Source organism: Planctomycetia bacterium, assembly GCA_021413845.1.
Lineage (GTDB): Bacteria > Planctomycetota > Planctomycetia > Pirellulales > PNKZ01 > PNKZ01.
Genome location: JAIOPP010000034.1, coordinates 1 through 57671 on the forward strand (window position 1 = coordinate 1; position 57671 = coordinate 57671).

34 protein-coding genes and 1 rRNA gene (1 of these 35 running past the window's edge) are annotated in these 57671 nt (G+C 61.7%); 26 read left to right on the top strand and 9 right to left on the bottom strand.

All coding sequences use genetic code 11. From position 1 onward, the window contains the following. Together K8U03_07175 and K8U03_07180 are read left to right on the top strand one after the other, a co-directional pair. Positions 1 to 243, top strand: a 16S ribosomal RNA gene (locus tag K8U03_07175); the annotation flags it as partial. A 393-nt stretch (positions 244 to 636) separates the two neighbouring features. Next, on the top strand, positions 637 to 1149 hold the full coding sequence (locus tag K8U03_07180) for a PH domain-containing protein (GenBank protein MCE9604671.1): 513 nt from the start codon (positions 637 to 639) through the stop codon (positions 1147 to 1149). 39 nt (positions 1150 to 1188) lie between these two features. Here the strand turns inward: K8U03_07180 and K8U03_07185 are convergent, their stop codons facing one another. Further along, positions 1189 to 1821, bottom strand: coding sequence for a hypothetical protein (locus tag K8U03_07185; GenBank protein MCE9604672.1), 633 nt, complete (start codon positions 1819 to 1821; stop codon positions 1189 to 1191). Between the two features lie 524 nt (positions 1822 to 2345). On the opposite strand from K8U03_07185, the gene K8U03_07190 reads away from it, so the two are divergent. Next, the gene (locus K8U03_07190) at positions 2346 to 5093 is read left to right on the top strand and encodes a DUF1549 domain-containing protein (protein ID MCE9604673.1); all 2748 of its coding nucleotides are present in this window, start codon (positions 2346 to 2348) and stop codon (positions 5091 to 5093) included. A 3-nt stretch (positions 5094 to 5096) separates the two neighbouring features. Next, positions 5097 to 6557, top strand: coding sequence for a DUF1501 domain-containing protein (locus K8U03_07195; protein ID MCE9604674.1), 1461 nt, complete (start codon positions 5097 to 5099; stop codon positions 6555 to 6557). A gap of 131 nt (positions 6558 to 6688) precedes the next feature. Here the strand turns inward: K8U03_07195 and K8U03_07200 are convergent, their stop codons facing one another. Further along, a complete protein-coding gene (locus tag K8U03_07200; protein ID MCE9604675.1) occupies positions 6689 to 7660 on the bottom strand; it encodes an aldo/keto reductase in 972 nt (323 codons plus the stop codon). 243 nt (positions 7661 to 7903) lie between these two features. On the opposite strand from K8U03_07200, the gene K8U03_07205 reads away from it, so the two are divergent. After that, complete coding sequence (locus K8U03_07205) at positions 7904 to 10600, top strand: glucosidase (GenBank protein MCE9604676.1); 2697 nt, start codon at positions 7904 to 7906, stop codon at positions 10598 to 10600. 82 nt (positions 10601 to 10682) lie between these two features. Continuing rightward, complete coding sequence (locus K8U03_07210; protein ID MCE9604677.1) at positions 10683 to 11393, top strand: methyltransferase domain-containing protein; 711 nt, start codon at positions 10683 to 10685, stop codon at positions 11391 to 11393. Positions 11394 to 11501: 108 nt separating this feature from the next. Here K8U03_07210 and K8U03_07215 read toward each other — a convergent pair whose 3' ends face one another. Then, a complete protein-coding gene (locus K8U03_07215) occupies positions 11502 to 11738 on the bottom strand; it encodes a hypothetical protein (protein ID MCE9604678.1) in 237 nt (78 codons plus the stop codon). Between the two features lie 211 nt (positions 11739 to 11949). Here K8U03_07215 and K8U03_07220 point away from each other — a divergent pair, with 211 nt between their 5' ends. From K8U03_07220 to K8U03_07250, 7 genes are all read left to right on the top strand, one after another. Further along, a complete protein-coding gene (locus tag K8U03_07220; protein ID MCE9604679.1) occupies positions 11950 to 13320 on the top strand; it encodes a DUF1501 domain-containing protein in 1371 nt (456 codons plus the stop codon). Positions 13321 to 13501: 181 nt separating this feature from the next. Further along, the gene (locus K8U03_07225; protein ID MCE9604680.1) at positions 13502 to 14335 is read left to right on the top strand and encodes a deoxyribonuclease IV; all 834 of its coding nucleotides are present in this window, start codon (positions 13502 to 13504) and stop codon (positions 14333 to 14335) included. A gap of 351 nt (positions 14336 to 14686) precedes the next feature. Next, a complete protein-coding gene (locus K8U03_07230; protein ID MCE9604681.1) occupies positions 14687 to 15286 on the top strand; it encodes a GNAT family N-acetyltransferase in 600 nt (199 codons plus the stop codon). 102 nt (positions 15287 to 15388) lie between these two features. Next, entirely contained in the window at positions 15389 to 15739 is a 351-nt protein-coding gene (locus K8U03_07235; protein ID MCE9604682.1) for an STAS domain-containing protein, read from the top strand. 142 nt (positions 15740 to 15881) lie between these two features. Beyond that, positions 15882 to 16913 carry a metallophosphoesterase gene (locus K8U03_07240; GenBank protein ID MCE9604683.1) on the top strand — a complete coding sequence of 344 codons (1032 nt, stop codon included), beginning with the start codon at positions 15882 to 15884 and terminating at the stop codon, positions 16911 to 16913. A 119-nt stretch (positions 16914 to 17032) separates the two neighbouring features. Then, on the top strand, positions 17033 to 18307 hold the full coding sequence (locus K8U03_07245) for an insulinase family protein (protein ID MCE9604684.1): 1275 nt from the start codon (positions 17033 to 17035) through the stop codon (positions 18305 to 18307). Between the two features lie 43 nt (positions 18308 to 18350). Continuing rightward, complete coding sequence (locus K8U03_07250) at positions 18351 to 19577, top strand: insulinase family protein (GenBank protein ID MCE9604685.1); 1227 nt, start codon at positions 18351 to 18353, stop codon at positions 19575 to 19577. Between the two features lie 63 nt (positions 19578 to 19640). On the opposite strand, the gene K8U03_07255 is transcribed toward K8U03_07250, so the two are convergent. Together K8U03_07255 and K8U03_07260 are read right to left on the bottom strand one after the other, a co-directional pair. Further along, positions 19641 to 20426, bottom strand: coding sequence for a type II secretion system GspH family protein (locus K8U03_07255; protein MCE9604686.1), 786 nt, complete (start codon positions 20424 to 20426; stop codon positions 19641 to 19643). A gap of 255 nt (positions 20427 to 20681) precedes the next feature. Continuing rightward, positions 20682 to 21167, bottom strand: a complete 486-nt coding sequence (locus K8U03_07260) for a hypothetical protein (protein ID MCE9604687.1) — start codon at positions 21165 to 21167, stop codon at positions 20682 to 20684. Between the two features lie 199 nt (positions 21168 to 21366). On the opposite strand from K8U03_07260, the gene K8U03_07265 reads away from it, so the two are divergent. The 5 genes from K8U03_07265 (at position 21367) to K8U03_07285 (ending at position 29312) form a co-directional block, all read left to right on the top strand. Then, on the top strand, positions 21367 to 22293 hold the full coding sequence (locus K8U03_07265) for a glucosamine-6-phosphate isomerase (protein ID MCE9604688.1): 927 nt from the start codon (positions 21367 to 21369) through the stop codon (positions 22291 to 22293). 147 nt (positions 22294 to 22440) lie between these two features. Next, the gene (locus tag K8U03_07270; protein MCE9604689.1) at positions 22441 to 23211 is read left to right on the top strand and encodes a PIG-L family deacetylase; all 771 of its coding nucleotides are present in this window, start codon (positions 22441 to 22443) and stop codon (positions 23209 to 23211) included. Between the two features lie 256 nt (positions 23212 to 23467). Further along, on the top strand, positions 23468 to 24904 hold the full coding sequence (gene lpdA, locus K8U03_07275; GenBank protein ID MCE9604690.1) for a dihydrolipoyl dehydrogenase: 1437 nt from the start codon (positions 23468 to 23470) through the stop codon (positions 24902 to 24904). A gap of 252 nt (positions 24905 to 25156) precedes the next feature. Further along, entirely contained in the window at positions 25157 to 27844 is a 2688-nt protein-coding gene (aceE, locus tag K8U03_07280) for a pyruvate dehydrogenase (acetyl-transferring), homodimeric type (GenBank protein MCE9604691.1), read from the top strand. A 121-nt stretch (positions 27845 to 27965) separates the two neighbouring features. Beyond that, positions 27966 to 29312: a 2-oxo acid dehydrogenase subunit E2 gene (locus K8U03_07285; GenBank protein ID MCE9604692.1), complete on the top strand. Its 1347-nt coding sequence runs from the start codon at positions 27966 to 27968 to the stop codon at positions 29310 to 29312. A gap of 97 nt (positions 29313 to 29409) precedes the next feature. Here the strand turns inward: K8U03_07285 and K8U03_07290 are convergent, their stop codons facing one another. The 4 genes from K8U03_07290 to K8U03_07305 all read right to left on the bottom strand — a co-directional run bounded on the left by K8U03_07290 (position 29410) and on the right by K8U03_07305 (position 34018). After that, complete coding sequence (locus K8U03_07290) at positions 29410 to 30669, bottom strand: DUF1207 domain-containing protein (GenBank protein ID MCE9604693.1); 1260 nt, start codon at positions 30667 to 30669, stop codon at positions 29410 to 29412. Positions 30670 to 30943: 274 nt separating this feature from the next. Continuing rightward, complete coding sequence (gene aroH, locus K8U03_07295) at positions 30944 to 31384, bottom strand: chorismate mutase (protein MCE9604694.1); 441 nt, start codon at positions 31382 to 31384, stop codon at positions 30944 to 30946. Positions 31385 to 31448: 64 nt separating this feature from the next. Next, a complete protein-coding gene (locus K8U03_07300; GenBank protein ID MCE9604695.1) occupies positions 31449 to 32711 on the bottom strand; it encodes a VCBS repeat-containing protein in 1263 nt (420 codons plus the stop codon). 8 nt (positions 32712 to 32719) lie between these two features. Then, complete coding sequence (locus K8U03_07305; protein ID MCE9604696.1) at positions 32720 to 34018, bottom strand: PQQ-binding-like beta-propeller repeat protein; 1299 nt, start codon at positions 34016 to 34018, stop codon at positions 32720 to 32722. A 640-nt stretch (positions 34019 to 34658) separates the two neighbouring features. On the opposite strand from K8U03_07305, the gene mch reads away from it, so the two are divergent. The 8 genes from mch to K8U03_07345 form a co-directional block, all read left to right on the top strand. Further along, positions 34659 to 49955: a methenyltetrahydromethanopterin cyclohydrolase gene (mch, locus tag K8U03_07310; protein MCE9604697.1), complete on the top strand. Its 15297-nt coding sequence runs from the start codon at positions 34659 to 34661 to the stop codon at positions 49953 to 49955. Between the two features lie 54 nt (positions 49956 to 50009). Further along, positions 50010 to 50924, top strand: coding sequence for a RimK family alpha-L-glutamate ligase (locus K8U03_07315; GenBank protein ID MCE9604698.1), 915 nt, complete (start codon positions 50010 to 50012; stop codon positions 50922 to 50924). Further along, positions 50921 to 52624, top strand: a complete 1704-nt coding sequence (locus tag K8U03_07320) for an AMP-binding protein (GenBank protein MCE9604699.1) — start codon at positions 50921 to 50923, stop codon at positions 52622 to 52624. Before K8U03_07315 ends, K8U03_07320 begins: the two co-directional genes overlap by 4 nt. After that, entirely contained in the window at positions 52621 to 53613 is a 993-nt protein-coding gene (locus tag K8U03_07325) for an NAD-dependent epimerase/dehydratase family protein (protein ID MCE9604700.1), read from the top strand. The genes K8U03_07320 and K8U03_07325 overlap by 4 nt, the downstream gene beginning before the upstream one ends. Positions 53614 to 53714: 101 nt before the next feature. Further along, entirely contained in the window at positions 53715 to 54959 is a 1245-nt protein-coding gene (locus K8U03_07330) for a beta-ketoacyl-[acyl-carrier-protein] synthase family protein (protein MCE9604701.1), read from the top strand. A 131-nt stretch (positions 54960 to 55090) separates the two neighbouring features. Further along, the gene (locus K8U03_07335) at positions 55091 to 55351 is read left to right on the top strand and encodes an acyl carrier protein (GenBank protein ID MCE9604702.1); all 261 of its coding nucleotides are present in this window, start codon (positions 55091 to 55093) and stop codon (positions 55349 to 55351) included. A 28-nt stretch (positions 55352 to 55379) separates the two neighbouring features. Further along, positions 55380 to 56765: an NAD(P)/FAD-dependent oxidoreductase gene (locus K8U03_07340; GenBank protein MCE9604703.1), complete on the top strand. Its 1386-nt coding sequence runs from the start codon at positions 55380 to 55382 to the stop codon at positions 56763 to 56765. A gap of 120 nt (positions 56766 to 56885) precedes the next feature. Next, positions 56886 to 57671, top strand: the 5' portion of a protein-coding gene (locus tag K8U03_07345) for an FAD-dependent oxidoreductase (GenBank protein MCE9604704.1). The gene runs 660 nt beyond the window's last position; only the first 786 of its 1446 coding nucleotides appear in the window; its start codon is at positions 56886 to 56888; the stop codon falls past the right edge of the window.

Here is a 57671-nt window from a genome sequence, read left to right on the forward strand (position 1 = left end):
GTTCGGATTGCAGGCTGCAACTCGCCTGCATGAAGCCGGAATCGCTAGTAATCGCGGGTCAGCATACCGCGGTGAATGTGTTCCTGAGCCTTGTACACACCGCCCGTCAAGCCACGAAAGTGGGGGGCATCCGAAATCGCCGTGCCAACCGTAAGGGGGTAAGCGCCTAAGATGAACTCCGTGATTGGGACTAAGTCGTAACAAGGTAGCCGTAGGGGAACCTGCGGCTGGATCACCTCCTTTCTAAGGATTTTTTTCCTATAGTCCTGATTGAACCAGCAATGGTTCGGATAATCAGCGACTGGAAACAAAACTGTGGAGCGTTCCGTACCGGATACTTGAAATCAGCCGAAGTCGTAAGACTCCGACATCTACCATATTGCATTGACGAAACCCACCAGGGCTGAGCCGCCCTGGTGGGTTTTTTTATGCGCATCTCTCAACTCGCTTTTGCTCTGAGAGAGTCCCGACCACCGTAGACTCGTCGCTGAGTTCGAGAGCATCGCGAGCTTTCAACCGCTGCGTCGTGCTGCGAATCGCGAGCGACTCGTCGGAGCGCCACTTCCGCGCTCCGCACTCCTTTGTTAAAGTGTTCAAATTCACCAGCGAACTTCGCTTCCAGCACTCGGAAACCCGATGAAACAAGCCATTTCCGGCGTCAGTCCTGTGGGAGGCGCCGAGTCGACCATCATGACCGTGTGGCCCTCGATGGGACGCACTCCTTTCGGTCAACTCCTAGGGCGACTCTACGGCATTAAAGCCGGCATCGGCAACGTCCTCACCGTCGGCAACCTGATCGCGCTGGCGAGCATCCCGCAGGCCTTGCTCCTGTTTTTCCTGGCCCTCACTCCTTGGGCCTGTCTTCGCTACCGATTGACGAATCGCCGGATCGTCGTCGAGCGAGGCTTCATTGCGCGTGTCGAGAAGGAAGTTTCGCTCGACAACTTCGACACGATCGAGGTCGTCGTCGCGCCGGGCCAAGAGTGGTATCCCTGCGGCAACCTCGTCTTCTACAAAGGCAAGGTCGAAACGTTCCGTATCGACGGCATCCCGCACCTCGAAGGCTTTCGGCATACCTGCCTGAACGCGCAACGAGGATTCGCGGGCGTGAAGAGCGCCGGCGCGAAGAAAAAAGTCGCTGCGAAGTAGAAGTAAGCGTTCGCCTACCGCATGTTCGCGGCGGCTCGTTTAAAGCCCCGTCTTGGGATATTCGAGCGGGATCGGCGGCTGCGGCAGATTCAGCGGCGTTGCCTTCTGTGGTGCCGTCTTCAGCGGCATGGCCTTCTGTGGCACTGCCTCTCGGCTCGGCTCCTCGCGCTCCACAGGCGGTAGCGGCACGATCTTCGCCTGCCCTTCGACAACCGCAGGTTTCTTAGGTGCCGACTCAAGAGCCGTTTTCGTTTCGCTCGTTTCACCCTCGGCGATCTTCTTCGCGACCGATCCTAATTCCAGCGGCGTTGCCACCGCCGGAGTCGGCTTCGCCTCAGCTTGAGCGCTCGCCATCTTCTTTTCGACCACAACGGGCTTTTCGAGCGCAGCGGGAACGGCCTTCAGCGGCTTTTCTTTCGTCCCATTTTCTAGGCCAGGCAGATTCACCGGCACCAACCGGCCGGCGTCGAGAATTTTCAGCACTTTCGTCGTGCCCGAATCGGTCGGCGTGAGGTCGATCGTCGTGGCGGGCAGCACATGCGGCGCGTAAGGAATGTTCGCGACCGTCGTCGGCGAAAAGAGTTGTCCCTGCTGCGAGAGGACCGAAGCATACGGCACGATCGGCGTCGGCACGATCTCGATCGCTCGCGTCGTCGAACCGATCGGGGTCATCCCTGCGCTGGATGAAACGCTGGGTGATGCGAAAGGGACCGCGGCACCGCTGGAATAATTTCGGCCGCTCGAAGAGATTCCAGTCGGCGCAAAGCTCGGCGGTTCCGTTCCCTTGCAGAACGAGCACGTGCCGATCAGTAGTGCGGCAGCGCCCCATGCGCCGCCATGCGCCCATCGATGCATCAGATCCTCACTCGGCACCGAGGTTATGCTGAGAGCCAACCGACGAAACCCGAGAGAAGCCTTGAGGCCGCGAGCAGGCCCAGGCCGAGTCGACTTTAAGGTTTTGTCTGGGCACTCCGAGTGCCGCGAAAGGATAGCTCACGATTTCGCGTCGTCAAACCGCCTCGCGGAATTTGCCGATTAAACAGCGTATTCCCGTCCTGTGTTGCTATCTTTCCCGTCCATTGCGATATTAGAAGGGCTTGCGACCCCTCCTTAGCAAGCTCCTCGCCGAACCCCGCCTAGTCCGTTCTTGCCTCTTCCGTTGCCCCCTGCCTTTTTGGGTCGGAGTTTTTTTGCCGATGTTTCGCGCAAGGAAAACATTTCGCGCAGCCCAAGCCGCGGCAATCGCGATTTTTTTCTCGGCCGCGATTTCGGTCGTTGTGCTTTGCGCCGAAGTCTCCTTCGTCTCGGCCGCTGCGCCGGCGGAAAAACTAGTCGCCGCAACTTCTGCGAAGCAGTCGGGAGTGGCCGGCGAATTGTTTTTTGAGACGTCCGTTCGGCCGATCTTCAAAGCCCATTGCTTTCAATGTCATGGCGAAGAAGACGACGTTCAAGGTGGGCTCGACATCCGCCTAGTGCGCCTGCTGAAAAAAGGAGGCGAGTCGGGCATCGCTCTGATCGCCGGTGATCACAAAAAAAGTCTGCTCTACGAACGACTCGCCGCCGGCGAAATGCCTCCCGGCGAAAAGAAACTTTCCGCACAGGAACTCGCAACCGTCGCCCGCTGGATCGACGCCGGTGCCCGAACCGCCAAACCGGAGCCGCAGCAAGTCTCCGAGATCACGGATGAAGATCGCAACTTCTGGTCCTTCCGTCCGATTCACCGTCCCGCCGTGCCTGCGATCGCATCTACCGCAAAATCAAAAGTCCGTACTCCGATCGATGCGTTTCTGCTGACCGAACTGGCGCGCAACGGCCTCTCGTTCTCTGCCGAAGCCGATCGCCGCACGCTCATTCGTCGCTTGTATTTCGACTTAATCGGCCTGCCGCCGACGCCCGCAGAGGTTGCCGCGTTCGTCGCCGACGAAAGCCCGACCGCTTACGAAGCGCTCGTCGATCGGTTGCTCGCCTCGCCGCACTACGGCGAGCGCTGGGGCCGGCATTGGCTCGACGTCGCCGGCTACGCCGATAGCGACGGTTACACCCCGCTCGATCCGGTGCGCAAGTATGCCTACAAGTATCGCGACTACGTGATTCGAGCCTTCAACGCCGACAAGCCTTGGAACGAGTTCATCGTCGAGCAGCTTGCCGGCGATGAGTTGATTGCGCCGCCGTACGCCGAGCGCACTCCGGCCGAGTTGGAAAAGCTCGTCGCAACGGGCTTTTTACGGATGGGGCCCGACGGTACGGCCGACACGTCCGTCGATCAAGCCCTGGCCCGCAACGATGTCGTCGCCGAGACGATCAAGATCGCTTCGACTTCGCTGTTGGGCCTCTCGGTCGGTTGCGCCCAGTGCCACAATCATCGTTACGATCCGATCTCGCAGGCCGATTACTATCGCCTTCGCGCGATCTTCGAGCCGGCATACGACGTCAAGAATTGGCGCGCTCCGCAGAGCCGCCTCGTTCCCTTGATGACTGCCGCAGAACGCGACCTCGCCGCGAAGATCGACGCCGAGATCGCGGCGATCAACAGCGAGCGCGCCGCGGAACTCAAGAAGATCGTGGCGGAGTATTTCGAAATCGAAGTCGCGAAAGTGCCGGAAGGGGTGCGTAGCGCGCTTCGTGCGGCACACGCGGTGCCGGCCGGAAAGCGAACGCCCGAGCAAAAGAAACTATTCGCCGAGTACCCAGCAGCCGATGTGCATCCCGGCTCCGTCCTCCTCTTCGATGTGAAGCGGTTGCGCGCGTTCGATAAGATCTACGATGATCGGATCGTCGTGAAGAAAGGCGAACGCCCGACGGAAGAATTCGTCCACGCCCTCACCGAGCAGCCCGGCAATATCCCCGCGACGTTCCTTTTTTTTCGCGGCGATCACAACGCGCCGCGGCAATCGCTGAAGCCGCGCGAGCTCTCGGTACTGAGCGAGGAAAACTCCGGCGCGATCCCTGAAAAGAATCCTGCAATTGCGTCGACCGGTCGGCGATTAGCCTATGCTCGGCATCTCGTCGACGGCCGGCATCCGCTCACGGCGCGCGTGTTGGTGAATCGCTTTTGGATGCACCATTTCGGGCGAGGCATCGTTGCCTCGCCGGCCGATTTCGGTTTTGCCGGCGAACGCCCGACCCACCCCGATTTGCTCGATTGGCTCGCGTCGGAATTCATGGCCGGCGGTTGGCGGTTGAAGTCGCTGCACCGGACGATGCTCCTTTCGGCTGCGTATCGGCAGTCCTCGGCCCACTCGCCGGCCCTCGATGCGGTCGATCCCGATAATCGCCTGCTCGGCCGGATGAACGTTCGCCGGCTCGAGGCCGAGATCCTGCGCGATTGCGTCCTCAGCGTGTCGGGAAGCTTGAATCGTAAAGCATTCGGCCCGGCTGTTCCTGTGACACCGGATGAAATCGGCCAAGTGATTCTCGGCATCGACAATCGAGACGGTGCGGGGCGCTTCAAGGGAAAGCAAAATTCGATCGGCGACGAAGCCTATCGCCGTAGCATCTACATTCAAGTTCGTCGCACGCTTCCGCTCGGGATGTTGGAGACGTTCGACGCTCCGACGATGACCCCCAATTGCGAGGTCCGCGCCGTGTCGACGGTTGCTCCGCAATCGCTGCTTTTCATGAACAACGAATTCATCGTCACGCAGTCCGAAGTCTTCGCCCGACGTTTGCAGACGGCCGCTCCCGACGACCTCGCGGCGCAAGTGAAGTTCGGCTGGCTCGCAGCATTCGGCGTGGCGCCGACCAATGCTCAATTGCAGGAAGCGGTCGCCTTCGTGAAAGCGCAGCTCTCGCAGTTCTCGATCGCCGCTGCCGCGGCACCCAAGGCGGGAGCGAAGCCGGCTCCCGTCGTCGAGCCGGTTCGAGTGCCGAGCCCAAGCGAACGGGCTCTCGCCTCGTATTGCCAAGCGTTGCTCAGCGCCAATGGTTTCTTGTACGTGGATTAAGCCATGAATAACGACACGCAATCGCAATCGTCGCGCCGTCACTTCCTCGCTTCGCAAGCGATGGGGATCGGCGGCGTTGCGCTCGCGTGGCTCGTCGAACAGGAGCGCGCACTGGCCGAGCCCGCCAAGCCGGCACTTGTCCGACCGACGTTCGATGTCGCTCCGAAAGCTCCTCGCCATGCGCCGCAAGCGACGGCGATGATCTCGCTCTTCATGCAAGGAGGACCGAGCCATGTCGATCTTTGCGACCCTAAGCCGGAGTTGCAAAAGCGGCATCTCGAAAAATACTCCGGTGAGTTGAAGTTCGACAATCCGCCCGAAGCGAGCGCTAAGCTGTTTGCGTCGCCGTGGAAGTTCCGCAAGCATGGTCGGTGCGGCATGGAGCTCAGTGAGCTTCTGCCGGGCCTCGCCGAAGTGGTCGACGATATCACGCTCATTCGTTCGATGAGGACCGGCGTAAACAACCATGCCGCCGGCATGCGGGCCTTAAACTCCGGCGGCATTCAGCCGGGCCGGCCATCGCTTGGGTCGTGGTGTGCCTATGGCCTCGGTACGGAAAATCGCGAGCTTCCGGCCTACCTCGTGCTCACCGATCCGGAAGGGGTGCCGGTCGACGGGATCAACAATTGGGCCAACGGATACCTGCCGGCGATCTATCAGGGAACCGTCATTCGTCCGCAAGAGCCGCGGATCTTGAACCTCGATCCCCCGCCGCATCTCGCAGGCGTGCCGCAAGAAAAGTTCTTGTCGTATTTAGATCGCTTGAATCGCGAGCACTTCGCCGAGCGACCGGGAGAACACGATCTCGCCGCCCGCATCGCCGGCTACGAGCTCGCGGCACGGATGCAAGTCGCCGCGAAAGAGGCGCTCGATCTTTCGCAAGAGTCGGCGGCGATGCACAAGCTCTACGGGCTCGACCAACCCGAGACTCGCGACTTCGGCTCGCGTTGCCTCATCGCCAGGCGGCTCGTCGAGCGAGGCGTTCGCTTCGTGCAGATCTGTACGGGCAACCAGCATTGGGACAACCACAACGCCATCGTGAAGCGATTGCCGGCCGTTTGCAAACGGGTCGACGTTCCCTCGGCGGCGCTTGTGAAAGATCTCAAGAGCCGGGGCTTGCTGGAAACGACTCTGGTGCAGTGGGGAGGCGAAATGGGGCGCCTACCCGTGATTCAAAACGAAAAGAACATCGGCCGCGATCACAACACTTACGGATTCAGCATGTGGATGGCCGGCGGCGGCGTGCGCGGCGGGCATGTGCACGGCGCGACCGACGACTTCGGCCATCATGCCGTGCAAGATCCCGTCTCGCACAACGAATACCTCGCCACGCTGATGCACTTGCTCGGCCTCGACCCGCAGAAGCTGAACTTCACACGCCCGAGCGGCCCGAACTCGCTGATCGACACGCCGACGGCGCGCGTGGTGAAAGAGATCCTGACGAAACCGGAATGGGTCGCTTAAACCCTTCTCCCCGGCGGGAGAAGGTGGCGACGAAGTCGCCGGATGAGGGGTGGAGCGAATGGAGTTGCGATGTGGTTATGTAATTCAGCCCCTCACCCCGGCCCTCTCCCGGCGGGAGAGGGAGCTGTCGATCACACTGCAGATCGTGAAGCTGCCGGGCCGCGTCTTGCGATCGCCGCGTCGATTTCCGCCAGATCGCTTTTCGACAATTCGAAGTCGAGTGCGCCGGCGTTTTCGAGAATCTGATCCGGGCGCTTCGCTCCGACGAGCGCGACCGTGATGCCCGGCTGGGCGATCGTCCACGCGAGGACGAGTTCCGATAACGTCCGGCCGTGCCTGGCGGCGATCGGTCGGAGCTCATCGAGAAAGTCGTGTGTCTTGGCGAACTCGTCGCCGCGAAACATCGGGTACTTCGGCCGGCCGTCGCCGGGAGCAAACACATGCTCGCGCCCGAGCTTGCCGGCGAGCAAGCCTTTCATGAGCGGCCAGTAGACGCAGAGGGCGACGTCGTGCTCCAGGCACCACGGCCGCACCTCGGCTTCGATCTCGCGCTGCAGCATGTTGTAGTGCGGCTGCACCGCCGCGACCGGACAGACCGACGTAAACGCTTGCAACTGCGCGAGGGAAACATTCGAGACCCCCACCGCGCGTGTCTTTCCCTCTTCCATTAAGCGCCGCAACTCGCCGGCCGATTCCTCGATCGGCGTGCCGGGGTCGGGGGAGTGCAGATAGAGCAGCTCAACGCGATCGGTCCCGAGCCGGCTTAGGCTTTTTTCGCAATTTCGGCGTAGCGCTCGAGGGCTGCCGTCTTTCGCTTGCTTGCCGTCGGCATCCCAATAGATGCCCCCTTTCGTAGCGATCACGACTTCCTCGCGGCGCGTTCCCAGCGCGCGACGAATCAGCGTCTCGCTTTCGCCGTGCGCCCCGTAGCAATAGGCGGTATCGAGAAAATTGATTCCTGCATCGAGCGCCGCGGCCAGAGTTGCCAAGCTGTTTTCTTCAGTAACATTCAGGCTCGTCATTCCCGCGATTGGCCAGCAGCCCATCGCGATCGGCGAGACGAAGAGATCGGTATTTCCAAGGCGACGATGCGGGAGCGGCATAGGAATGGATTCGCGGTTGCGAATTACGGCGGTGGTAAGCGAGCGAGAGTTTTCCGAAGAATTGAGTTTCCGCGAGCGCGGGCCGCGCGTAAAGGGGCGCGTCGTCCTCGTCGCACACTCGCAAATCGTTGCGGCGTAGGCTAAAACGATTGGTTCCGGCGAGGTCGGCCGCGGTTTTACTTTGCTACACAATCCGTCGACCGGCTTCGTCGCTGCGCGATTCCCACTCCCTGCTTGAGCATCATGCCGAACAACTTCACCAAAGAACACAATCGCCTTGCCGAGCACGATTCGCGGGCCGTCGATTGGAAGCAGTGGGGGCCGTACGTCGCGGAGCGCGCTTGGGGGACCGTTCGTGAAGATTACAGCGAAGACGGCCGCGCCTGGGAATCGTTTCCGCACGACCATGCGCGCAGCCGCGCCTATCGTTGGAACGAAGATGGACTCGCCGGCGTTTGCAATCGTTACCAAAACATCTGCATGGCGCTCGGCTTGTGGAACGGCAAAGATCCGATCCTCAAAGAGCGCCTCTTCGGCCTGACTGGGCCCGAGGGGAACCACGGCGAGGATGTGAAGGAGTACTACTTCTACCTCGATAACGTGCCGACCCACTCGTACATGAAATATCTGTACAAGTATCCGCAGGTCGAGTATCCGTATGCGAAGCTCGTCGACGCGAATCGGAAGCAAGGGCGCGACAAGCCCGAAGTCGAACTGCTCGACTTGCTCGGCGACACCTTCAAGACGAACCGCTACTTCGACGTCACGGTCGAGTATGCGAAGGCCGATGAAGAAGACGTGCTCTGTCGGATCACGGTCGAGAATCGCGGGCCCGAGGCCGCGCCGCTTCATATCTTGCCGCAACTCTGGTATCGCAATACTTGGTCGTGGGGATACGACAGCACCCGCCCGACGATCCGCGCGATCGGCGAACGGGTCGCCGAGACCGAGCATCGGCATCTCGGCAAGCGCTGGTGGTACGTCGATGCGCCGACCATGCCTGCCGGTCCGCCCGCGTCGGGGCAAGACGGCAGCGCTCCGATGCGGCTCATGTTCACCGAAAACGACACGAATCGGCAGCGGCTCTACGGCAAAAAGAACGCGATGCCGTATGTGAAGGATGCGTTTCACGAAGCCGTTTGTCGCGGCAAGCTCGAAGCGTTGAACCCGGCTCGCAAGGGAACGAAAGCGGCGGCGCATTTTCAAGTCGTGTTGCCGCCAGGCGGGAAGTATGTGGTGCAAACGCGGTTATCGCCGCGGCAAGTCGACGCTCCGTTCGCCGATTTCGATGCCGTCTTCGATGCCCGCCGCAACGAAGCCGATGCGTTTTACGATGCCGTCGGTTGCCCCGGGCTCGATGCCGATCAAAAGCGCGTCGAGCGGCAGGCGTATGCCGGGCTGTTGTGGACGAAGCAGTTCTACCACTACAGCGTCGAACTCTGGCTCGACGGCGATCCCGTCGGTCCGCGCTCGCCCGAGTCGGCCGAGCACATGCGCAACCACCAGTGGCGGCACATGTACAACCTCGACATCATTTCGATGCCGGACAAATGGGAGTATCCGTGGTACGCCGCTTGGGACTTGGCGTACCACTGCTTGCCGCTGGCGCAGATCGATCCCAAGTTCGCGAAACGGCAACTCATGCTGATGCTGCGCGAATGGTATATGCATCCCAACGGCCAGATGCCGGCCTACGAGTGGAACTTCTCCGACGTCAATCCGCCGGTCCATGCCTGGGCCTGTTGGCGCGTCTATAAAATCTCGCGCAACATCACGGGCGAAGCCGATACGCGCTGGCTCGAAGAGGTGTTTCAAAAGCTGCTGTTGAACTTCACCTGGTGGGTCAATCGCAAAGATCGCGACGGGGCCAACGTGTTCGAAGGGGGTTTCCTCGGGCTCGATAATATCGGGGTGTTCGATCGGAGCTCGTTGCTTGCCGGGCGCTACATCGAGCAAGCCGACGGCACCGCTTGGATGGGAATGTACTGTCTGAACATGCTCGCCATTGCGCTCGAGCTCGCGCGCACCCGGCCGGCTTACGAGAGCATCGCCACGAAGTTCTTCGAGCACTTCATCTACATCGCCAACGCGATCAACGCCCCGATCGAAGAGCAGGGCTTGTGGGACGCGGAAGACGGCTTCTTTTACGACAAGCTGCACCTTCCCGAAGGCACGGCCGTGCCGCTGAAATTGCGGTCGTTCGTCGGGCTCATTCCGCTATTCGCCGTCGAAACGATCGAGCCGGATCTCTTGGAGATGCTGCCGAACTTTCGTCGCCGCATGGAGTGGTTCATCAAGTACCGCCCGAAGCTCACCGCCGCGGTCGCTTCGCTTACCGAACCGGGCGAGAACGGCCGGCTTCTGCTCACGATCGTCGATCGCTACAAGCTCGAACGGATCTTGCCGCGCATGTTCGATCCTTCGCAATTCCTCTCCGAGTTCGGGCTCCGTTCCTTGTCGCATCAGATGGCGACGGAACCGTTCGTGTTTAAGAACGGCACCGAACAAATCCGAGTCGATTACGAGCCCGGCGAGTCGCGCAGCGATATGTTCGGGGGCAATTCCAACTGGCGCGGGCCGATTTGGTTCCCGGTCAACTACTTGATGATCGAGTCGCTTGAGAAGTACCATCACTACTTCGGCGACACGCTGAAAGTGGAATCGCCGCGCTACTCGGGCGTCTGGATGAACTTGCAGGATGCAGCGAAGGAGCTCTCCCGGCGGATGTGTTCGCTATTTCTGCGCGACGAAAAGGCCGGCGGCCGACGAGCCGTGTTCGGCGACGTAGAACTGTTTCAGAAGAGTCCCGAGTGGCGCGATCACATTCCGTTTTACGAATACTTTCACGGCGAGACGGGACGCGGTATGGGAGCCAGCCATCAGACGGGTTGGACGGCGCTCGTGGCCCGCATGCTTAGCGCGATCGTGCCGGAAAAGTAACGGCTTCGAGAAGATAGCGACGGACGGTCGGTGTGCGTAGGCGGTGCGAAGAGGCGGCTCGTAACGTAAGGAATGTCCGAGCATGAAGAATTGGTGGTCGGAGATCCGTACGTTCCTGCGCGAGTATCGCACGAACTTCAAACACACCGGCGCAGTGATGCCGAGCGGCGCATGCCTCGGCCGCGCGCTCGCGCGCTTCGTGCGCGAGCGTCAGCCGGTAGCCGTCGCTGCTTCGGCCGCTTCCGTCGATCTCGCTGCCTCCGTCGGTGGCGGATCCGCATGCTTCCGCATTCTCGAAGTCGGGCCCGGCACCGGCGCGGTCACGCGGCACATCGCCTCGGCCCTGCGCGCCGGCGATGCGCTCGATCTTTGTGAGCTGAACCCTTCGTTCGTCGCGATGCTGCGAGAGCGGCTCGTCGATGAGTCGCCGTTTTGCGACGTCGCGGATCAGGTGCGCATCTTTCATCATCCGATCGAAGAATTGCCGCACGACGTTTCCTACGACCTCATCATCTCGGGCCTGCCGCTCAACAACTTCAACGTCGCCGAAGTCGAGCACATTCTCGGGCTCTTCGAGCGGCTTTTGAAGCCGAGCGGCACCCTCTCGTTTTTCGAGTACATCGGCATACGCAAGATGCGCGCCGTCGTGAGCGATGCTCCCGGCCGCGAACGCTTGCGCGGCATCGGCCGAGCGATGGACGGCATGCTCGCGCGCGGCGAGATCCATCGCGACCGCATTTGGCCGAACGTCCCGCCGGCTTACGTGCATCACGTCCGCTTCGGCAAAGGTTAGGCCCTTCGCCGGCCGAAGGCAGCTTGATAGCGCAGCCGGCGGCTAAATCCCGGAAAATGCTAAACGATCCCTTGGAATATTCAAAAAACGCCGATATTCGGTTGTAGTTTACTTTGAAATTGCTCGGCGTAGCCAAAGAAGACGGATCACTCCATACGCCGCGATGGCAATGCCCACCCAAAAGGCAATTCCAAGCACGGACAGGACGAGATGGTCTCCTAGCATGCCGATTAGTCCGATCGGGTATATGAAGATCGCCACGATTGAGACAGCCGATACAAGCAAACCGTCGATGATGCGGCGCTTCGCGCTAGCTCGTTTCACTACTTTTTGTTCGTCATTCATCTCCGCATCCTACCTCGCAACGCGGTAAAATTCCCGCATGCCCGATATTCCGAGCCCCGATCGGCTTGGAGCGGGGCTGATGGAGGAACGAGCCGATAGGAAAAGATAGTGCCGGCGAAAGCCCGACCCGTTATGATAAGAGTCCTGCTACGCCCCGCCTGCCGCTCCCCTGATTCCCCCTGCCTCCGCTCCACCCGCCCTGATGACGAATATGGGATTCAACACCGAAGCAGCGTTCCACCGGCGGCAATGGCTGCGCGGCGGAGGTGCTGCGGCCGCCTCGTTGCTGGTGCCCAAGGTTCTCCAAGCCCGAGATAGCTCGACCAAGCCCGCCGGCAAGAACAAGTCGCCGGCGCGGGCCGCGATCGTCATCTATCTGCAGGGTGGCCTGTCGCACTACGAAAGCTTCGATCCGAAGCCCCTCGCGCCGAGCGCTTACCGCGGCGAATTCGATTCGATCGCCACGAAAGTTCCCGGCACGCACTTCTCCGAACATCTCCCGATGCTCGCCGCACGGGCCGACAAGTTCAACGTGCTGCGCAGCGTCTATGTCGATTCGCCGAGCCATCCGGTCGCGATCCACATGACCCTCACCGGTTGGGACATGCCCGGCGCCGATGTGGCCGGCAAAAACAAGAACACGACGAACCCTTCGATCGGTAGCTGGGTTGCCCGACTCAGAACCGAAAACAGCCGCGACTTGCCCCCCTACGTGGCGATCCCGCACGATGCTCAGTTGGGCATTCGCGTGCGCTACGCCACGGCCGGCCTCCTGGGCTCGACCTACGAACCGCTCTTCGCCGGCTTGCCTCCCGACACGTCGACGGGCATCTACGAGCCGCCGCGCGATCTACGCTTAAGCACCGGCATCGATTCGGCACGTCTCGAACAGCGGCTGTCGCTGCTCAACGCGATCGACCAACGAGCCCGCTGGTCGCAGCCGATCGCCTCGCTCGATCGCTACCATCGTCGCGCGTACGACATGCTCGCCGGCGACGCCGCGGGCGCGGCTTTCGACTTGAGCAGGGAAAGCGCCGCCGACCGTGAGCGCTACGGCAACCATCTGTGGGGCCAGCAAACGATTCTCGCCCGCCGCCTTGCCGAGTCGGGCGTGCCGTTCACGCTCGTCAACCTTACGCTCAACCAAGCGCACGGCCAGGATTGGGATACGCATGTCGACAACTTCGGCATGATGAAGAATACGTTGCTGCCGCCGATGGAACGGGCCGTGAGCGCGCTGCTCGACGATCTCGAAGCCCGCGGGCTGCTCGATACGACGCTCGTCGCCATGTTCGGCGAGTTCGGTCGCACGCCGCAAATCAATGCCCAAGGAGGCCGCGACCATTGGGCCAAGGTTTGCTCGGTGATGCTCGCCGGCGGCGGCTTGAAAAAGGGAGTCGTGGTCGGGGCAAGTACTCGCGCCGGCGACGTTCCGCTCGATCGGCCGATCCACTTCAACGACGTGCTCGCGACGATCTACCATCAGCTCGGGGTCTCGACCAGCGAAGTTCTTCACGACTCGCTCGGCCGCCCTTTCCCGGTCCTCGCCCACGGCGAACCGATCCGCGAATTGCTCGCTTAGCGCAGCGTTTCTCTCGGCGAGAGCTGCCCGGCGTTTATCTCGCGCCGAATGCGGCCAGGGCTGCCGAGGCGACCGGCACTCGCTATATTCATGGCTCCGTGCGGGTAGGCATCCCGCCGGCGTTCGCGTCCGTCTGTCGAAACCCTCGCGGAGTCCATGCGTGTCGATTCTCGGTGCCCACATGTCGATTGCCGGCGGATACTACAAATCCGTAGAAGCTGCCGCGCATTGCGCGATGGATTGCGTGCAGCTGTTCACGAAGAACAACAACCAATGGCGGGCCAAAGAGATCAGCGAGGCCGAGGCGAAGGCGTTTCGGGATGCGCTCGCGAACTTGAAGATCACGCACCCGATCTCGCACGATTCGTACCTCATCAACCTCGCCGCTCCCGATGACGAACTCTGGCGCAAGTCGATCGACGCATTCGTCGTCGAGCTTCGTCGGGCCGATCAACTCGGCATTCCCTACGTCGTCACGCATCCCGGTTCGTATACCTCGACGAGCGAAGCGGTCGGGCTGAAGCGCATTATCGCGGCGCTCGACGAAGTCCACGCGCAGACGACGGACGTCAAAGCCCAATGTCTGTTGGAAACCACGGCCGGGCAGGGGACCAACCTCGGCAATAAGTTCGAGCATCTGGCCGAGATTCTCGCTGGGATCAAGCATGCCGAGCGGGTCGGCGTTTGCGTCGACACTTGCCATATCTTCGCCGCCGGCTATCCGCTCGGCACGCCTGAGGAATACGACGACACGTTTAAGAAGTTCGATCAAGCCATCGGCACGAAGCTGATTCGAGCCTTCCACTTGAACGACAGTAAGAAAGGACTCGGCTCGCGCGTCGACCGGCATGAGCACATCGGCGAAGGGATGCTCGGGCTCGAGCCGTTTCGCCATCTGCTGAATGACCCGCGCTTCAAAAAGATTCCGATGTATTTGGAAACCAACAAAGAAGAGCGCGACGGCGAAGAGATGGACGTCGTCAACTTGCGCACGCTCCGGAGCCTGATCGCTTAACGCCGTGAGGAGCGAGCCAGACAGCTCGTCGGATCTGTTTGTCGAATCTGTCTGCCGGAGTCGCGGTGCTTCGCGTGCCGCGTGTGCCGGTTGCAGCAGCGGCGAAGAAAAAATCTTTGCCGAACCGCGTCGACCGCCGATGCGTAGAGCTTAACGCAGGGCGTGCAACCGAGGCTCGGCGGCCTCGCCGCGAGCGAAATCGGGCGAAAATCGGGTTTCTCCGTTTGTGCGGCGTGAAAATTTGACCCGCTTTAGGCGTCGGGTAGAATTAACGGCTGTCGGATTTGCGCATCGGCACCGATGCGGCGACGTCGCTCGTTTTCCAGCGGTCGGCATGGAAGGAAGGTCGCGATGGCCTTGACCTATTTCAAACGCTACCGCATGGAGATCGACCTCAACAAGGTCGACTTCGCGCGTCATCGTCTGCCGTCGCCGTATCGTTTCGTGCCGTGGAACGCCGGCCTCATCGCCACGCATGCCGAGACGAAGTATCTCAGCTTTCGGCATGAGATCGATGCCAACGTCTTTTCCTGTCTGGGCGACTACGACGGTTGTTATCGCCTAATGACCGAGATCAGCCGCAAAGACGGCTTCCTTCCCGGCGCGACTTGGCTGCTCGCTCGCATCGACGGCGCGAACGACCCTTGGGCTCGCGGCGATATCGATACCGACGCCCTGACGTTTTGCGGCACCGTGCAAGGGGTCGAAGACCGCTTCGGCTACGGCGCGATCCAGAACCTCGGCGTCGTGCCCGAGCATCGGGGCAACGGGCTCGGCAGCGTCCTTCTGTTGAAAGCCCTCGAAGGGTTCCGCCGCGCCGGCCTGAAGCGCGCGTATCTCGAAGTGACCGCGCAGAACGAAGGAGCCGTGCGGCTCTATCGCAAGCTCGGTTTCTCGAAGGCCCGCACCGTCTATAAAGCGGTCGAGCTCATGGGCGTGCCCGTTCGATAGCCGGCTTCTCAAGTTTCGAGCCCGGTCCTGGTTTCGTAAACGGCTGCGCTCCGCTACTCTGGGAGTGTCGCACAATGTTTCTTCCTGGCCGGTGCAGCGAATATGTTCAACTTCGAATATGAGAAGGTCGGCAAGAACGGCGACATCTTAGCCGTAGTGCTCTTCGGCACGATCGACGAGACCAACTACGAATATCTGTTGAAGTGCGTGGCCGAAGAGATTCTCGACGGTAGTAAGAAGCTCATCTTGAACTGCGAACAACTCACATACATTTCCAGCATGGGCCTCGGCATGCTCGTGCGAGTCCACTCGCGCATGAGAAAACTCGGCGGCGACGTCAAGCTGGCCGCCGTGCACAACACCGTCGCTCAAATCTTGAGCGTCGTCGGGCTGAACAAACTCTTCCACATCTATCCCACCGTCGAAGCCGCAATCGCCTCCCACGACGCCTGACGTGGACGTAATCAGCGGTTCGTGCCAGCTAGCACTCGGCGACTGATCTTCGCTCCCGCAGTCCGTGCGGATACGATTCGGCTTTCGTTGCCACCGGCCTCGGCAAGAGCCGTCGTCGGCACCCGATTGCGAAGTCCATTCGATGCGAATTTTGAAACGTCGTCCGCTGTTCGTCGCCGCTCTCGTCACTCTGATTGCGGCATTCGGTTACGCCTGGGCCGTCGTCACGCCGACGGTCGGCGAGCCGTTCACGGTCGCGACTCCGCCGGCCGGCAAGCCGCTCTGGACGTTCGGCTTCGTCGGCGATACGCAACAGGCCGACGATCGGCTCGATCCGTTGATGGCGAAGTTCGAGTCGCACGACGTCGAATTCGTGCTGCACTTGGGAGACATGGTCGACGAAGCGGCGAGTGACATGGAATGGGACCGCCTCATCGCCGCGGCATTGAAACATCGGGTGCGCCTGATGCCGGTCGTCGGCAACCACGACGTCCGCACCGATTACGCCGACGACGGCTCGATACGCTTTCGTCAATACTTTCCCGACTTGCCGAACACGTTCTACCACTTTCGTCATCGGGGCGTGAACTTCCTTATGCTCAACTCCGAGCGCTCGTTTGCGCCTGGGAGCGAGCAAGCGAAGTTCCTCAAGTTTCATCTAGACCGGCAGCCCGGTACGGCGATCGCCTGTCTTCATCGCCCGACATTCACGGCCGACGATCGCGACACGGCCTCGATGCTGACGCGCCGGCTATGGCTCCACGACGCACTAACGAAAACCGATGCCGTCGCAGTCGTTTCCGGCCACAACCATTACTACGATCGGACGAAGCCGCTCGATGGACTCACGTATATCGTGAGCGGCGGCGGAGGAGGGGCGACGCGCGAGACTCCCCAGCCACGCGACTTCACTGCCTCGCTTCATGCCGGCGAGCATCACTACGGAATCGCGCGCGTCTACGACGACCGCATCGCCGTCGAAATTTTGACGCTCGACGACGGCCGAACGCTTGACGCTTTCGCCCTGCCGCTGAAGCCGACGGATCGAAAGCAAGGGGGCTATCGTAATCGCCACAGTATGGAGCTGCCGCCGCTCGCCGAATTGCCCCAGTATCGGCGCGAAACGCTCGCGGCTCGTCGCGCGGAGCATGTCGGGATGCCGCGTCCTTGGTAGTTTCCGTCGAGCGGATCTCGCCGCGACCGCGAGACTAGGTTGCCTCGCGAGAGCATCGCCGATACCCTTGCGATTGTCCGCATCGCCTCGGTCGTCGCCTCACCCCGCAGAATCGAAATATGGCCGTTACCACTCCGTCGCCCGCTGCCGATCTCGCGCAAACCATCCATACGCATGAATTTCCGAACGGCTTAGTGCTGCTTGCCGAGCCGATGCGCTCGCTGGAGTCGGCCGCCTTCACGATCCGTGTCCCCGGCGGGTGCGCTTATGAGCCCGACGGCCGTGGAGGGCTCGGCGTGATGATGGTCGACATGACGTTGCGCGGCGCCGGCGAACGCGATAGCCGGCAGTTCGTCGACGATCTCGACAACCTCGGCGTCGAGCGCGGTGAATCGGTTACGGATGCGCTGGCCGGCTATAGTGGCGCGACCCTTGCCAAGAACTTGTTGCCCGCGCTCGGCATCTACGCCGATGTGCTGCGCCGGGCCCATCTGCCGGAAGACGAGCTGGAGATGACCCGGCTCGGTGCGCTGCAAGACCTCAGCGGCGTCGACGATGAGCCGGGCCAAAAGGTGATGCAGGAACTTCGCAAGCTCCACTATCCTCACCCCTGGGGGCGCCGCAGCCAAGGCGAACGGGCTGCGTTGGAATCGATCTCGATCGCCGAAATTCAAACGCAGTACCGAAAATGCTTTCGCCCGAACGGCACGATCATCAGCGTCGCCGGGAAGATCGATTGGCCGCGAGTGCGCGACACGGTCGGCGAGTTGCTCGGCGATTGGTCGCCGGTCGACGCGGCTCCGATCGTAGAGACGCCGCGCTCCGTGCGACGCAATCACATTGCGCATGAATCGGACCAGACGCACATCGCCGTGGCCTACGACAGCGTCCCTTATCGAAGCCCCGACTACTTTCAGGCTTGGGGAGCGGTCGGCGTTTTGAGCGGCGGCATGAGTTCTCGCTTGTTCACGGAAGTGCGCGAGAAACGTGGCCTCTGCTACACGGTCTATGCTTCTCAGGCGACGTTGAAGGATCGCGGAGCCGTGCTTTGCTATTCCGGCACGACAGCCGAACGTGCGCAAGAAACGCTCGACGTGATGCTCGGCGAGTTGCGCCGCTTGGCGCTCGGCGTCGAGCAGCATGAGCTCGAACGACTCAAGGCGCGCATCAAGAGCGGCCTCATCATGCAACAAGAATCGAGTTCGTCGCGCAGTTCGTCGATGGCCCGCGATTGGTATCTGCTCGGCCGGGTACGGACGTTGGACGAAGTGAGCACGCTCGTCGACACCCTCTCCGCCGAAAGCATCAACGACTATCTCGTTCAGAACCCGCCGCGCGACTTCACGATCGTCACGCTTGGTCAGAAGACTTTGGAGGTGCCTAGTGTCGGCTAATCAACCCGTGTCGGTAAGCAATGCGTCGGCTGCGCGCAAGCCGGTGCAATTCCGTAAGCAAGTCTTAGACAACGGGCTCGAGATCGTCGCCGAAGTGAACGACGAGGCCCGCAGCAGCTCGCTCGGCTTCTTCGTGCGAACCGGTGCGCGCGACGAAACCGACGACGTCGCCGGCGTGAGCCACTTCCTCGAACACATGATGTTCAAAGGAACTCCTACACGCACGGCCGAGCAAGTGAACCTTGAGTTCGATGCGCTCGGGGCCGATTACAACGCTTTCACGAGCGAAGAGCAAACCGTGTACTACGCTTCGGTGTTGCCCGAATATCAGGGCCGCACGACGGAACTACTGGCCGACATGCTCCGCCCGTCGCTCCGCACCGAAGACTTCGACACCGAGAAGAAAGTGATCGTCGAAGAGATTCGGATGTACCTCGATCAGCCGCCGTTCGGGGCCGACGACCTCGTGCGGTCGCTGCATTACGGCAAGCACCCGCTCGGCCGGAGCGTGCTCGGCACGGTCGAGAGCATTGAAGCGTTGCCGGTCGACGCGATGCGGGCTTACTTCGAGCGCCGCTACTCGCCGACGAACATCATGGTGGCCGCGGCCGGTAAGATCGATTTCGACAAGCTGGTCGAAGACGTGCATCGCTACTGCCACGCCTGGCAGCGCATCGAGACGGAGCGCGACATTACGACGGCCGTCGGCGAGCGCAAGTTTCAGGTGTTGCATAAGCCGAAGTCGACGCAAGAATATGTCATTCAAGTGGCCGATGCCCCTTCGTCGACCGACGCCGATCGGTATGCCGCGAAGATTCTTACCGTCATTCTCGGCGACGACAGCGGCAGTCGATTCTTCTGGGAGATCGTCGATCCCGGCTTGGCGGAAAGCGCGAGCCTCTCGCATCACGACGGCCAAGGTTCCGGAGCGTTCATCGGATATCTGGCGTGCGACCCGGAGTTGGCGGCCGACAACTTGCAGCGCCTCGCGAAGATTTATGCCGACGTCGAAGCCGGCGGCGTGACCGAAACCGAACTCGCGCAAGCGAAGAGCAAGCTCAACTCGCGCGTCGTGTTGTCGGGCGAACGACCCCGCGGCCGGCTCTTCAACATCGGCGGCAATTGGATGCAACGCCGCGAATACCGCACGATCCACGACGACCTCGAAGCGGTCGACAGGATCACGACGGCCGATCTGGCGGCCGTCGTGAAGAAATGGCCGCTGACGAAGAACACGACCGTCGTCGTCGGCCCGCTGGAAACGATTTAAGGGAACGATTCGATTTAAGGGGACATTCTACTTTAATCATTAAAGTAGAATGTCCCCTTTTCGTTAGTTCTTGTTTGAGTTCCAGAACTCGGCGAGGTGGTCGTTGAGCGTCACGATGCCGTCCGGATGGAACGCCACGATGCCGATCAGGCGCGCGCGATCGAGCGGGCTGCCGCCGGCCGTGGCGGTTTGATAGACGATGCCGAAACGGGAGTAAGCCAAGTTCGGAGCCGAGGTTCCTTCGTCGGAGAAATGCACCGGGGCTTCTTGTAGCGTCTTGCCTTGCATCGTCGTGCGGCTTCCGGCACCGAACACGACATAGGTCCCATCGACGGGCAGCGAGAATTTGCGCAGCGCCGCCGCGCCGGTGATCGCCGCCAGCGGTGTCGTCGTGCCGATCGTCGTCACGGTCGGCAGCGTCGCCGTGCTGTTGCCGTAGGGATAGAACGTCGGGTTGAAGTCGCCGGTCGTCGCGACGACCATTTGCGCCACCGTCTTAATTCCCGCGGCGTTGAGCGAGTCGATCGTCTCTTGGGTCGGCACTGGGATCGTCGTCAGATCGAAGCCCGTATTGCCGGGAACGTACGTCGCGATGGTTCCCGCCGGGGTCGTCACGAGCGAGTCGAAATTGTTGGGCGACGATAGGTAGATCGCCTCATGCGTCTGCAGGGCCTTGGCAAGCTCGCCGACGTTCGTGGCTCCCGTCGAAGTATGGGCCCGCGTGATCATATTCGGCAACAGCGGCAGGATGATTCCGGCCACGGCGGCCAAGATCACCATGACGACGACGAGCTCGACCAACGTGAGAGCACGGCGAACCGACGGACGAGATCGGGATGGCATCTTCATAGGTTCTTCTCCGGTAACGACAAGTAATCTGCAAACGCAACACAATTGCATGTGATGTGTTATTGCAAAAGAATAGTCATTGTCAATACCGAAGGGAGAAATCTCACGCAATTCCGATCAGGCGCTCAAAATCCCGTTAAACTACGAACGAAATGCCACCGGAAGGCAGGTAGGAGTGCCTTGGGGATCGATCGGACGTGCCGCCGGACGTCCTGATTGCCGTTCGATCCGGCTACGACATGTGGAGCGCGCCCGCTACTTTTCAGATGGCTTGGCGAAGTCAAATCGCGTCGGCTTCGCGAGCCGTTCCCAATCGCTCGCCCCTAAGACGATCGAGGTCGTCAGCGAGCCGGCATTGAAGGCCACGCGGTCGGTTCTTACGCCGATCATAGTATCGGCATAGATCTCGAACGGGAGGATCGGCTCGCCGAAGGGTGGGACGCTGCCGGGAACTAAGCCGGTTCTTTCGAGCAGTTCTTCCGGCGTGGCGAAGCGTGTCTTTTTTACGTTCAAGCGACGTTTGACGGCGGCGGAATCGAGGTGCGTATCGGCGCAGAGAATGAAGAGGCGGAAGAGGTCGTCGGTCTTAAGCAAGATCGCCTTCGCGCCGACGTCGAGCGGCTCGCCGCGGGCCGCGGCCGACTCTTCCGACGTGCGGGTCGGCTCGTGGTCGAGGCGGCGGAACGATGCACCGTCGGCAGCGAGAAGTTCGAGGATGCGATCGAGTACGGTGACTTGCATGGGGAATCGTTCGTGTTGCTGAGTACGCGCGTGACTGATTGTCTTGAGGTTGGGAGCGCGTCTGCCCCTCATCCGGCTTTCGGCCACCTTCTCCCGTGGGAGAAGGGTTTGGGCCACGGCCAGAAACCTTTCTCGGCGCGTGGCGATATGGTACGTTTGCGGCTCGCCGCAACATAATCGTATCGGGAGACCGCGAGGCATGCGACCGCTATCGAAGATCAGTGCCGATTGGTGGGACTACACGACGCTCGATAAAGACATCTTGGACGAGGCGGCCCGGCTCACGCCTGCCGACTTGGCGAAGCTCGCCCGGCCCGGCTTTGCGATTAAGTTTTACGAGACGCGCGAAGATTTTTATCTGGCTGAAGCGCTCGAATATATCACCGCGTGGAAGCAGGCGACGCCGGAGCGGCCGGCCGGAATTTGCGGGCCGATCGGGCCGACCGAGCAGTTGCCGCTCGTTGCGCGATTGGTGAACGAACTCGAACTCGACCTGAAACATTGCCATTTTTGGGGCATGGACGAATGGGTGCTCGACGGCAAAGAAGCGCCGATCGATTTCCCGTTGAGCTTCGCGAAGGCCGATATGGATCTGTGTTTCGATCGGATTCGGCCCGAGTTGAGGATGCCGAAGGAGAATATCCATTTCCCGAAAGTCGACGCGCGCGAATATTCGGCGAGCTACGATCGGGCCCGTTGCATCGTGATGCAAGGAGGCCAAGGGGAAGTGAAGCATTGGGCGTTCAACGATCCGGCGAAGCGCGAAGGGAAATACAAAGACGCGCCGCCGACGCCGGAAGAATATCGCAAACTCGGCACGCGCATCGTCGACTTACATCCGATGACGATCATTCAGAACGCGCGGACCTCGGGCGGAGGCGTCGTGACGAACGTGCCGCAACAAGCGCTGACGGTCGGGCCGGTCGAGACATGGAAGTCGGAAAAGGTTTCCATTTGGCACTACGGGCACCACGACAACCCGTTCGGCCTCCGGCTGACGAGCTTGATGATCTCGAAGAAGCTGGCCGACTCTTCGGTGCCGATGTCGCTCTTGGCCGACCACCCGAACGTGCAGTTCAATTTTTACACGCCGGGAATCGGGTCTTGCGACTCGGAGATGCATTAGGAAGGGGTCGGGGGTCAGGGGTCGGGGATCAGGTGATGAATTGACTGAGCTCCGAAACTAACTCCATTGCTTATCCAAATAAGCGACCGCACTGCTGACCTCTGATACCGACCCCCGACCCCTGTCCCCCGACCCCTGAATCCTCCCATGTCCTCCGTTTTTGCGATTGCTGCGCATCCTGACGATATCGAAATCGTGATGGCCGGTACGTTGTCGTTGTTGCAGGATGTCGGTTACGACGTCCACTACATGAACGTCGCCAACGGTTGTTGCGGGTCGACCGTGTATGGTCGTGAAGAGTTGATCGCGATGCGGCGCGAAGAAGCGCGCGAGGCGTGTCGGATCGCCGGGTTCACTTGGCACGAAAGTCTCGTGAACGATATGGAGGTGATGTACGATCGGCCGACTTTGTTTCGGCTCACGGCGATCGTGCGCGAGGTGCGGCCGGCGATCGTGCTTACGCACTCGCCCGTCGACTACATGGAAGATCATACGAACACCTGCCGCCTCGCCACGACCGCGGCCTTCGCGCGCTGCATGCCGAACTTCCCTTGCGATCCGCCGACGGCGGCCTATTACGACGACGTCGCGGTTTACCACGCGCAGCCGCACGGCAATACCGATCCTCTCTATGGGCCGATCGTGCCGAAGTTGTTCGTCGACGTGGGGACTAAGATCCCGTTGAAGACGGAAATGCTCGCGGCGCATCGCAGCCAGAAGCTCTGGCTCGACCAAAGCCAAGGGATGGATTCGTATCTCCATTCGATGCAAGAACTGATGCGCGGCGTGGGGAAGCTGTCGGGTGGCCGTTGCGAATATGCCGAAGGCTGGCGACGGCATCTGCATCTCGGGTTCAGCGCCGGCCCGATCGATCCGCTGCGCGAAGCGCTCGGGTCGAAAGCGATCGCCGCCGACTAACGTGCCGCAGGTCCTCGACAGGCTGGTGACTACCGCCCACCGACCGCCGCCGCACGTTCTTGCAGAATCGTAAGGGCGACTATGTTCTTCGCGGCGAGTATCACGCTGCGTAATACCTACGATCGGCCGCGGCCGAACGATCGACGCGATCCGGGCGTTCCCCCTGGTCGATCGCCTCCGTTACAGATTAAGATGAGAGGCTTTCCGGCCGATGTTAGGTGGGAAACTTTGAGCGACTTGATCAATCAGGTAAATCATGCATAGCCATGTGGTTGTGCTCGGCGGCGGGCCGGGCGGATATGCCGCGGCTTTTCTGGCGGCCGACCTCGGGATGGAAGTCACGATCGTCGAGGCCGACCCTCGCCTCGGGGGCACCTGCCTGCTGCGCGGGTGCATCCCCTCGAAGGCCCTGCTGCATGTGGCCCGCGTGATCGAAGAAGCGCACGAGATGACCGATTGGGGGGTCGCCTTCGAGAAGCCGAAGGTGAGCGTCGACGCCGTTCGCGCTCGCAAAGAGAAGGTGATCGGCACGCTCACCGGCGGGCTCAAGCAGCTCGCGAAGCAGCGCAAGGTGCGCGTCATCCACGCGAAGGGAGTGTTCGAGAACTCCACGACCTTGCGGCTCGAAGGGGGCGAGATCGCCACCGGTGCCGACAACACGCTGACCTTCGACCATTGCGTGCTCGCGAGCGGCAGCACGCCGGCGAAGATTCCGGCGTTCGATCTCGGGACAGACCGTGTGATGGATTCGACCGGCGCTCTGGAGTTGAAGGATATCCCCGAGTCGTTGCTCGTCGTCGGCGGCGGGTACATCGGCCTGGAGATGGGGTCGGTCTATGCCCATCTCGGCTCGAAGGTTACGGTCGTCGAGTTGCTGCCGGGCTTGCTCATGGGGGCCGATCGCGATCTGGTGAAACCGCTCGCGGCGCGGCTCGAAAAGCTGTTTGCCGGGATTTATCTCGAAACGAAAGTCGCTTCGATGGCGAAGCGCGACGACGTCATCGACGTGACGTTCGAAGCCACCGACGGCGCGAAGCGAACCGAAAGCTTCAGCCGCGTGCTGGTCTCCGTCGGGCGGAAGCCGAACAGCCAAGGGATCGGTCTGGAGAAGACGAAGGTCGAGATCGATAAGAAGGGTTTCGTGAAGATCGACAAACAGCAGCGGACGGCCGACCCGAAGATCTTCGCGATCGGCGATGTCGCCGGCGAACCGATGCTGGCGCATAAGGCTTCGCACGAAGGTCGCACCGCGGTCGAAGTGATCCACGGCGATGCCGCCGCGCAGTTCGATGCGTTGGCGATTCCGGCCGTCGTGTTCACCGATCCGGAAGTGGCCTGGGCCGGCCTCACGGAAGACCAAGCGAAGAAGGAAGGCCGCGAGGTCGAAATCGCGCGCTATCCCTGGGCGGCGAGCGGCAAGGCGCAAGCTCTCGGCCGGACCGAAGGGATGACGAAAATGATCGTCGATCCGCAAACCGATCGGGTGCTCGGGGTCGGAATCGTCGGGTCGAATGCCGGCGATCTGATCAGCGAGGCGGTCTTAGCCATCGAAATGGGGGCTACCGTGGAAGACGTTTCCCGTTCGATTCATCCACACCCGACGCTGAGCGAAACGGTGGCCTTTGCCGGAGAAGTGTATCTCGGTCTCGCTACCGAGATCTATAAGCCGCGGCGTGACCGACAGGAGCAGTAGTTCGCAGCGGCTTTGAGGCAGCGGCGATCGGCGAGGTAAAACCGCGTAAAGAAGCTAACAAACGGTCAGACCTTTACGGCAATCGATGGGCGGGAAATAATACCGACGCGGGGAAGTGTTAAACGGATATGCAAAAGTAGGTTGCGCGTTTCCCGCGCGACCGAACAGCGCGAAGTTTTCGGGCATCGATCGGCCATGTAAGCCGCGGTTCGAAGAAGTTCGCCGAGAAGATCAAAACTGGGGAGTTCGAGTATGTCGCAGGTAGATTCGACGCCGGTCAGCGGCGATAGCGATCCGGCGGAGACGGCCGAATGGCTCGAGTCGCTTCAGTATGCGCTAGAGACCAAAGGTCCGGAGCGCGTGGCGTATCTGATGTCGAAATTGTCGGTGGCGGCACATCGCCACGGCGTCGACCTGCCGTTCTCGGCGACCACTCCCTACATCAACACGATCCCGGTCGACAAGCAACCGGTCTTCCCGGGCAACCGCGAGATCGAGCGCCGCATCAAGAGCATTATCCGTTGGAACGCGATGGCGATGGTCGTTCGCGCCAACAAGGTCGGCCCCGATGGGCCCGGCGGGCACATCAGCACCTTCGCCTCCTCGGCCACGCTGTACGAAATCGGCTACAACCACTTCTTCCGCGGTAAAGGCGACGGCTACGACGGCGACCAAGTCTACTTTCAAGGTCACGCCTCGCCGGGTATGTATTCGCGTGCCTTCGTCGAAGGACGCTTGAGCGAAGCGCAACTCGTCAACTTCCGACATGAATTGGCGCCGGGCGGCGGCCTCTCCAGCTATCCGCATCCCTGGCTCATGCCGGAGTTTTGGGAGTTCCCGACGGTCTCGATGGGTCTCGGCCCGATCAATTCGATCTATCAAGCTCGCTTCAACAAATACCTCGCCGATCGCGGCTTGAAGGATACTACGAACCAAAAGGTTTGGGCGTTCCTCGGCGACGGCGAATGCGACGAGCCCGAATCGCTCGGCGCGATCACGCTCGCCTCGCGCGAAAAGCTCGACAACCTGATCTTCGTGATCAACTGCAACTTGCAACGGCTCGACGGCCCGGTGCGCGGTAACGGCAAGATCATCCAAGAGCTCGAAGGGGCTTTCCGCGGCGCCGGCTGGAACGTCATTAAGGTCGTTTGGGGCGACGATTGGGACGCACTCCTCGAAAAAGATCACAGCGGCGCGCTCGTCGAGCGGATGGGCGAAGTCGTCGACGGCGAGTACCAAAAATACGTCGTCAGCGGCGGGGCTTACATTCGCGAGCACTTCTTCGGCAAGAGCCCGGAGTTGCTGGAGATGGTGTCGCACATGAGCGACGAAAAGATCAACAGCATGCGCCGCGGCGGGCACGACCCGGAGAAGGTTTACGCCGCCTACAAGTGGGCCGCCGAAAACAAGAACGGCAAGCCGACCGTGATCCTCGCTAAGACGATCAAGGGCTACGGCCTCGGCGAAGCGGGCGAAGGTCGCAACGTTGCGCACAACCAAAAGAAGGTCAACGAGAACGAATTGATTCAGTTCCGCTCGCGGTTCGGGATTCCGATTTCGGATGAAGACGTCGTGAAGGCGCCGTTCTACAAGCCGGCAGAAGACAGCCCGGAGATGAAGTATCTCCGCGAGCGTCGCGAAGCGCTCGGCGGTCCGGTGCCGATCCGCTCGAAGGAGCGACCGAAGTCGATCATTCCGCCGAACTCGAACTTCGCCGATTCGTTCACCTCGAGCGACGATCGCGAAGTCTCGACGACGATGGCCTTCGTCAAGCAATTCGCGCGGCTCTTGAAAGACAAGAACATCGGCAAGTACATCGTGCCGATCGTCCCCGACGAGTCGCGCACATTCGGCATGGATCCGCTCTTCTCGCAATGCGGCATCTACGCTCACGCCGGCCAACTCTACGAGCCGGTCGATAGCGATAACTTCCTCTACTACAAGGAAGCCAAAGACGGCCAGATCCTCGAAGAAGGGATCACCGAGGCCGGCTCGATGGCGTCGTTCATCGCCGCGGGTTCGTCGTATGTGACGCACGGAATCAACATGATTCCGTTCTTCGTCTACTATTCGATGTTCGGTTTCCAGCGCATCGGCGACTCGATCTGGTTGGCCCAAGACATGAAGTGCAAGGGCTTCCTCATGGGAGGAACCGCGGGCCGCACCACGCTGAACGGCGAAGGCTTGCAGCATCAAGACGGCCACAGCCATTTGATCGCGTCTTCGTTCCCGGGCATCCGCTGCTACGATCCGGCCTACGCTTATGAGATTGCGACGATCGTGCTCGACGGCATGCGCGAGATGTACGAGCGCGACCAAGAGGTGATGTACTACATCACGCTCCACAACGAAAACTACAAGATGCCGGCGATGCCCGCCGGAGTCGAAGAAGGCATCATCAAGGGGATGTACAAAGTTTCCTCGGTCGACGCCGGCAGCGGCGCGCCGAAGGTCGTGTTATTCGGCAGCGGAGCCATCCTCCGCTGTGCGCTCGATTCGCAGAAGCTTTTAGCCGAGAAGTACGGCGTGTCGAGCAACGTCTACAGCGTCACGAGCTACAAGACCCTCTGGACCGAAGCCAACGACTGCGAGCATTGGAACCTGCTCCACCCGAGCGAGACGCCGAAGAAGTCGTACGTCGAAAAATTGTTGGCGGACGAAACCGGTCCGTTCATCTCGACCAGCGACAATGTCCGCCTCGTCGCGCAACAGATCGAACCTTGGGTGCCGGGCGATTACTACGTGCTCGGCTGCGACGGCGTCGGCCGAAGCGATCGCCGCGCACGTCTCCGTCGTCACTTCGAAGTGGATGCGGAATGCACGACGCTCGCCGCGCTTACTCGTCTCGCGAAGCAAGGAAAGTTCGATGCGGCGAAATTGCCGCAAGTGATTAAGGATCTCGGAATCGATCCCGAGAAGGGGAATCCGGTTTCGATTTAGGTCTGCGTCGTCGCCGGCCGTGAGTCGCAGCGTGCGTCGTCGCGGCGTCCGGCTTCGGTAAAGCAATTTCGTTCGACATCTTTACGCCTGCACTATTTTTTCGACTGTGGAGCGCCCGTTCATGGCCATCGACTTCAAGCTTCCCAACCTCGGTGAAAACATCGATTCCGGCGACGTCATCAACGTCCTGGTCAAGGAAGGGGACGTCGTCAAGGCGAACCAAGGGATCATCGAAGTCGAGACCGGCAAAGCGACGGTCGAAATTCCGAGCCCATCGGCCGGCACGATCTCGAAGCTCTTCGTGAAGGCCGGCGGCACCATCAAGGTCGGCGGCACGATCGCCACGATCGAAGCGTCGGCCGGCGGTGCTCCGGCTGCGAAGCCCGCGGCACCTGCGCCGAAGCCCGAAGCGGCCCCGGCTCCTAAGGCGGAAGCTCCGAAGCCCGCCCCGGCCGAGGCAAAGCAAGCGGAAGTGAAGACGCCGGAAACGAAGCCTTCGCCGGTGACGGACCCGGCTCCCGCGCCGGCCGCGGCCGAAGAAGACCACGAAGGAACCGCGGCCCCGGCCGGCCCTGCCACTCGCCGGCTCGCTCGCGAACTCGGCGTCGACTTGGCTCGGGTCGAAGGAACCGGTCCCGGCGGTCGCATCACGCGCGACGACATCATCGCCTCGGTTCGCAAGTCGACGTCGGCCCCGGTGAAGGCCGCCGGTACTACGAAGAGCGGTGCCAAGCCGGCCGCCGGCGGCGAAGGGACGCCGAGCGAAGACAAGCACGGCCCGATCCGCACGCAACCGATGTCGCGCACGCGAAAGGCGATCGTCGGCGCGATGACCGCTTCGCTCACGATCCCGGCGCTCACGAACTTCGACGACGCCGACATCACCGAACTCGATCGGATGCGCAAGGGAAGCTCCGAGGCCAAGGGGGCCGGCAAGCTCACGATGTTGCCGTTCGTGATGAAAGCCGTGGCGATGGCGCTCAAGGCGCACCCGAACTTGAACGCCTCGCTCGATCTGAAGAACGAGACGATCATCTACAAGGACTACGTCAACCTCGGCTGCGCAATCGACACCGAGCGCGGGCTCGTCGTGCCGGTGATCAAAGACGTCGATCAATTGTCGATCCCGGCGATCTCCGGTGCCGTCGCCGAAATCGCCGAGAAGGCGAAAGTGAACAAGCTCGGGCAGGCCGATGTCAGCGGTGCCACGTTCACGATCTCGAACCTCGGGGCCATCGGCGGCACCTATTCGACGCCGATCATCAGTCAGCCGGAAGTCGCGATTCTGCTCTTAGGGCGGTCGCGCTACATGCCGGTCGTGGTGAACGACAAGATCGAGATTCGCCTGATGATGCCGCTCAGCTTGTCGTACGACCATCGCCTGATCGACGGCGCCACCGCGGCTCGCTTCCTCAACGAAGTGAAGAATTATCTGCAAGTGCCCGGGCGCTTGTTGCTCGCCTCGTAGAGTTCCAACAACTAGAGCGTTGCGAAGACGTTTCGCTGCCACGCTTGCGGGTTCGCGAAACCGCAAGCGTGGCGTTGCACCGAGCTTGTCGCCGGGCTTAAAAGTCGTACCAAATTCCTAGGCCGACTTTGTTCTCGTTCACGTTGTAGAACTCGAACTGGTTGCTTTTGCCGTTGTAGTATTGCAGCCCCACTCGAAGGAGTTTCCCTTCGTTCCACGGGCGCCATTGCCAACCGGCCTGCACGACTAAGTTGCCGCTGTAGTTCTGCTCTTGGCGAATGTAGCCGTTGATCGCCGCGAACGGCGAGCCGCGCTTCGACGGGGCCAACGGGCTGTAATCGGCCCCGAATTGAAACTCCCACGGCTTCGCCACGTCGGCGTTGAAGGCCCAACCGGCCTCCGCATACAGCCGTAAGTCGTCGGTAATGTAGTACGACTGGCCGAGTACGAATTCATCGCGAACGTAGTTGATGCGTTGAAACGTCGGATGCGAGACCATGTATTCGTCGCCGGCATGAGCGCTGATGTGGTAGAAGGCCGCTTTCGTCGCCCAGCGACCGATGCCGTAGGTGATCGGCAGGCCGGCTCGGAAGTCGACCGATTGGAGATCCTCGTTGTTTTCGAGATCGAGCCTTGGCTGCGCGGAACCTTCGACGTCGACCTCGAAACCTTCCGGCCGAATCGGGTTCGTCGACCCGTAGCGAAACAGGCCGACCCGCCCGCCGAGCGTGATGTCCCACATCCAACCGGCTCGCTTGTCGTGCTCGAACACGGTCGCCATGCGCGACTCTTTGACGCCGGCCAAATAAGACCGATAGATCAATCCTGCCGGCAGAAATTGCGGCGTCCAATCCAAGTAGGCGTTCGGATCGTAAGGGAAACGGGAATCGCCGAAATAGCCGTCGTGCGGCGCTTCGATGAAGACGTCGTCGTCGGTGCCGAGCGTGATCGGAGCGGGCGTCGTCGTCAGGATCGGAGGAGTCGCCGGAACCGTCTCCGAGATGAGCGGACGTCCTTTCGAAAACGGATCGACTTGCGGCGGCTGCACGCGCGACGAAGCCGCGGGTGCGAAGAGGCGCCGCGGAATCTCTCGCGCCGCGTCGAGGTTCTCGCGGACTGTGTTGGGAAGCCGCGCGTTCGTCGCTGCTCCTAAGCTGGAGCGAGGCACGATCGGTTCGACCTTAGTGTATGGAGCCGTAGTGGTTGGAACTGTAGCGGATGGAGTTGCAACGGCCGGAGGCGTAGCGATCGGCTTTGCGATGGCGACGGGGAGCGTTTTCGGCGGGGCCTTGAGCGTGGTGCCCGAGGCGCGAGATTGACCGAACGTCGTCGTTGTGCCGAGCGCGATGATGAGCATCGCCGCTGCAATAACCTGGAGAGCGACCTGTGCAAATCTCCACGCGCGATCGAGCCCGATCGAACGAGGAGAAGTCTGCGAAGGTGAGGAGAAGCCGCTCGGCATGTTTGCGCGGAAAACGACGGGAATCGGGTCTGTTTACGCCGCCGTTCGAAAAACGGCGGGCGTATGAGTAGCCGAAACGCTTGCTCCGCTGCAATGGCACATCCGCGGGGCGTGCCGGCAAGCGAGACGACGATGCCGCCGAAGCAGACGCTACCGCTGCCGGCTCGAACTATTTCGGCCGACCGCCGGCGTGCGTAACGAGTTCTTTTTGGATCCATCGCTCCAACTCGTCGAGGTCGACCGGTGGAAGCCGCGATAGATCCGGCCGGAGTTTCACTGCATCGCGAATGTAGACGTGTTGAATCTCCGCGGCCGGCTTCTCGGTGTTCCAGTGCAGCAATACGCGGATGCACTTGCGTAGCGAGCCGGGAACGTCGAGCTCGTGCGTGCAGAGCAAGGCGATGTCGAGCCAGCCGAGTTGGCGCGCGGCCAAAGCAGGGAACTCGGCATTCAGATCGACCGTAGTCGTGAAGATCGCGCTGGCGACATCGGGGGCTTCGATGCCGTTGATGCGGATCATCAATGCCAGCAGTTGCCGAGTCGCGGCGAGAATTTCCTCGCGATTATCGTTTTCGACCGTCGTCGCTCCGCGAACGCCTCGGCAAGCCATGAGAAAAATTCCAATGCGAAGGCCGCCCGGCAAATGGGCCGCCTCAAGAGAAACGGGAAACAAACTACTTCGTTTCGTTCCAGTATATCCGCCCGTTGTGGGTTTGCCGACCGACGACGATGATCTCTTGTTTGCCGTCGCCATCGAGATCGGCCACGGCGAGATCTTCGATCGCCGTCGTCCCCGGCTCGATGAGGGATCGGGTCCAAGCGATCGAGGACGACGGGGCCGCTTTCGCGTCCGCGGCTTTCGCCGAAGGATCGTAGATGCGCAGCCCGCGCCGCTTCTTCGGGTCTTTTTCATCGAGATCGTCGCGGACGCCGATGATCAACTCTTCATCAGCATCGGCATCGAGATTGGCGCACCAGACCGCATGTCCCCATTTCAGCTCTTCGTCGACGACGGTTCGCTGCCAGAGACCGGTCTTCGGATCGGCCGGCTCCGTATAGACGACCACTTGGTGGCCGTGCCATGGTTCGATCGTCGCGATGTAGCGGCTGCCGTCGGCAAGCCGGCCGGCTTTGATTTCGCTTGCGCCGCGGTTCGGACTCGTGGCTTGGTTGCCCGCGCCGATCAAGGTGCGGGTGAACTTTCCTTGCCCGTCGTTGGTGAGCAGGTTCACCCCTTCGAAGCTGGTGACGAGGATGTCGAGATCTTTGTCGCCGTCGAAATCGAGCGGCTGGAAGTTGTGGCAGACATGCATCTCATCGTTCAAGACGCGCATCGGCCAGCGATCGGCTTCGGGATTCTTCGGAACGGAGAAAGCGAGGATGCGCACGCCCGACTCTTGGAAGTTCGGCTTCGTAGAGTCACGTCCCATCAAAGGAACCACGATCAGCTCGCTCCGGCCGTCGCCGTCGAGATCGGCCCAACGCAATCGATGGGTCGTCGGTTCTTCGGAGATCGAGCGGACGATCCAGCGATCGTCCGTGCCGGAAGTCGGACGGGTCAGCCATTGAATCGTGCCGCCGCTTTTCGTATTCGACGGATTCCAGTCGGCACCGAGCGCGAACTCGGGCTTGCCGTCTCCATCGATGTCGTACGGGCCGAGGCAGACATTGTCTTTCTTCGTCTGATCTTGAATTAAGATATGCGGCTTCCACGACGGATTTTGATACCAGACGACGCGCGTCGTATCGACGACCACGATGTCGAGCTTCTTGTCGCCGTCGACGTCGACGATGTTCACCGCGTAGCCGACGGCGAGATCGGTCGCGAATTCCTGGCTGCGGAGCGCAAGCTCGCCGGCCGAAGCCGACCGCAACGCGACGCAGGTCGAAGCCAGAAGCAGCGCCGTTTTTAGAACAAGCCGAGAAGTCGTATGCATAGGTGAGACTACTTTTTACCGATGGCGTAGAGAGCGTCGTAGGTGCGCAGATAGAGGCGCCCGCCGGAGATGACCGGCGATGCGGAAACCGCTTCCCCGATATCGTTCTTAGCGAGCAATTCGAACTTAGGACCGGCTTTGACGACCGTCGTCATGCCGTCGCGAGCCGTAAGATAGATTTTGCCGTCGCCGTAGACCGGCGAAGCGCGATGGCGTTGCCGATGGATCTCTTTCGATTCCATATAGAGTTCTTTGCCGGTCTTCGCATCGAGGCAGATGAGAATGCCGTTTTCCCGGCAGAGATACACTAGGCCGTCGTGAACCAGCGGGCTCGGAACATCGGGCGTATTCTCTTCGCGCCGCCAAACATGGCCGACCTGCGTTTCCGTGATGTTGCCTTGAGCATCGACGCTGAGCCCGAGCACCGGCCCGTTCTTGGCCGATGGGACGACGACGAGCCCCTCGGCTGCGACCGGCGTGGCGACGAAGCGGAGCGTCATGTTGTACTTCGTGGTGCCGTTCAGGCCGCCGCAGCGAAAAATCTCTTTACCGTCTTTCAAGTCGTGCGCCGTCACGTAGTCGCAGCCGTGCGAAATGAGATACGCGTGTTTGTCGTCGCGATAAATAATCGGCGAAGCATAAGAATGCTCGCACTCCGCCTTCGCATCGCTCACGCGCTCGTGTTTCCAAACTTCATTGCCGGTCAAAGCGTCGAGTCCGAGGAGGAGGTAGTAGTTCGTGTGCAGCAATTGGATGTACAGCCGATCGCCGTCGATCACCGGCGACGACGTCATGCCGAAGGCGATATTGAACTTGCCGTACTTATCTTGCAGATTGAATTTCCAAATCGCATTGCCTTCGAAGTCGTAGCAGGCCAGTTCGCCGGTGCTGAGCATCGTCCAAACGTGCTTGCCGTCGGTCACGGGGGAAGGGCTGGCCGAGTTCCCTTCGTCGCCCCGAACCGGAGCGTCGCCGGTTCCTAGGGTTCGTTCCCAAAGGATCTTGCCGGCCGTGTCGGCGCAGATGAGCACCAAATCCTTCTCTTTGGCCGAGGTCAGAAAGATGCGGTTGTCCCAAACGACCGGGGTCGCGCCGGCTGGGCCCGGCAGGGGCAGCTTCCAAACGACCCCTTCCGTGGCGCTCCACTTCGTCGGCAGATCGGTCTCGTGGCTGACGCCGTCGAGCTTGGCCCCGCGCCACTGCGGCCAGTTCTCGGCTCGGGCGGTCGCCGCAGAAGCGGCGGCTAGGGCTAGAAATAAGGTCGAAAGACGGCGGGTTACGGAGCGCCGAGACTTCTGCAAAGACATAGAGAGATCCTTAGCTGGCAGGCTATGAGCAGATGCGCGAGAGGAGTGGCGCATCGGGGCGGGCGCAGGTCGTAAGTAGCTAATTTGATTGATCTTGTTGCAACCGTCAAGAAACGGCCGCCTGAATTATCGCGATACCATGATGTTGGAATAAGTCGACTGGGATGGATAGGTCGATGTCGTGGTTGACATGCATGCCCGCTCTGTTAATGTGACAGGGATAGGGTTCGATGCCGAGAGTTAACGGTTGTAACGCGTTGGGGAAGATCCTCAGGGCGAGTTGGATCATTGCGCGGTAAACTATTGCTGCGAATCAGGTTTTGTCTTTGCAAGCATGCCGTTTGAGTTCCTAACCCCAGGTGTCGAGTCGCCGGCAGATGCACTTCGTCGCCGACGACTCAATGCAGGGCGCAAGCCGATTGTGTCGGCGATTTGAGTCGACCCAAAGGATGAGACAAGGAGTGCCGATTACGGAATCGCGGTCGGCGCGCTCGTTTGCGCATTGCGGTAGGGAATGTAACGGTCGAATGCATTTCGCGCTGGAAGGTCGATAGAGTCGGCGATCGAAAACCAAGCGATCGGCCGGCGTCGGATCTCGGCGCGAAGTTTTTTCAGTACGCACTGTTGGGAAGGTTAGCAGATGGCCTATTCGCCAATGGAATCGGCTCCCGTTGGAATCGAAAACTTCGTAGACCTGCTCGAACGGCGCAAGGCCGAACGGGCGGCGCATACCCCTTTTCGATTCCTAGCCGACGGCGAAAACGAAGAAATCAATCTGACCTACGCCGAGCTCGACCGACAGGCTCGCGCCATCGCCGGGTGGCTACAGCGCACGCAGAATCCGGGCGATCGCGTTATCCTGATCTATCCCCCCGGGTTGGAATACATCACCTCGTTCTTCGGTTGCTTGTATGCCGGTGTGATCGCCGTGCCGGCCTATCTGCCGCGCATGAATCGTCTGACGTCGCGGTTGTTGTCGATCGTCGCCGATGCGAAGCCGACGCTCGTCCTTACGACGAAAAAGATTCTTTCCGACGTCACGAAGCGTTTGGCCGGCGTCCCGGAATTGCTGTCGCTGCAATGGATGGCCACGGACAACATCGAGCCGGGAATTGAAGATTCGTGGACCAAGCCGGACCTGACCGGCGACCATCTCGCGTTCTTGCAATACACATCGGGCTCGACTCAGGCTCCGAAGGGTGTGATGGTCACGCATCGGAACTTGCTTCACAATTCCGAGGCGATCAAGCAATTCTTCGGCAACGGCCCGCATTCCAGCGGCGTGATCTGGCTTCCGCCGTATCACGACATGGGCCTGATCGGCGGCATCATCCAGCCGATCTACGCCGATTCGACCGCGATCGTCATGACACCCGTAGCGTTCATTCAGCGGCCGATGCGCTGGCTGCAAGCGATCTCGAAGTATCGCGCCACGGTGAGCGGCGGACCGAATTTCGCTTTCGATCTGTGCGTCGATCGGATCTCGCCCGAGCAGCGCGCCACGCTCGACCTGAGTTGTTGGGAAGTCGCGTTCTGCGGAGCCGAGCCCGTACGGCATGAGACGCTCGAGCGCTTCACCGAAGCGTTCGCCCCGAGCGGCTTCCGGCGCGAGGCTTTTTATCCTTGCTACGGTCTCGCCGAGTCGACGTTGATGGTCACCGGGGGCCGGCCCGACCGTCCGCCGGTGAAGGTGAGTTTTCAGTCGGACGGATTGGAAAAGAACCGTGTCGTCCCGGTTGCGAATGAAGATCCCGATGCCCGCTGCTTGGTCGGCTGCGGTGCGGTGGCCGGTGGGCAATCGGTCTGGATCGTCGATCCGGAATCACTGCAACCGGCGGCTCCCGACGTGATCGGCGAGGTTTGGGTGCGCGGCCCGAGCGTGGCGGCCGGCTATTGGAAGATGCCGGAGCAAACGCGCGAGACGTTCGGCGCGTATCTGCCTAACGGCGAAGGCCCGTTCCTTAGGACCGGCGATCTCGGTTTCTTTTTCGACGGCGAGTTGTTCGTCACCGGTCGGATCAAAGACCTGATTATCATTCGCGGCGGCAATTACTATCCGCAAGACATCGAGCATTCGGTGCAAAAGGCGAACGCTACGCTCGCGCTCGGCGCGGGTGCGGCGTTCTCGATCGAACAAGACGAAACGGAAAAGCTCGTCATCGTGCATGAAATGAACGTGCGCCAATGCGAGAACCCCGACGCGATCTTCACCGCGATGCGCAACGCCGTGGCGGAAGACCACGAGCTGCAACTCGATTCGATCGTGCTGCTAAAGCCGGGGCAAATTCCTAAGACTTCGAGCGGCAAGATCCAGCGCCGCGCGACGAAGGCGCTGTACGTCGAAGGGATGCTTACGGGCGTCATGGCGGCTTATCGCTACGGTGCCGCCGCGAATGCCAAAGAAGACGAGGCCGACGAATACACTTCGCCCGATAAGCCGGCCAACGGCCAAGCCGCGGCGAAGCCGACGACGTCGAACGGCGAACAGGCCCATAAGAAAAACGGCGACCACGGCATCAACGGCGCCACGAAGAGCGAAGCTCCGGCAGTCGGCGAGCGCCCGGCCGCGCGCAGCGCGACGGCCCCCTCCGCGCGTGGAGGAGTGCAACCGGAATCGGAAGCGGAGCTCGACGAAGGCTTCTTCCGGCTCATTCTCGACGGCGAGTATCTTTCCGATAGCGCGGCGATGTGGGACCGTGCGGAAAACTTGCAGCAAGCGCAAGAGAACAAGCTCCGTCGGCTGGCGCAACTGGCGCGCGTCGAACGAGGCGATCGGGTCGTCGACATCGGTTGCGGCTGGGGAGGAATGGTTCGCTACGGCGTCGACAAGCTCGGCGTCGAACAGATCACCGGCCTGACCGTGAACCGCGCGCAATACGACTTCGCCTCGAAGCGCGCGAGCGACAAAGCGACGTTCCGCCTGAGCTCTTGGCGCGAGTTTCAACCGGAGCGCAAAGTCGATTCGATCTTGTGCATCGACGCCATCGAGCATTTCGTGCCGCTGGCCGTGCGGGCACAGGGGAAGCATCAGGAAGTCTATCGCCGCTTCTTCCAAAAGTGCTACGAAATCAGCAGCGAGAGCGCTTTTCTCGGCTTGCAGTCGGTCGTCGCGGTGAAGCGCGCCGACACGATCCAAACGCAAGCCGATATGGCGTTCATCGCCAAGATGTTTCCCGGTTCGTCGTTGCCGTTTCAAGACGATCTGCTCGACGCGGTGAAGGGGCTGTATGATGTCGCCGAATGGCGCTCGGCCGGCGCAGATTATCAGAAGACGCTCAATGCCTGGCTCATCAACCTGCGCAACAACAAAGACCTGATCTCGCGCAAGTACGGCCACGAAGTCTTCGATCGTTACCTGCGTTACTTCGAGTCGACGCTGCGCAGCGTGCAAAACGGCTACGTCGATCTGTTGCAATTGTCGTTGCAAAAAGTCTTGAATCCCGATGCCGCAGCGATCGTGTTCGCCGGCGATCTCGATAGCGAGCACGACGACACCGAAGTCTCGACGAATCGCGATCCGCTTTCTCGGCCAGGCGTGAAGCCGATTCGCCGCTCGGCCGAAGAGGTCGAGCGTTGGTTAGCCGAAGAGCTTTCCGCCAAGCTCAAGATCTTGCCGTCCGACTTCGACGTGCGCCAGCCCTTCACCAACTACGGGCTCGACTCCGTCCAAATGGTCGGGCTGATCGGCGACTTGGAAACTTATCTCGGCCGGTCGCTGCAGCCGACCTTGGCCTGGGACTATCCGACGACCGAGGCCTTGGCGAAGTTTCTGGCGACGGAATCCGGCGACGGAGCGCAAGAGGTCGAGTTCGAGCGCGTCGTCGAAGTCGAACCGATCGCGGTCGTCGGCATGGGGTGTCGCTTCCCGGGAGCCGACAATCTCGATGAGTATTGGAAGCTGATGACGGAAGGTCGCGAAGGGATCGTCGAGATCCCGGCCGATCGTTGGAACGTCGACGAGTTCTACGACTCAAACGTCGACGCGCCGGGCAAGATCGTCACGCGCTGGGGCGGTTTCGTCAGCAATATTTCGCAGTTCGATCCGCGGGCATTCGGCATCACGCCGCGCGAAGCATCGCGCATGGATCCGCAGCAGCGGCTCTTGCTCGAATGCACCTGGGAAGCCTTCGAGCACGCAGGCATGGCTCCCGATCGTGTCGCAGGGTCGAAGACCGGCGTGTTCGTCGGCATCGGCGGCACCGACTACATGCAGATGTATCGCGGCCTTGATAACTACTTGACGCACGTCGACGCCTACTGCGGCACCGGCAACGCTCTAAGCATCGCGGCGAACCGCGTGTCGTACGTGTTCGATCTGCATGGGCCGAGCCTCGCTGTCGACACGGCTTGTTCGTCGGCGCTCGTCGCGCTGCACTACGCAGTGCAGAGCCTGCGCAATCGCGACTGCGATATGGCCCTGGCGGCCGGCGTCAACGTGATTCTCTCGCCCGAGACGACCGTGGCCTTCTCGAAGGCGCGCATGCTCTCGCCGGATGGTCGTTGCAAGCCGTTCGATGCGAGCGCCAACGGCTATGTGCGCGGCGAAGGGTGCGGCGTCGTCGTGTTGAAGCGCTTGAGCGATGCCATCAACGACGGCGACAATATCCTCGGCGTCGTCCGTGCGACGGCGTGCAACCAAGACGGCCGGACCAGCGGCATGACCGCCCCGAACGGCCCGTCGCAAATGGAATGCATTCGCAAGGCGCTCGCGCAAGCGCGCGTGAAGCCGGAACAAGTCACCTATATCGAAGCGCACGGCACGGGCACCCCGCTCGGCGACCCGATCGAAGTCTCGGCCTTAAACGGCGTGCTCGGCGTGCGTCCGGCCGATGCGCTGCCGTGTCACATGGCATCGGTCAAAGGAAACATCGGGCACTTGGAAACGGCGTCGGGCGTCGCGAGCCTGATCAAAGTCGTGCTGATGTTGCAAAACGGCCAAATTCCGCCGCAACGCAACTTCCGCGAACTGAACCCGAACATCGCCGCCGCAACCTTCGGCCTCAAGATTCCGACGGAGTTGACGCCGTGGGACGTCGGCAAGCATCCGCGCATCGCCGGCATCAGCGGCTTCGGCTTCGGCGGCACGAACGCGCATGTGATCGTCGAAGGTTGGCCGAGCCGGCCGGTCGAGAAGGGCGCGCAGATGGAGCGGCCGCAGCAGCTTGCGGTCCTCTCGGCGCATAGCCCCGAAGCGTTGAAGGCTTTGGCCGCGCTCGATGCCGAGCACTTGGCGCAGCATCCGGAATTGCCGATCGCCGACGTTTGCCACACGCTCACGTTCGGTCGCTCGCACCTCGCGGAGCGGCTGGCGTTGCCGATCGATTCGACGGCGAAACTTGCCGAGCAACTTCGTCAGTTCGCCGAGACGGGCAAGCTCGCCGGCGCCTCGACCGGCGCAGCCATGGGAACCGCGCGGCGCGGCGTCCGCCCGAAGGTCGGCTACTTGTTCACCGGCCAAGGCTCGCAATACGCCGGCATGACGCGCGGGCTCTACGAAACGCAACCGGTCTTCCGTCGCGCGCTCGACGATTGCGATCAGATCCTTCGCCCGTTGCTGCAACGCTCGCTCACTTCCGTGCTCTACGGCGTCTCGGTCGATCCCTCGACGATCGATCAAACGGCTTACACGCAGCCGGCGTTGTTCTCGGTCGAATACGCCACGGCCCGCCTGTGGGAGTCGTGGGGCTTGCGGCCGGATGTGGTCATGGGGCATAGCGTCGGCGAGTTCCCCGCGGCGGTGATCGCCGGCGTGATGTCGCTCGAAGATGGTTTGAAACTGATCGCCGAGCGCGGCCGCCGCATACAAGAATTGCCGTCGCACGGCGCCATGGCGGCGATCATCACGACGGAAGATCGTGTCGTCGAGGCACTCGAAGGCTACGGCAAGCGGCTCTCGATCGCCGCGGTCAACTCGCCGGAGCAGATCGTCATCTCGGGCGATGAAGATGCCGTGCATGAAGTGATGACGCGATTCCAGTCCGACGGCGTGATGTGCCAACAGTTGACCGTGTCGCATGCGTTTCACTCGACGCACCTCGAGCCGATGCTCGACGGCTTCGAGCGTTTTGCGCAAGGGATCGTGTACCACGAACCGCAGATCGGCCTGATCTCAAACGTGACGGGCCGCGCGTTCCAGCCTGGCGAGAAGCCGAACGCGCGCTATTGGCGCGACCACGTTCGGGGCTGTGTCCGCTTCGCCGCCGGCGTGAAGGCGATGGCCGCGACCGGTTGCGAAATCTTCATCGAAGTCGGACCGGCACCGATTCTTACCGGCATGGGTCGCAAATGCCTGCCGGAGAATAAGGGGCTTTGGCTCCCGTCGTTGCGCAAGGGGCAAGACGATTGGAAGACGATTCTCGCGGCGCTCGCCGCCTTGCATGTGCGCGGCGTGGCGATCGATTGGCGCGGCTTCGACCGCGATTATCGTCGCTCGCGCGTCGTGCTGCCGACGTATCCGTTCCAGCGCAGTCGCTATTGGATCGAAATCGATAAAGACGCCGGCGACGAGCAGGCCGCGCCTGCGAAAACCGCCTCGCCGCTGGCGCTCGCTGCCGGCGATGCGAAGCAGCCGCTGTTAGGCAATCGCGTGCCGTCGGCATTGTCGATGACGCAGTTCCTTTCGGAACTGAGCATTCGCCGGCTGCCGTATTTCAAAGACCATGTGATTCAGGGTTCGATCGTGCTGCCGGGCGCGGCGTATCTCGAGCTTGGTCTCGAAGCGGCCGACGAACTGTTCGGCCCCGGCGCGCATGTCGCCGAGGACGTGAGCTTTCAGCAAGCGCTGTTCCTGTCCGACTCGAAGCCGCACGCGTTGCAAGTCGTCGTGTCGCCCGAGGTGGCCGGCCACGCTTCCTATCAGGTCTTCCAACTCGCGCCGGGCAACGACCCCAAGGCGGGTTGGGCGCTGCATGCCGGCGGCTCGTTGCGGCGTGCCTCGGCGAAAGACGAGGCACCGTTTGCTCCCGCGAAGCCGGTGCTCGAAATCGCGCCGACGCTGGAAGAGTATCTCGACCAGGCCGAGTGTTATCGCCGGTTGCGAGCCCGCAGTTTGGAATATGGGCCGACGTTCCAAGTGTTGAAGCAGGTCTGGCGCTCGCAGGGGGAAGTCGTCGCCGAGTTGCAGATTCCCGCGGGAATCGCCGCGGGCATCGATGCCTATCGGGTTCATCCGGCCTTGCTCGACGGTTGCTTCCATGCCGTCGCGGCGGCCGTGCCCGACGTTTGGGCTCCGGCCGGCAGCGGCGAAAGCTATCTGCCGATGGGTGCCGAAAGCATTCGCGTGTTCGGCAAGATGCAAGGCAAGCTCTACGCCTATGCAGTGATGCAGCCCGAGGATGAATCGCCGAATCATGAAAACCTGAAGGGCTCGTTCATCTTGCAGAACGAGCAAGGGGAACCGCTGCTCGAAGTCGTCGGGCTCAAGCTCCGCAAAGTCGGTCGCCGTGCCGACGAAAGCAATCGGGGCACCGAATGGCTGTATCAAACGAATTGGCTCGCCGCCGACTTGCCGATGTCGCCGGCCGAAGCGATCAAGAACATTCAAACGCGCGGCGGCGAATGGCTGATCTTGGCCGATGCGCAAGGCTTCGGCCGTAAGCTCGCCGACCGACTCGTGTTGCTCGGCCAAAAGCCGATCGTCGTCACGGCCGACGCGCTCGGCGCCGCGGGTCCGGATGCCGTGCGCAATCTACCGGCGGAAAAGTTTCCCGGCAACCGTCCGCAATGCCGCGGCATCATTCATCTCTGGAGCCTCGATTGTCGCGATGCCGACGATCTAGACTCCGCTGCCCTCACGGCCGCCGAAGCGCTCGCTTGCGAGAGCCTCGTCGACCTCGTGCAAGGGGCAGGCAAAGTCCATTGGGGCGAGCAGCCGAAGCTCTACGTGATCACACGCGGCGCACAACTGACGACCGGCGTGGGATCGCCGGCCGCGAAAGTCGGCGTGGCGCAGTCGATGGCTTGGGGCCTGGGACGCGTGCTCGCCGTCGAAGCTCCCGAGTTCGGGACGACTCTCTTCGACTTCGACGCCGCCGCTGAAGCTTCCGTCGATGATGCCGTGGCGCAGCTCTTGGCCGATATCGGCGCTCGTCAGGCCGAGCAGCAAGTCGCCTACCGCGACGGCCGTCGCTATGTGCCGCGCCTCGCGCGGGCCGATGCCGGGCTGTTGGCTTCCGGGGACGAAGAAACGAAGGGCGCAGCGTTGACGGTGCCGCGCGGCGAGCCGTTCCGCTTGGAGTTCTCGGCTCCCGGCAGCTTGGATCGCTTGCGCTTGCGAACCTTCGCGCGCTCGTCACCAGGGCCCGACGAAGTCGAGATCGAGGTCGGCGCGACCGGCTTGAACTTCAGCGATGTGTTGAAGGTGATGGGGCTCTATCCCGGCCTCAGCGGCGGTGTCGTGCCGATGGGGATCGAGTGCGGTGGGCGCATCGCGGCGGTCGGCGCGAACGTCACGGCGTGGAAAGTCGGCGATCCGGTCGTCGGCATTGCGCCGTTCTGCTTCGCCTCGCATGCCACGACGAGCGCGCTCGCCGTCGCAAAGAAGCCGGAATATCTGACCGACGAAGAAGCGGCGACCATTCCGATCGCCTTCCTCACCGCCTACTACGGCCTCGTCGAACTCGCCGACATTCAACCGGGCGAACGGGTGTTGATTCACGCCGGAGCCGGCGGTGTCGGCCTCGCGGCGGTGCAGGTTTGTCAGCGTTACGGTGCCGAGATCTTCGCCACCGCCGGGAGCGACGCGAAGCGCGACTTCCTCCGCTCGCTCGGCGTGAAGCATGTGTTCGACTCGCGCAGCTTGGAGTTCGGCGAGCAGATCATGGCCGTGACGAACGGCGAAGGAATCGACGTCGTACTGAATTCGCTCCCGGGCGAAGCGATTCCGACGAGCTTCGGCGTGTTGCGCGCCTACGGAAGGTTCTTGGAAATCGGCAAGACCGATATCTACATGAACCGCTCGCTCGGCATGTATCCGTTCCACAACAACCTTTCGTTCCACGCGATCGATCTCGATCGGATGTTGCGCCAAAAGCCGCAGCTCGTGCATCAGATGTTCGTCGCCTTGATGGACGACTTCGCCGAGCGCCGCTACCGCCCGCTGCCGAAGACCGTCTTCCCGATCGCCGAGGTCGTCGGCTCGTACCGCTACATGCAGCAGCGGAAGAACACGGGCAAGGTGATCGTTTCGGTAGCCGACAAATCGGCCGATGCCGTGGCAACGTCGAACCGGAAGCAACTGATTCGAGGCGACGGCTCGTATCTCATCTCCGGCGGGCTCGGCGCGCTCGGCCTGGAGCTCGCGAAGTGGCTGGCCCGATCCGGCGCGAAGAGTTTGCTCTTGATGGGCCGCAGCGATCCGAAAGGTCCGGCCGTCGAAGTGCTCCGCGAACTGGCCGAGCAAGGGGTCGACGTGCGGCTCTTAAAGGCCGACGTCGCCGACGAGGCCCGACTTTCGCAAACGCTCGCCGAGACGCTTCCGCAGGTGCCGCCGGTGCGCGGCGTGTTTCATGCCGCCGGCGTGCTCGACGACGCCGCCGTGCTGCAACTCGACCATGCGAAGCTGCATAAAGTGCTCGCGCCGAAGGTGCAAGGGGCGTGGAATCTCCATCGCGCGACGCTCCAGCAGCCGCTCGAACATTTCGTGTTGTTCTCGTCGATCGCCAGCTTGCTCGGCTCGCCGGGCCAAGCCAACTACGCGGCCGGCAACGCGTTTCTCGATGGCCTGGCGCAGTACCGCGGCACACGGAAGCTTCCCGTGCTGTCGATCAATTGGGGCCCTTGGGCCGAAAGCGGCATGGCCGCGCGCAACGCCGACGAAGCGCGCCTAACGGCGATGGGGATGGGCCTGCTCCCGCCGCAGCCGGCGATGCGCGTCTTGGAAAAGTTGCTGGAGTCGCCGGCGACGAACGTCGGCGTGTTCGAGGTCGACTGGACGAAGCTCGGGGCGACGTACGTCGGCAAAGTGCCGACTTTCTTGCTCGATCTCGTCGGCCAAATCAAGAAAGCGAACCGCCAAGAGAACAAGCTCCGCGCCGAGATCATGGCCGCTCCGCGCGAAGCGCGGCACGGGCTGCTCCAGACCTACTTCCGCGCTCAACTAGCGCGCGTGATGGAGTTCGATCCGGAAAAGATCGATGTCGAGCAGCCGCTCAATTCGCTCGGCCTCGACTCGTTGATGGTCATCGAATTGAAGAACGTGATCGAATCGAGCCTGGAAATCACGTTGCCGATGTCGCGGTTCCTCGAAGGGCCGAGCCTGGCGCAATTGGCCGGTTACGCGCTCGAATCGCTCGACGAACTCGCCGCCGACACGGACGAAGCCGCGACCACGGCGCTCTCGGAAAGTGCTGCGCCTGCGCAAGTCGAAGTCGGTGCATCCGCTTCGGCCGCAATGCCGGTAGATGAGCATCGGCCTGCCGCCCGAGCGGATGCGGCAAGCGTTTCCGCTTCGCAGTCGGCTGCTTCGCCGGCCATGCGCGAGACCCAAGTCGTGCGCGAATATCCGTTGTCGTACGGCCAGCGAGCCATGTGGTTCGTGCATCAGATCGATCCGGAAAGCTCGGCCTATAACGTCTCCGATTCGGTGCGGTTCCGCGGGAAGCTCGATCACGATTCGCTCCGGCAAGCGCTGCAGCGCTTGCACGATCGCCATTCGCAATTGCGCGTGACGTTCCACATGGTCGACGGCAACGCAGTGCAGCGGATCCATACCGGCGGGGCCGTCGCGCTCGACGTCGTCGATGCCGCTTCGCTCACCGAAGCCCAGTGGCGCAGTCGCCTCTACGACGAAGTCCACAAGCCGTTCGATTTGGAAACCGGCCCGGTGTTCCGAGTCGTGTTGTTCCGGCTCTCGGCCGAAGAGCACATCCTGACGTTCATGCTGCACCATATCGTTTCCGATATGTGGTCGCTCTTGGTTTGCGTCGGCGAGTTCACGGCGTTCTACAAGGCCGAGGTCGAGAAGTCCGTTGCGCCGCTCCCCGAGCTCAAGACCGACTATGCCGACTTCGTTCGTTGGCAGGCCGATCAGGTGACGGGCAAGTCCGGCGATCGACTCTGGAACTATTGGAAGAACGAGCTTGCCGGCTCGCTCCCGTCGTTGGATCTGCCGACCGACCGTCCTCGTCCGCCGGTGCAAACCTATCGCGGCGATCTCGAATACATCACGATCGGCGCGGAAACGGTCGGCCGCTTGCGAGAGCTGAACAAGCAACAGCGCACGACAATGTTCGTGACGCTGATGGCTGCCTACCAGGTCTGGTTGCATCGGCATACGCGCCAGGAAGATCTCCTCGTCGGCACGGCGACTGCGGGCCGCAACCGTCCGGAGTTCTCGACCGTCGTCGGCGACTTCATCAATCCCGTCGTCATTCGCGGCGACCTCTCGGGCAATCCGTCGTTCAACGAATTCCTCGGCAAGATTCGCAAGAAGACGCTCGGCGCATTCGATCATCAAGACTTTCCGCTGCCGCTGTTGGTCGAGAAGTTGCAGCCGGTTCGCGATCCGAGCCGCACGCCGATCTACCAGACGATGCTCATCCTCCAGCGCGCCCAATCGTCCGGCGATCGCGGCTTGCAGTCGTTCATGACGGGCCAGGGCGACGGCAGCATGTCGTTCAGCGGCATCTCCGTCGAAGCGCTGGAAGTCGATTTGCACGATGCGCAGTTCGACCTCATGGTCACGGCCGTCGAAGCCGGCGACACTATCAACTGCCAGTTCCAATACAATACCGACCTGTTCGATCGGGAAACTGTGCGCCGCATGGTCGCCCGCTTCGCGGTGCTGCTCGATGCGATCGCCGCCGACCCGAACACGCCGATCGCGCGCTTAAGCGTGCTGGACGACGCCGAGCGCCGGCAAGTCGCCTACGATTGGAACGCGACCGCTTCCGACTACCCGCGCCAGGCGACCGTCGCCCGCCTCTTCACCGAGCAAGCCGCGCGGACGCCCGATGCCGTCGCCGTCGTCGGCGAGCATGCAAGCGTCACGTATGCCGAGCTGAATCGGGCCGCCAATAAAATCGCCCATCATTTGCAAGCCTTAGGCGTCGGGCCCGAGTCGTTGGTCGCGGTCAGCACGGAGCGCACTCCGCGGATGCTCGCGGCGCTGCTCGGAGTCTGGAAGGCCGGCGGGGCGTATGTGCCGCTCGATCCGAGTTTCCCGGCGCAGCGCTTGGCCTACATGTTGGAAAGTTCGCAAGCCGAGGTCTTAGTTACGGAGCGCAACGTTCGCGATTTGCTCCCGGCCTACGACGGTAAGCTCGTCTTGCTCGACGACCACGCCGCCGAAATCGAGGCCCGCAGCGATGCCGATCCCGCGACCACGGCCGATGCCGAGAACCTGGCTTACGTGCTCTACACGTCCGGTTCGACGGGATTGCCTAAGGGAGTCGAGATCCCGCAACGAGCGGTCGTCAATTTCCTGACGTCGATGGCGAAGCAGCCCGGCCTCCGGTCGAGCGATGCCGTGCTCGCGATCACGACATTGTCGTTCGATATCTCGGTGCTCGAGTTGTATCTGCCGCTCATCGTCGGGGCGAAGGTCGTGTTGGCGACGCGCTCGCAAGCGGCCGATGGCTTATGGCTGGCCGAGAACATCGCCCGCCGCGAAGTGACGGTCGTGCAAGCGACACCCGCGACCTATCGCTTGCTCGCCGCGGCGGGTTGGCAAGGGGGCGCGAATTTGAAGTTGCTGTGCGGCGGCGAAGCGCTGCCGCGCGATCTCGCCGCATGGCTCTTGGAGCGTTCGGCCGAATTGTGGAACGTCTATGGCCCGACGGAAACGACCGTCTGGTCGACCGTCGAACGGCTCACTTCGCTCGACGGAACCATCTCAATCGGCCGGCCGATCGACAACACGCAGATTTACATTCTCGACGAGCTCTCGGAACTGGTTCCTCCCGGCACTCCCGGCGAACTTTGGATCGGCGGCGACGGCGTCGCCCGCGGCTACCGCAATCGCGACGACCTGACGACCGAACGATTCGTGCGCGACGTGTTCCGCGAAGAGATCGGCGCCAAGATCTATCGCACCGGCGATGTCGCGCGGCATCTCCCCGACGGGCGGCTCGAATGCCTCGGCCGTGTCGATCATCAAATCAAGATCCGCGGCTTCCGGATCGAGCTCGGTGAAATCGAAACGGCGCTCGCCGCTCATCCGGCGGTTCGCGTTTGCGTCGTCCACACTTATCAGCGCGGCGACGACGTGCAGTTGGTCGCGTACGTGGCGCCGCAAGGGGAGCAACCGACGGTCGCCGACTTGCAGGCCGCGCTGCGAGCCAAGTTGCCGGAGTATATGGTGCCGGCCGCGTTCGTGTTCCTCGCCGAGTTCCCGCGCACGCCGAACGGCAAGATCGACCGGAAGGCGCTCCCTGCGCCGGATGCCGCGGCCGGGCGCTCGACCGATTACGTCGCCCCGCGCAACGATTTGGAACGTGAAATCGTCGACGTGTGGCAGCAGGTTTTGAAGAGTGAGCGGATCGGCGTTCGAGATAATTTCTTCGAGGTCGGCGGTCATTCGCTGCTGGCCGCGCAGCTGGTGTGGAATCTCAGAAGCCGGTACTCGATCGATGTGCCGCTCCGAAAATTGTTCGAGAACCCGACGGTCGCCGGCATCGCCCGCTTGATCGATCCATCGTTGGAGACGTCGGCAGACGCAGCGAACGTTGCCCACGCCGAGCCGAAGATCGACTTCGAGGCCGAAGCCCGCCTCGCGCCGGAGATCATGCCGCCGACCGGCAGCCGCGCCGACCTTACGAAAACCGGCCGGATCTTCTTAACCGGCGGTTCCGGCTTCCTCGGCTCGAGCTTGCTCGCGGAGTTGCTCCAGCGCGACGGCGTCACGATCTACTGCCTCGTGCGCGCGGCGAATTCCACCGATGCGGCCGCGAAGCTCGCGAAGAACTTCGCGCGCTACGGCCATGCCCACCCGCAGTTTGCCGAACGAGTGATCCCGATCCTCGGCGACTTGGAGCGGCCGTTGTTCGGGATGACGCGTGAGGTGTTCGACGCCTTAGCCGCCGAGGTCGATGTCGTGCTGCACAACGGCGCGTCGGTGAACCTTGTTTATCCGTATGAGATGCTGAAGTCGGTCAACGTCGGTGGCACGCAAGAAGCCTTGCGGTTCGCGTGTGCGGTTCGCCCGAAGCCGTTTCATTTCGTCTCGACGTTCTCCGTCTACCATTCGACGGAATTGCTCCGCGCGACGGAAGTCTTCGAGTCGGATCCGTTGCCGACTTGCGAATCGCTCCACGGCGGCTATCACCGGACGAAATGGGTCGGCGAGCGGATGGTGGAAGAAGCCCGACGTCGCGGTTTGCCCGTCGCCATCTATCGCCCGGGCCGAATCACCGGCGACAGCCGAACCGGCAGCGCCAATCGAGACGACTTCCTGCATGTGATGATCGACGGTTGCCTCCGACTCGGCGTTGCGCCCCGTTTCGAAGACGTCGTCGATATGACGCCGATCGATTACGTGAGCCGCGCGATCGCGACGCTCGTCGGCAAGCCGGAATCGCTCGGCAAAGCGTTCCATTTGGTCAACGCCCAGTCGCCGACGATGGATCGGCTGGTCGAGTTCCTGCAATCGCAAGGGATCGAAGTCGGTGCGATCGACTTCCTCGAGTGGTACAAACGGGTCGTCGAAGCGGCGAAAGCGACGAATGCGCGCGAGCTCGAAGCGCTCAAGGAGATGTTCGCCGCTCATCACGGCGGAGAATTGACCGCCGAAGATGTGAAGTTCACGACGATGCAACCCCGCTTCGACGCCAAGAACGTCGAGACGTTGCTGGCCGGGACCGGCATCACTTGCCCGCCGGTCGACGACCGGTTGCTCAACACGTATCTCGGTTTCTCGATCGCCGAGAAAGCCGCCGAATTCGAGCGGATGTTGACGCCGACGACCGAGCCCGCGCCTGCCGAAGTTGCGCCTGCGGAAGTCGTCGCGGCTCCGGCCGCGGCAACGCAGCATGTCGTGCCGTTTGCGTCGCGCAAGTTGCCGGCGCTCAACGCTCGGGCCGCGAAATCGTTTAACGCGCTGCTCGACGCGGTCGACGAGTTGCGCTTAGACGTGCATGGTCAAAACGGCGCCGTCATCATCGATTGCGGCATCGCCGTCGATGGCGGACTCGAAGCCGGCCGGCTGTTGGCGGAAATCTGCCTCGCGAATCTCGGGCGGGTGACGATCGGCCCGGCCGTGGAATCGGTCGGCCCTTGGCCGCTCGTTTCCGTCGCGACCGATCATCCGTTGGCGGCTTGTCTCGCCTCGCAATATGCGGGCTGGAAGCTGGCGCACGGAAAGTATTTCGCAATGGGCTCCGGCCCGATGCGCGCCGTCGCGGCTAAGGAGCCGTTGTTCGTTCATCTCGGTTGTCGCGAGCGGAGCGAGGTCGTCGTCGGGGTGTTGGAAACGCGGAAGTTGCCGCCGGCTGAAATCATCGCCGAGATCGCCGCGAGTTGCTCCGTGCCGACTTCGGCCGTGCGGTTGTTGGTCGCACCGACCGCTTCGTTGGCCGGTGGGTTGCAGATCGTGGCGCGGTCGGTGGAAACGGCCTTACACAAACTGCATGAGACGGGCTTCGATATGAGCCGGATCGTGTCGGCGTTCGGCACGGCGCCGCTGCCGCCGGTTGCGAAGAACGATCTGGCCGCGATCGGTCGCACGAACGACGCCATTCTCTACGGCGGCGACGTCACGCTTTGGGTTCGGGGGGACGACGCGAGCCTCGAAGCGATCGGCCCGCGGATTCCGAGCAGCGCCTCGGCCGACTACGGTGCGCCGTTCGCTTCGATCTTTGAACGCTACGGCTACGACTTCTACAAGATCGATCCGTTGTTGTTCAGCCCGGCCGTCGTAACGCTGGTGAACCTCGACACGGGCCGTTCGTTCCGGTACGGTGGCGTGAACCGAGAGATCTTGCAACAATCGTTCGGTTCATGACGCGCGGTTCATGATTCCAGCCGCGCACGGAAGCCCTCGGATCGACAGGCGCGCATGCGAACGGCAGTACTCGGATCGCCGGATAGTTGGTACTTGCGCGATCTTCAGCGCGCGGCGGCCGCGACGGGCGACGAGCTCACGGCGGTCCCTTTCGACGGCTTGAGCGCGAGCCTCGGCCAAGGAGAATGCGACGGCGAAACGATCTCCGCCGGCGGGTTCGACTTGCGCACGTTCGACGCGGTGCTCGTACGCACGATGGCGCCCGGTTCGTTGGAGCAGGTCGTGTTTCGGATGGACGCGCTGGCCCGACTCGAAGCGCTTGGGGTCGCCGTGGTGAACCCTCCGAAAGCGGTCGAAGCCGCGGTCGACAAGTATCTGACTTCGGCCCGACTGCAAGCCGCCGGGCTCACGACGCCGCGGACCATCGTTTGCCAATCCGCAGCCGAAGCGCTGCTCGCTTTCGAGGCGCTCGGGCGCGACGTCGTCGTGAAGCCGATCTTCGGCTCCGAAGGGCGAGGCATCGCCCGACTGCAAGACGAAGCGATGGCCGAGCGGGCTTTCCGACTGCTGGAAGGTCTGAATTCGGTCATCTATCTGCAGGAGTTCATCCATCACGACGGATTCGACCTGCGGCTGTTCGTCGTCGGGGGGCGCGTGCTCGGGATGCGGCGGCGCAACCCTCACGACTGGCGCACTAACTGCTCGCGCGGTGCCGTGGCGGAGCCGCTGGAACTGACGGACGAACTGGTGGAACAAGCTCGGCGCGCGGCCGAGGCGGTTGGGGCATCGCTCGCCGGCGTCGATCTGTTGCCGCTGCGCGATGGCCGGCTGGCGGCGATCGAAGTCAACGCCGTGCCGGGTTGGAAGGCGCTGGCGCAAGCGCTCGACGTCGATGTCGCCCGGTTAGTGCTGGAGCATGTACGCGAGCAAGTTGGCGTGCGCCGCGCCGCAGTCGGGTGTCGGGCATGAGTTCTCTGCCCCCGTTGAACACCGAATCGTCGAACGTGGCACGTCGGCTAGCGCAGTATGCGAGCGAGATGGTAGACGTGCCGGCCGTCGTGATGACGCGGCGCAAGCTGATCCCCTTCGGTAAGCGGCGCTATGCCGTAGCGACTTTCGCCGAGTTGGAAACCGATAGCGATCGGATTGCGCGCGGGTTGCGTGAGTACGGCGTCGTGCGTGGGACGCGACTTGCGCTGTTGGTGAAGCCGAGCATCGAGTTCGTGACGCTGGTCTTTGCATTATTGAAAGTCGGCGCGACGAGCATCTTGATCGATCCCGGCATGGGACGCAAAAATCTTTTGAAGTGCTTAGCCGACGCCGAGCCGGAGGGCTTCGTCGCGATTCCGGCGGCGCAGGCCGTACGGAGTTTCTTTCGTGAGCGCTTTCCTCGCGCGCAGTGGAATGTGACCGTCGGGCGAAAGTTGTATTGGGACGGCATCACGCTCGATGCCGTGCGGGCGCTGGGTGAGAAGGCCGCGACGAGCGACGACGCGTGCGCGGCGATGCGTGCGCAAGATCCGGCGGCGATCATCTTCACCACCGGCAGCACCGGCCCGCCGAAAGGTGTGTTGTATTCGCACGGCAACTTCGATCGTCAGGTCGAAGAAATTCGGGACGGCTACGGGATCCGCGCCGGCGAAGTAAACGTCGCGTGCTTTCCGCTGTTCGGCTTGTTCAATGCCGCGATGGGTGTGACGACCGTCGTTCCGCGCATGGATGCTTCACGCCCCGCGAAGGTGAACCCGAAGAACATCATCAACGCGGTGAACGATTGGCGCGCGACGCAATCGTTTGCCTCGCCGGCCGTGTGGGACAAGGTCGGCCGATATTGCACGACGCGCGGGATTCGTTTGCCGACCTTGCGCGAAGCCTACAGCGCGGGCGCTCCGGTACCGCCGAAAGTGATCGAACGAATGACCGCCTGCTTGGCCGATGGAGGTCGGCTTCACACTCCTTACGGCGCTACCGAAGCGTTGCCGGTATCGACGATCGCCTCGCCCGAGATTCTCGGTGAAACGGCGAAAGCCTGGGCTGCGGGACGCGGAACCTGCGTCGGCCGCGCGTTTCCCGGCATCGAGCGACGCGTGATCCGCATCGTCGACGGGCCGATCGCCGATATCGCACAGACCGAGCGATTGCCGGTCGGAGAGATCGGCGAATTGATCGTGCGCGGAGCGGTCGTGACGGCGAGCTATGCGACACGAACGGAAGCCAACGCGCAAGCGAAAATCACGGACGGTGAGACGTTTTGGCATCGGATGGGAGACACCGGTTATCTCGACGCGCAAGATCGGTTTTGGTTTTGCGGGCGCGTCGCGCATCGAGTGCGCATGGCGACCGGCACTCGCTATACCGATCCGTGCGAAGGAGTGTTCAATCAGCATTCGAGTGTGTTGCGGTCGGCGCTCGTCGGCGTCGGGCCGATCGGCGAGGAGCGGCCGGTGATCGTGTGCGAATTGGTGAAAGGACGGACCGTGCGCACCTCGCGTTTGGAAGCGGAATTGCGCGAGATGGCCCGTAAGAATCCGATCACGTTCGGCATCGTGAACTTTCTGTTTCATCCGGCGCTACCAGTCGATATTCGTCACAACTCGAAAATCTTTCGCGAGAAGTTGGCTGTGTGGGCCGCGGAAAAGTTGGGCGTGCCGCCGAGGGCCGAGCCATGAAGGTGCTCGTTACCGGCGCGACCGGATTCTTAGGAGAGTACATCGTCGAGCAACTTCGGGCTCGCGGCGACGACGTGCGCGGATTTTGTCGCACGCCCTCCGCTGCGCTGGCGAAGCTCGGCGTCGAGACGGCGCTCGGCGACATCACCGATCGCGCAGCCGTGATCGCGGCGTGTCGCGGAATGGACGCCGTCGTCCATACGGCGGCGATCGCCGGCATTTGGGGACCGTGGCAAGATTTCTATGCGACGAACACGCTCGGCACTCGCTACGTCGTCGAAGGGTGTCGCGAGAATTCCGTTCCGCGATTGGTTTATACAAGCAGCCCGAGCGTGACGTTCGACGGCTCGCCGCAGCGCGGCGTCGATGAATCGGTTCCGTATCCGAAGCGCTGGCTCGCCCACTATCCGCACACGAAAGCGCTGGCCGAGCAAGAGGTGCTCGCGGCGCATCGGCCGGGCACGTTGCATACCTGCGCGCTCAGGCCGCATCTGATCTGGGGCCCACGCGATCGACACCTGATCCCGCGGCTGCTGGATCGGGCTCGGCGCGGGAAGCTCAAGCGAGTCGGCGATGGAATGAACCTGGTCGACGTGATCTATGTGGAGAACGCCGCCGCGGCTCACCTGCTCGCGCTCGATCGGCTGTCCAAGCCGGGGCCGGTCGGAGGGCGGGCTTATTTCCTTTCGCAAGGGGAACCGGTCAACTGTTGGGGCTGGATCAACGACGTGCTTAAGCTGGCGGGTTTGCCGCACGTGAGGAAGTTGGTCCCGTTTCGTGCGGCGTATGCCGTCGGCGGGGCGATGGAATTCGCGTTCCGAGTGCTCGGTAAAACTCGCGAGGAACCGCTGATGACGCGCTTCCTCGCCTGCCAATTGGCGATGGATCACTACTTCAGCCTTAAAAATGCCGAAGCGGACCTTTCCTATCACCCCCAAGTTTCCTTGCATCAGGGAATGTTGCGACTGCGGGCTTGGATCCATAAATGACGCATACTACACGGAGAATGCCTCGTTCGGCGGCCTCCTTGTCAATCCGGCGACAAGTCGTTAATCTTTCCGGTCTAACACTTTAGGCAAGGATTCAGAGTATGTCCCCGGGCCGTCCCGACAATCAACGGATTGTGATTACCGGGATCGGGCTGACCTCGCCGAACGGCAACAACTTGGCCGAGTTTCGCACCAGCCTGCTCGCCGGGCGGAGCGGAGTGACCGCGTACGATATCCGCTATGTCGGCCCGACCTTGGCCGGTATTTGCAATTTCGAAGAAACGCGGCACCAATCGAAGAAAGACCGCAAGCGCGGGACGCGCGCCGGGAGCGTCGGCATCTATTGCACGCGCGAAGCGGTGCTCGACTCCGGGCTCGACTTCGCAAACCTCGATAAGTCGATGATCGGCGTCTATGTCGGTATCACGGAGCACGGCAACGTCGAGACCGAGAACGAAGTCTATGCCTTGAAGCAGTACGATTACGACGTGAAATTCTGGTCGCACCATCACAATCCGCGGACCGTGGCGAACAACCCGGCCGGCGAGATCACGATCAACATGGGGATCACCGGCCCGCACTACACGATCGGCGCAGCTTGCGCCGCCGGGAATGCGGGGCTGATCCAAGGGGCCCAGATGCTCCGCCTCGGCGAAGTCGATGTCGCTTTGGCCGGCGGCGTTTCGGAAAGCACGCATACGTTCGGCATCTTCGCCAGCTTCAAAAGCCAAGGGGCTCTGGCTTCCCACGCCGACCCGACCAAAGCCTCGCGCCCGTTCGACAAGGCCCGCAACGGGATCGTCGTCGCCGAAGGGGGCTGCATGTACGTGCTCGAACGCTACGGCGACGCCCAGCGACGCGGAGCGAAGATCTACGGCGAACTCGTCGGCTATGCGATGAACAGCGATGCCGGCGACTTCGTGCTGCCGAGCCCGGAGCGGCAAGCGGAGTGTGTCGAGAAGGCGCTGCGCATCGCGGGCTTGGAAGCCGAGCAGATCGACATCGTCAGCACGCACGCGACGGGAACCTCGGGAGGCGACGTGCAAGAAGCGATCGCGCTCCGAAAGGTGTTTAAGAACAATCCTCGAACAAGGTTCAACAACGCCAAGAGCTTCATCGGCCACGCGATGGGAGCGGCCGGAGCGCTCGAGCTGGCCGGCAACTTGCCCAGCTTTCAAGACCGAGCCGTGCATGCCACGATCAATCTCGACGAGGTCGATCCCGATTGCGAACTTGCCGGTTTGGTGAAAAATCAGCCGCATGAAGGTGTCCAAGTCGACTATATCCTCAATAATTCGTTCGGTATGTTGGGTATCAATTCGGCCGTGATCATCAAACGCATTTAGACTCGCGCGATGCGGGAAACACTCACCCGTTTCACGTACCGCAGAGACGCATTTTCGCAGACTTTTGAAATCCTCCGCTAAAATTTAAAATACAGACGACTCCGCTTTCGAAGCTTCTAGGAATCCGACGAATGACCAAAGACGATATCAAGGAAACGATCCTCGACATTCTTTCCGATATTGCGCCGGACGACGACCTTTCCAATCTCAAGGACGACGTTGCCTTCCGCGAGCAGATGCAACTCGACAGCATGGACTTCCTCGACATCGTGATGGAATTGCGGAAGCGTTACCGCGTGCAAGTGCCGGAAGAAGACTACTTGCACCTGAAGAGCATGGACAGCACGGTCGAATATCTCGAGCCTCGGATGCGCGACCTGCAAAAGGTCTGACGCTTCTCGGCGCCGGATCGGGCCAGCTATGTACGACGCAATCATCATCGGCGCCGGAATGTCCGGGCTCGCAGCGGGGATCAGGCTCGCCCACTATGAGAAGCGGGTCTGCATCCTCGAGCGTCATACGACGATCGGCGGGTTGAACTCGTTCTACCGGCTGCGCGGACGCAACTACGACGTCGGTCTGCACGCCGTAACGAACTACACGGCGAAGGGCTCGAAAAAAGGTCCGCTCGCGCGCTTGCTGCGGCAACTGCGTTTCTCGTGGGACGATTTCGCTTTGAAGCAGCAAGTCGGTTCGGCGATCGCGTTCCCTTCGGCCAAGCTGGACTTCACGAACGACATCGATGTCTTGCGCGCCGAGGTCGCTCGCGCATTTCCGCGCGAGATCGACAACTTCGAGCGCTTGATCGGGGCGATTCCCGAGTTCGATGCGCTGGCGCTGGAGACGGCCGACGCTTCGGCCCGCGAGTTCGTCGGCGGGATCATTCGCGATCCGCTCTTGGTGGACATGCTGTTTTGCCCGCTGATGTATTACGGCAGCGCGCGGGAAAACGACATGGACCTCGCGCAATTCTTCATCATGTTTCGCAGCATTTTTCTCGAAGGCTTCGCGCGCCCCGCCGAAGGAATTCGCCCGATCTTGAAGCAGTTGGTCAGACGCTACAAGGAGCTCGGCGGCGAGCTCAAGCTGCGGGCCGGAGTGCGGCGGATCGTACACGACGGCGGTTGCGCGATCGGCGTCGAGCTCGACGACGGGACGCAACTCGAAGCGCGGCAAGTGTTGTCGAGCGCGGGCTACGTCGAGACGATGCGGCTTTGCGAACGAGCCGAGCCGGAAGCGGAAAGCGAAGGTGGGCAGCTTTCGTTCATCGAAACGATGGCCGCTTTGGATCGCCCGCCGCGCGAGCTTGGCTGCGATAAGACGATCGTCTTCTTCAGCACGGAAGACCGTTTCCACTGGCACCGCCCGACGGAACTCGTCGACCTGCGAAGCGGCGTCTTGTGCGTGCCGGACAATTTTCAGTTCGAAGAGCCGAGCAGCGAGAACCTCGTGCGGATGACGGCGCTCGCCGATTTCGCCGGCTGGAACAGACTGTCTCGTGAGGATTATCTGCGAGAAAAAGAGCGTTGGTTCGCGGCCCTGACCGAGACGTCGCTCCGATTTCTCCCCGATATTCGGCCGCATACGGTCGAAACCGATATGTTTACGCCGACGACGGTCGTGCGCTACACGGGCCATGTGGGCGGAGCGATTTACGGCGCACCCAAAAAGCGGTACGATGGCATGACGTTTCTCCCCAATCTGTTTCTGTGCGGGACCGATCAGGGATTCGTCGGCATCATCGGTGCATTGGTAAGCGGTATCTCGATGGCTAACCGCCATTTGCTGCAAACGCCGGCGGTTTGAAAGCGGCGAGTTCGCGGCCGAAAATCGGCTCGGCTTGGGCTTTCGCCGAGGTCGCCGATCGCCGCTGTGTGAACACGGAAGTTGCTTCTCCCTTACACGTATCCCCCGCGCTCGGTAACGATGGCGAAAGATTTTCTTAAAGGCTGCCGCGATGCTTACGATGTCGTCGTCATCGGCAGCGGCCTCGGCGGACTGACCGCCGCCAACACGCTGGCGAAGACCGGCCGCAGCGTCTTGCTGCTCGAGCAGCATTACCAACTCGGCGGCATGGCGACCTGGTTCAAGCGAGCCGGCGGACACATCTTCGACATCTCGCTGCACGGCTTCCCGATCGGCATGATCAAAAGCTGCCGGCGCTATTGGACGCGCGAGATCGCCGACTCGATCGTGCAGCTGAAGAACATCAAGTTCGACAACCCGATGTTCTCGCTTTCGACGACCTTCGACCGCGAGGATTTCACGCGCCAGTTGGTCGAGAAGTTTCATGTGCCGGCCGAGCAGGTCACGGCGTTTTTCGATGCGGCCCGTTCGCTGAACTTTTACGACGACAAAGATCAGACCACCGGACAATTCTTCCAGAAGTTTTTTCCGGGCCGCGAAGACGTGATTCGGCTGTTGATGGAGCCGATCACCTACGCCAACGGCTCGACGTTGGAAGATCCGGCCGTGAGTTACGGCATCGTGTTCTCCAACTTCATGTCGAAGGGAGTCTTCACGTTTCAAGGCGGAACCGATCGCCTCATCGGCCTGATGAAAGAAGAGATGGCCGCGAACGCCGTCGACTTGCGGATTCGCAGCGACGTCGAAAAGATTCACGTTCGCCACGGCAAGGTCGAAGGCGTGACGGTCAACGGCCGGACGATTGCCTGCCGTACGATCGTCTCGAACGCGAACCTGCGCAGCACG

Excerpts from the sequence above, each read along its gene's own strand:
- K8U03_07190 (MCE9604673.1), top strand. The coding sequence starts at position 2,346 with ATGTTTCGCGCAAGGAAAACATTTCGCGCAGCCCAAGCCGCGGCAATC.
- K8U03_07265 (MCE9604688.1), top strand. The coding sequence starts at position 21,367 with ATGCGACCGCTATCGAAGATCAGTGCCGATTGGTGGGACTACACGACG.
- K8U03_07335 (MCE9604702.1), top strand. The coding sequence starts at position 55,091 with ATGACCAAAGACGATATCAAGGAAACGATCCTCGACATTCTTTCCGAT.
- K8U03_07270 (MCE9604689.1), top strand. The coding sequence starts at position 22,441 with ATGTCCTCCGTTTTTGCGATTGCTGCGCATCCTGACGATATCGAAATC.
- K8U03_07230 (MCE9604681.1), top strand. The coding sequence starts at position 14,687 with ATGGCCTTGACCTATTTCAAACGCTACCGCATGGAGATCGACCTCAAC.
- K8U03_07215 (MCE9604678.1), bottom strand. The coding sequence starts at position 11,738 with ATGAATGACGAACAAAAAGTAGTGAAACGAGCTAGCGCGAAGCGCCGC.
- K8U03_07195 (MCE9604674.1), top strand. The coding sequence starts at position 5,097 with ATGAATAACGACACGCAATCGCAATCGTCGCGCCGTCACTTCCTCGCT.
- K8U03_07305 (MCE9604696.1), bottom strand. The coding sequence starts at position 34,018 with ATGTCTTTGCAGAAGTCTCGGCGCTCCGTAACCCGCCGTCTTTCGACC.
- K8U03_07325 (MCE9604700.1), top strand. The coding sequence starts at position 52,621 with ATGAAGGTGCTCGTTACCGGCGCGACCGGATTCTTAGGAGAGTACATC.
- K8U03_07340 (MCE9604703.1), top strand. The coding sequence starts at position 55,380 with ATGTACGACGCAATCATCATCGGCGCCGGAATGTCCGGGCTCGCAGCG.
- K8U03_07315 (MCE9604698.1), top strand. The coding sequence starts at position 50,010 with ATGCGAACGGCAGTACTCGGATCGCCGGATAGTTGGTACTTGCGCGAT.
- lpdA (MCE9604690.1), top strand. The coding sequence starts at position 23,468 with ATGCATAGCCATGTGGTTGTGCTCGGCGGCGGGCCGGGCGGATATGCC.
- K8U03_07260 (MCE9604687.1), bottom strand. The coding sequence starts at position 21,167 with ATGCAAGTCACCGTACTCGATCGCATCCTCGAACTTCTCGCTGCCGAC.
- K8U03_07205 (MCE9604676.1), top strand. The coding sequence starts at position 7,904 with ATGCCGAACAACTTCACCAAAGAACACAATCGCCTTGCCGAGCACGAT.
- K8U03_07300 (MCE9604695.1), bottom strand. The coding sequence starts at position 32,711 with ATGCATACGACTTCTCGGCTTGTTCTAAAAACGGCGCTGCTTCTGGCT.
- aroH (MCE9604694.1), bottom strand. The coding sequence starts at position 31,384 with ATGGCTTGCCGAGGCGTTCGCGGAGCGACGACGGTCGAAAACGATAAT.
- K8U03_07235 (MCE9604682.1), top strand. The coding sequence starts at position 15,389 with ATGTTCAACTTCGAATATGAGAAGGTCGGCAAGAACGGCGACATCTTA.
- K8U03_07210 (MCE9604677.1), top strand. The coding sequence starts at position 10,683 with ATGAAGAATTGGTGGTCGGAGATCCGTACGTTCCTGCGCGAGTATCGC.
- K8U03_07240 (MCE9604683.1), top strand. The coding sequence starts at position 15,882 with ATGCGAATTTTGAAACGTCGTCCGCTGTTCGTCGCCGCTCTCGTCACT.
- K8U03_07180 (MCE9604671.1), top strand. The coding sequence starts at position 637 with ATGAAACAAGCCATTTCCGGCGTCAGTCCTGTGGGAGGCGCCGAGTCG.
- K8U03_07220 (MCE9604679.1), top strand. The coding sequence starts at position 11,950 with ATGGGATTCAACACCGAAGCAGCGTTCCACCGGCGGCAATGGCTGCGC.
- K8U03_07225 (MCE9604680.1), top strand. The coding sequence starts at position 13,502 with ATGTCGATTGCCGGCGGATACTACAAATCCGTAGAAGCTGCCGCGCAT.
- K8U03_07200 (MCE9604675.1), bottom strand. The coding sequence starts at position 7,660 with ATGCCGCTCCCGCATCGTCGCCTTGGAAATACCGATCTCTTCGTCTCG.
- K8U03_07290 (MCE9604693.1), bottom strand. The coding sequence starts at position 30,669 with ATGCTCATCATCGCGCTCGGCACAACGACGACGTTCGGTCAATCTCGC.
- K8U03_07255 (MCE9604686.1), bottom strand. The coding sequence starts at position 20,426 with ATGAAGATGCCATCCCGATCTCGTCCGTCGGTTCGCCGTGCTCTCACG.
- K8U03_07330 (MCE9604701.1), top strand. The coding sequence starts at position 53,715 with ATGTCCCCGGGCCGTCCCGACAATCAACGGATTGTGATTACCGGGATC.
- aceE (MCE9604691.1), top strand. The coding sequence starts at position 25,157 with ATGTCGCAGGTAGATTCGACGCCGGTCAGCGGCGATAGCGATCCGGCG.
- K8U03_07320 (MCE9604699.1), top strand. The coding sequence starts at position 50,921 with ATGAGTTCTCTGCCCCCGTTGAACACCGAATCGTCGAACGTGGCACGT.
- K8U03_07285 (MCE9604692.1), top strand. The coding sequence starts at position 27,966 with ATGGCCATCGACTTCAAGCTTCCCAACCTCGGTGAAAACATCGATTCC.
- K8U03_07185 (MCE9604672.1), bottom strand. The coding sequence starts at position 1,821 with ATGACCCCGATCGGTTCGACGACGCGAGCGATCGAGATCGTGCCGACG.
- K8U03_07245 (MCE9604684.1), top strand. The coding sequence starts at position 17,033 with ATGGCCGTTACCACTCCGTCGCCCGCTGCCGATCTCGCGCAAACCATC.
- mch (MCE9604697.1), top strand. The coding sequence starts at position 34,659 with ATGGCCTATTCGCCAATGGAATCGGCTCCCGTTGGAATCGAAAACTTC.